The sequence below is a fragment of the Nocardioides mangrovi genome (assembly GCF_020073815.1).
GTDB lineage: Bacteria > Actinomycetota > Actinomycetes > Propionibacteriales > Nocardioidaceae > Nocardioides > Nocardioides mangrovi.
Window position 1 is genome coordinate 1 of the sequence record NZ_JAIQZJ010000008.1, and the last position, 56,285, is coordinate 56,285.

At 73.4% G+C, this 56,285-nt stretch carries 54 protein-coding genes (1 of these 54 running past the window's edge); 32 read left to right on the top strand and 22 right to left on the bottom strand.

Annotation, left to right across the window (positions count from 1 at the left end; translation table 11 throughout):
* From K8U61_RS14085 to K8U61_RS14095, 3 genes are all read left to right on the top strand, one after another.
* On the top strand, nt 1–132 hold a 132-nt coding region (locus K8U61_RS14085), incomplete at its 5' end, for an integrase core domain-containing protein (RefSeq protein WP_224123939.1).
* Nucleotides 133–185: 53 nt separating this feature from the next.
* Nucleotides 186–1,298, top strand: coding sequence for a CDP-glycerol glycerophosphotransferase family protein (locus K8U61_RS14090; RefSeq protein ID WP_224123672.1), 1,113 nt, complete (start codon nt 186–188; stop codon nt 1,296–1,298).
* A 20-nt stretch (nt 1,299–1,318) separates the two neighbouring features.
* Nucleotides 1,319–1,948 carry a VOC family protein gene (locus K8U61_RS14095; RefSeq protein WP_224123673.1) on the top strand — a complete coding sequence of 210 codons (630 nt, stop codon included), beginning with the start codon at nt 1,319–1,321 and terminating at the stop codon, nt 1,946–1,948.
* Here the strand turns inward: K8U61_RS14095 and K8U61_RS14100 are convergent.
* Together K8U61_RS14100 and K8U61_RS14105 are read right to left on the bottom strand one after the other, a co-directional pair.
* Complete coding sequence (locus tag K8U61_RS14100; protein WP_224123674.1) at nt 1,945–3,189, bottom strand: acyltransferase family protein; 1,245 nt, start codon at nt 3,187–3,189, stop codon at nt 1,945–1,947. The genes K8U61_RS14095 and K8U61_RS14100 overlap by 4 nt on opposite strands.
* The gene (locus K8U61_RS14105) at nt 3,186–5,114 is read right to left on the bottom strand and encodes a glycosyltransferase family 2 protein (RefSeq protein ID WP_224123675.1); all 1,929 of its coding nucleotides are present in this window, start codon (nt 5,112–5,114) and stop codon (nt 3,186–3,188) included. Before K8U61_RS14105 ends, K8U61_RS14100 begins: the two co-directional genes overlap by 4 nt.
* 193 nt (nt 5,115–5,307) lie before the next feature.
* On the opposite strand from K8U61_RS14105, the gene K8U61_RS14110 reads away from it, so the two are divergent.
* On the top strand, nt 5,308–6,348 hold the full coding sequence (locus tag K8U61_RS14110) for an NAD(P)H-dependent amine dehydrogenase family protein (protein WP_224123676.1): 1,041 nt from the start codon (nt 5,308–5,310) through the stop codon (nt 6,346–6,348).
* Nucleotides 6,349–6,364: 16 nt separating this feature from the next.
* Here the strand turns inward: K8U61_RS14110 and K8U61_RS14115 are convergent, their stop codons facing one another.
* The gene (locus K8U61_RS14115; RefSeq protein ID WP_224123677.1) at nt 6,365–7,858 is read right to left on the bottom strand and encodes a DHA2 family efflux MFS transporter permease subunit; all 1,494 of its coding nucleotides are present in this window, start codon (nt 7,856–7,858) and stop codon (nt 6,365–6,367) included.
* A 290-nt stretch (nt 7,859–8,148) separates the two neighbouring features.
* On the opposite strand from K8U61_RS14115, the gene K8U61_RS14120 reads away from it, so the two are divergent.
* Nucleotides 8,149–9,081: a type IV toxin-antitoxin system AbiEi family antitoxin domain-containing protein gene (locus tag K8U61_RS14120; RefSeq protein ID WP_224123678.1), complete on the top strand. Its 933-nt coding sequence runs from the start codon at nt 8,149–8,151 to the stop codon at nt 9,079–9,081.
* A gap of 156 nt (nt 9,082–9,237) precedes the next feature.
* Here the strand turns inward: K8U61_RS14120 and K8U61_RS14125 are convergent, their stop codons facing one another.
* Entirely contained in the window at nt 9,238–9,726 is a 489-nt protein-coding gene (locus K8U61_RS14125; RefSeq protein ID WP_224123679.1) for a glutathione peroxidase, read from the bottom strand.
* A gap of 47 nt (nt 9,727–9,773) precedes the next feature.
* On the opposite strand from K8U61_RS14125, the gene K8U61_RS25510 reads away from it, so the two are divergent.
* The 3 genes from K8U61_RS25510 to K8U61_RS14140 are packed head-to-tail and all read left to right on the top strand — an operon-like array spanning nt 9,774 to nt 14,197.
* Entirely contained in the window at nt 9,774–10,811 is a 1,038-nt protein-coding gene (locus K8U61_RS25510; RefSeq protein ID WP_224123680.1) for a zinc-dependent alcohol dehydrogenase family protein, read from the top strand.
* A 9-nt stretch (nt 10,812–10,820) separates the two neighbouring features.
* Nucleotides 10,821–13,520, top strand: coding sequence for a DEAD/DEAH box helicase (locus K8U61_RS14135; RefSeq protein WP_224123681.1), 2,700 nt, complete (start codon nt 10,821–10,823; stop codon nt 13,518–13,520).
* Entirely contained in the window at nt 13,520–14,197 is a 678-nt protein-coding gene (locus K8U61_RS14140; protein WP_224123682.1) for an SWIM zinc finger family protein, read from the top strand. Before K8U61_RS14135 ends, K8U61_RS14140 begins: the two co-directional genes overlap by 1 nt.
* On the opposite strand, the gene K8U61_RS14145 is transcribed toward K8U61_RS14140, so the two are convergent.
* From K8U61_RS14145 to trxA (K8U61_RS14165), 5 genes are read right to left on the bottom strand one after another with little or no spacing between them, the layout of a single operon-like run.
* Nucleotides 14,166–14,720: an SACE_7040 family transcriptional regulator gene (locus K8U61_RS14145; RefSeq protein WP_224123683.1), complete on the bottom strand. Its 555-nt coding sequence runs from the start codon at nt 14,718–14,720 to the stop codon at nt 14,166–14,168. The two genes, K8U61_RS14140 and K8U61_RS14145, sit on opposite strands and share 32 nt — an antisense overlap.
* Nucleotides 14,721–14,739: 19 nt before the next feature.
* A complete protein-coding gene (gene trxA / locus K8U61_RS14150) occupies nt 14,740–15,138 on the bottom strand; it encodes a thioredoxin (RefSeq protein ID WP_224123684.1) in 399 nt (132 codons plus the stop codon).
* A 45-nt stretch (nt 15,139–15,183) separates the two neighbouring features.
* Nucleotides 15,184–15,447 carry a metal-sensitive transcriptional regulator gene (locus tag K8U61_RS14155; protein ID WP_224123685.1) on the bottom strand — a complete coding sequence of 88 codons (264 nt, stop codon included), beginning with the start codon at nt 15,445–15,447 and terminating at the stop codon, nt 15,184–15,186.
* Nucleotides 15,447–15,875: a DUF302 domain-containing protein gene (locus K8U61_RS14160; RefSeq protein WP_224123686.1), complete on the bottom strand. Its 429-nt coding sequence runs from the start codon at nt 15,873–15,875 to the stop codon at nt 15,447–15,449. The genes K8U61_RS14155 and K8U61_RS14160 overlap by 1 nt, the downstream gene beginning before the upstream one ends.
* Nucleotides 15,872–16,243, bottom strand: a complete 372-nt coding sequence (gene trxA / locus K8U61_RS14165; protein WP_224123687.1) for a thioredoxin — start codon at nt 16,241–16,243, stop codon at nt 15,872–15,874. The genes K8U61_RS14160 and trxA (K8U61_RS14165) overlap by 4 nt, the downstream gene beginning before the upstream one ends.
* A 100-nt stretch (nt 16,244–16,343) precedes the next feature.
* On the opposite strand from trxA (K8U61_RS14165), the gene K8U61_RS14170 reads away from it, so the two are divergent.
* Genes K8U61_RS14170 through K8U61_RS14205 form a run of 8 tightly spaced genes read left to right on the top strand, consistent with a single transcriptional unit; the run spans nt 16,344 to nt 25,467 of the window.
* The gene (locus tag K8U61_RS14170; RefSeq protein WP_224123688.1) at nt 16,344–16,658 is read left to right on the top strand and encodes a rhodanese-like domain-containing protein; all 315 of its coding nucleotides are present in this window, start codon (nt 16,344–16,346) and stop codon (nt 16,656–16,658) included.
* On the top strand, nt 16,655–18,022 hold the full coding sequence (locus K8U61_RS14175) for an MBL fold metallo-hydrolase (protein ID WP_224123689.1): 1,368 nt from the start codon (nt 16,655–16,657) through the stop codon (nt 18,020–18,022). The genes K8U61_RS14170 and K8U61_RS14175 overlap by 4 nt, the downstream gene beginning before the upstream one ends.
* Nucleotides 18,023–18,032: 10 nt before the next feature.
* On the top strand, nt 18,033–18,833 hold the full coding sequence (locus tag K8U61_RS14180; protein ID WP_308043175.1) for a sulfite exporter TauE/SafE family protein: 801 nt from the start codon (nt 18,033–18,035) through the stop codon (nt 18,831–18,833).
* Between the two features lie 34 nt (nt 18,834–18,867).
* A complete protein-coding gene (locus K8U61_RS14185) occupies nt 18,868–21,018 on the top strand; it encodes an MMPL family transporter (RefSeq protein ID WP_224123690.1) in 2,151 nt (716 codons plus the stop codon).
* 29 nt (nt 21,019–21,047) lie between these two features.
* Nucleotides 21,048–21,212, top strand: coding sequence for a DUF8730 family Cys-rich protein (locus tag K8U61_RS14190; protein WP_224123691.1), 165 nt, complete (start codon nt 21,048–21,050; stop codon nt 21,210–21,212).
* A gap of 47 nt (nt 21,213–21,259) precedes the next feature.
* Nucleotides 21,260–22,783 carry a carboxyl transferase domain-containing protein gene (locus tag K8U61_RS14195; RefSeq protein ID WP_224123940.1) on the top strand — a complete coding sequence of 508 codons (1,524 nt, stop codon included), beginning with the start codon at nt 21,260–21,262 and terminating at the stop codon, nt 22,781–22,783.
* Nucleotides 22,784–22,802: 19 nt separating this feature from the next.
* On the top strand, nt 22,803–24,542 hold the full coding sequence (locus K8U61_RS14200) for an acetyl/propionyl/methylcrotonyl-CoA carboxylase subunit alpha (RefSeq protein ID WP_224123692.1): 1,740 nt from the start codon (nt 22,803–22,805) through the stop codon (nt 24,540–24,542).
* Nucleotides 24,535–25,467, top strand: coding sequence for a hydroxymethylglutaryl-CoA lyase (locus K8U61_RS14205; RefSeq protein WP_224123693.1), 933 nt, complete (start codon nt 24,535–24,537; stop codon nt 25,465–25,467). Before K8U61_RS14200 ends, K8U61_RS14205 begins: the two co-directional genes overlap by 8 nt.
* Nucleotides 25,468–25,626: 159 nt before the next feature.
* Here the strand turns inward: K8U61_RS14205 and K8U61_RS14210 are convergent, their stop codons facing one another.
* A complete protein-coding gene (locus tag K8U61_RS14210; protein ID WP_224123694.1) occupies nt 25,627–26,892 on the bottom strand; it encodes a hypothetical protein in 1,266 nt (421 codons plus the stop codon).
* A gap of 42 nt (nt 26,893–26,934) precedes the next feature.
* Here K8U61_RS14210 and K8U61_RS14215 point away from each other — a divergent pair, with 42 nt between their 5' ends.
* Together K8U61_RS14215 and K8U61_RS14220 are read left to right on the top strand one after the other, a co-directional pair.
* Nucleotides 26,935–28,050: a hypothetical protein gene (locus tag K8U61_RS14215; RefSeq protein ID WP_224123695.1), complete on the top strand. Its 1,116-nt coding sequence runs from the start codon at nt 26,935–26,937 to the stop codon at nt 28,048–28,050.
* Complete coding sequence (locus K8U61_RS14220) at nt 28,047–29,273, top strand: hypothetical protein (protein WP_224123696.1); 1,227 nt, start codon at nt 28,047–28,049, stop codon at nt 29,271–29,273. The genes K8U61_RS14215 and K8U61_RS14220 overlap by 4 nt, the downstream gene beginning before the upstream one ends.
* On the opposite strand, the gene K8U61_RS14225 is transcribed toward K8U61_RS14220, so the two are convergent.
* Nucleotides 29,234–29,866 carry an EcsC family protein gene (locus K8U61_RS14225; RefSeq protein ID WP_224123697.1) on the bottom strand — a complete coding sequence of 211 codons (633 nt, stop codon included), beginning with the start codon at nt 29,864–29,866 and terminating at the stop codon, nt 29,234–29,236. The two genes, K8U61_RS14220 and K8U61_RS14225, sit on opposite strands and share 40 nt — an antisense overlap.
* Before the next feature lie 33 nt (nt 29,867–29,899).
* On the opposite strand from K8U61_RS14225, the gene aat reads away from it, so the two are divergent.
* Both aat and K8U61_RS14235 read left to right on the top strand, forming a co-directional pair.
* On the top strand, nt 29,900–30,580 hold the full coding sequence (aat, locus tag K8U61_RS14230; protein ID WP_224123698.1) for a leucyl/phenylalanyl-tRNA--protein transferase: 681 nt from the start codon (nt 29,900–29,902) through the stop codon (nt 30,578–30,580).
* Nucleotides 30,581–30,652: 72 nt separating this feature from the next.
* Nucleotides 30,653–31,141 carry a hypothetical protein gene (locus tag K8U61_RS14235; RefSeq protein WP_224123699.1) on the top strand — a complete coding sequence of 163 codons (489 nt, stop codon included), beginning with the start codon at nt 30,653–30,655 and terminating at the stop codon, nt 31,139–31,141.
* Between the two features lie 20 nt (nt 31,142–31,161).
* Here K8U61_RS14235 and K8U61_RS14240 read toward each other — a convergent pair whose 3' ends face one another.
* Both K8U61_RS14240 and K8U61_RS14245 read right to left on the bottom strand, forming a co-directional pair.
* Nucleotides 31,162–31,479, bottom strand: a complete 318-nt coding sequence (locus tag K8U61_RS14240) for a rhodanese-like domain-containing protein (RefSeq protein ID WP_308043176.1) — start codon at nt 31,477–31,479, stop codon at nt 31,162–31,164.
* Nucleotides 31,480–31,487: 8 nt separating this feature from the next.
* Nucleotides 31,488–32,354 carry an Fpg/Nei family DNA glycosylase gene (locus tag K8U61_RS14245; protein WP_224123701.1) on the bottom strand — a complete coding sequence of 289 codons (867 nt, stop codon included), beginning with the start codon at nt 32,352–32,354 and terminating at the stop codon, nt 31,488–31,490.
* Between the two features lie 191 nt (nt 32,355–32,545).
* On the opposite strand from K8U61_RS14245, the gene K8U61_RS14250 reads away from it, so the two are divergent.
* The 6 genes from K8U61_RS14250 (at nt 32,546) to K8U61_RS14275 (ending at nt 38,711) form a co-directional block, all read left to right on the top strand.
* On the top strand, nt 32,546–32,800 hold the full coding sequence (locus K8U61_RS14250) for a hypothetical protein (protein ID WP_224123702.1): 255 nt from the start codon (nt 32,546–32,548) through the stop codon (nt 32,798–32,800).
* 279 nt (nt 32,801–33,079) lie between these two features.
* On the top strand, nt 33,080–34,279 hold the full coding sequence (locus K8U61_RS14255) for an ATP-binding protein (RefSeq protein WP_224123703.1): 1,200 nt from the start codon (nt 33,080–33,082) through the stop codon (nt 34,277–34,279).
* 19 nt (nt 34,280–34,298) lie between these two features.
* The gene (locus tag K8U61_RS14260; protein ID WP_224123704.1) at nt 34,299–35,936 is read left to right on the top strand and encodes an ABC-F family ATP-binding cassette domain-containing protein; all 1,638 of its coding nucleotides are present in this window, start codon (nt 34,299–34,301) and stop codon (nt 35,934–35,936) included.
* A gap of 4 nt (nt 35,937–35,940) precedes the next feature.
* Complete coding sequence (locus K8U61_RS14265; protein WP_224123705.1) at nt 35,941–36,747, top strand: glycerophosphodiester phosphodiesterase family protein; 807 nt, start codon at nt 35,941–35,943, stop codon at nt 36,745–36,747.
* A 10-nt stretch (nt 36,748–36,757) separates the two neighbouring features.
* Nucleotides 36,758–37,705, top strand: a complete 948-nt coding sequence (locus tag K8U61_RS14270; RefSeq protein ID WP_224123706.1) for a DUF5926 family protein — start codon at nt 36,758–36,760, stop codon at nt 37,703–37,705.
* A 178-nt stretch (nt 37,706–37,883) separates the two neighbouring features.
* Nucleotides 37,884–38,711, top strand: coding sequence for a hypothetical protein (locus K8U61_RS14275; RefSeq protein WP_224123707.1), 828 nt, complete (start codon nt 37,884–37,886; stop codon nt 38,709–38,711).
* Here the strand turns inward: K8U61_RS14275 and K8U61_RS14280 are convergent.
* Genes K8U61_RS14280 through larB form a run of 4 tightly spaced genes read right to left on the bottom strand, consistent with a single transcriptional unit; the run spans nt 38,708 to nt 42,339 of the window.
* Complete coding sequence (locus K8U61_RS14280) at nt 38,708–39,907, bottom strand: arginine deiminase (RefSeq protein ID WP_224123708.1); 1,200 nt, start codon at nt 39,905–39,907, stop codon at nt 38,708–38,710. The two genes, K8U61_RS14275 and K8U61_RS14280, sit on opposite strands and share 4 nt — an antisense overlap.
* Before the next feature lie 9 nt (nt 39,908–39,916).
* On the bottom strand, nt 39,917–40,501 hold the full coding sequence (locus K8U61_RS14285) for a TMEM165/GDT1 family protein (protein WP_224123709.1): 585 nt from the start codon (nt 40,499–40,501) through the stop codon (nt 39,917–39,919).
* Entirely contained in the window at nt 40,502–41,644 is a 1,143-nt protein-coding gene (larC, locus tag K8U61_RS14290; protein ID WP_224123710.1) for a nickel pincer cofactor biosynthesis protein LarC, read from the bottom strand.
* A complete protein-coding gene (gene larB, locus K8U61_RS14295) occupies nt 41,641–42,339 on the bottom strand; it encodes a nickel pincer cofactor biosynthesis protein LarB (protein ID WP_224123711.1) in 699 nt (232 codons plus the stop codon). Before larB ends, larC begins: the two co-directional genes overlap by 4 nt.
* A gap of 97 nt (nt 42,340–42,436) precedes the next feature.
* On the opposite strand from larB, the gene K8U61_RS14300 reads away from it, so the two are divergent.
* Nucleotides 42,437–43,210: a VOC family protein gene (locus tag K8U61_RS14300; RefSeq protein ID WP_224123712.1), complete on the top strand. Its 774-nt coding sequence runs from the start codon at nt 42,437–42,439 to the stop codon at nt 43,208–43,210.
* 9 nt (nt 43,211–43,219) lie between these two features.
* Here the strand turns inward: K8U61_RS14300 and K8U61_RS14305 are convergent, their stop codons facing one another.
* Nucleotides 43,220–44,065 (bottom strand): prephenate dehydratase, encoded by an 846-nt coding sequence (locus tag K8U61_RS14305; RefSeq protein ID WP_224123713.1) that lies wholly within the window; start codon nt 44,063–44,065, stop codon nt 43,220–43,222.
* Between the two features lie 225 nt (nt 44,066–44,290).
* Between K8U61_RS14305 and K8U61_RS14310 the strand changes: the two genes are divergently transcribed.
* The gene (locus K8U61_RS14310; RefSeq protein WP_224123714.1) at nt 44,291–44,683 is read left to right on the top strand and encodes a DUF4446 family protein; all 393 of its coding nucleotides are present in this window, start codon (nt 44,291–44,293) and stop codon (nt 44,681–44,683) included.
* 3 nt (nt 44,684–44,686) lie between these two features.
* Here the strand turns inward: K8U61_RS14310 and atzF are convergent, their stop codons facing one another.
* Genes atzF through K8U61_RS14330 form a run of 4 tightly spaced genes read right to left on the bottom strand, consistent with a single transcriptional unit; the run spans nt 44,687 to nt 51,399 of the window.
* On the bottom strand, nt 44,687–46,357 hold the full coding sequence (gene atzF, locus K8U61_RS14315; protein ID WP_224123715.1) for an allophanate hydrolase: 1,671 nt from the start codon (nt 46,355–46,357) through the stop codon (nt 44,687–44,689).
* Complete coding sequence (gene uca / locus K8U61_RS14320) at nt 46,354–49,929, bottom strand: urea carboxylase (RefSeq protein WP_224123716.1); 3,576 nt, start codon at nt 49,927–49,929, stop codon at nt 46,354–46,356. Before uca ends, atzF begins: the two co-directional genes overlap by 4 nt.
* Entirely contained in the window at nt 49,922–50,545 is a 624-nt protein-coding gene (locus K8U61_RS14325; protein WP_224123717.1) for an urea amidolyase associated protein UAAP2, read from the bottom strand. Before K8U61_RS14325 ends, uca begins: the two co-directional genes overlap by 8 nt.
* 8 nt (nt 50,546–50,553) lie before the next feature.
* Complete coding sequence (locus K8U61_RS14330) at nt 50,554–51,399, bottom strand: urea amidolyase associated protein UAAP1 (RefSeq protein WP_224123718.1); 846 nt, start codon at nt 51,397–51,399, stop codon at nt 50,554–50,556.
* A gap of 165 nt (nt 51,400–51,564) precedes the next feature.
* Here K8U61_RS14330 and K8U61_RS14335 point away from each other — a divergent pair, with 165 nt between their 5' ends.
* The 4 genes in view from K8U61_RS14335 to K8U61_RS14350 are tightly spaced (at most 58 nt apart) and all read left to right on the top strand, a layout consistent with a single transcriptional unit that may run on beyond the window.
* Complete coding sequence (locus K8U61_RS14335; RefSeq protein ID WP_224123719.1) at nt 51,565–52,584, top strand: phosphotriesterase family protein; 1,020 nt, start codon at nt 51,565–51,567, stop codon at nt 52,582–52,584.
* Nucleotides 52,581–54,068: an aldehyde dehydrogenase family protein gene (locus K8U61_RS14340; RefSeq protein WP_224123720.1), complete on the top strand. Its 1,488-nt coding sequence runs from the start codon at nt 52,581–52,583 to the stop codon at nt 54,066–54,068. The genes K8U61_RS14335 and K8U61_RS14340 overlap by 4 nt, the downstream gene beginning before the upstream one ends.
* Before the next feature lie 58 nt (nt 54,069–54,126).
* Nucleotides 54,127–55,341, top strand: a complete 1,215-nt coding sequence (locus tag K8U61_RS14345; RefSeq protein WP_224123721.1) for an aminotransferase class V-fold PLP-dependent enzyme — start codon at nt 54,127–54,129, stop codon at nt 55,339–55,341.
* On the top strand, nt 55,341–56,285 hold the 5' portion of the coding sequence (locus K8U61_RS14350) for an FAD-dependent oxidoreductase (protein ID WP_224123941.1). The gene runs 192 nt beyond the window's last position; the window shows 945 of its 1,137 coding nt (coding positions 1–945); its start codon is at nt 55,341–55,343; the stop codon falls past the right edge of the window. Before K8U61_RS14345 ends, K8U61_RS14350 begins: the two co-directional genes overlap by 1 nt.

Sequence of the window (56,285 nt, forward strand, 5' to 3'; positions counted from 1 at the left end):
CTCTCCGACGAGGCCCGCGCAGCGACCTACGCCGCCTGGCTCCACTTCTACAATCACCACCGACCCCATACCGGCATCGGAGGCCTCACTCCCGCCGACCGCGTTCACAACGTCACGGGGAACTACAGCTAGCCGGGTGTGCGGCCGGTTACGCAGCCGTCACATCCCGGACGTAGCCTTTGCCGGTGCAGCACCTCTCCGTCCTCGCCTACTTCGCCGACGACCCCACCCGCAGCTACCAGCTCATCCAGTGGCTGCCGGTCCTCGAGCAGCTCGACCAGCACCATCCCGTGGCGATCGTGGCCCGCGACGAGCGCACCGTGGAGGTGCTCCGCACGCGGACCTACCTGCCCATCGAGCTGGTCGCGACCTTCCCCGAGCTGCACGAGTTCTACGCCCAGACCGACGCCAAGGTCGTGCTCTACTGCAACAACTCGATGCTCAACTTCCAGTCGCTCCTGGACGCGCGCAAGCTGCACGTCCACATCAACCACGGTGAGAGCGACAAGCAGAGCATGGCGAGCAACAACGCCAAGGCCTACGACCGCGTCTTCGTGGCCGGCGAGGCCGCCGTGCAGCGGTACGCCGCCGAGCTGCTCGAGCTCGACACGTCCCGACTCGTGCGGATCGGCCGACCCCAGCTCGACCTCCGCCCGCCCGCGCTGCTCGAGCCCAGCGACCGCCGTACCGTCCTCTACGCGCCGACCTGGGAGGGCGACGCGGAGTACAACGACTACACCTCGCTCGACACCCTCGGGATCGAGATCGTCCGCGCCGTCCTGGCCGTGCCGGACGCGCGCCTGGTCTACAAGCCGCACCCGAAGATCGCGACCAGCCAGAGCCCGGCGATCCAGACCGCCCACCAGGCGATCCTCGCGATCGTCGAGGCCGCCGGCCCCGAGCACCGGTCGGTCACGGTCGGCGACATCCTCGCGGTGATCCCGGACTGCGACGCGATGATCACCGACGTCTCCTCGGTCGGCCTGGACTGGCTCTACCTGCGCACGGAGAAGCCGATCTTCATCACCGACCGCCACCACGACGCCGACCGGCTGCGCCGCGAGGTGCCGGTGAGCCGGTGCGCCGACGTCCTGGACGACGCCGAGGACCTCACCGGCCTGCTCACGGACCGGCTGGCCCACGACGAGCACCACCTCGCCCGGGTCGCGATGCGGCACCACTACTTCGACGACCACCAGGTCGGCGACAGCACCGCCCGCTTCGTCGAGTCGGTCGGCGCGCTCGTCGCGCTGCGCGACCGGCTGCTCGGAGTGGCGGACGAGGCGATCACCGCCTGAGCACGCCCTAGGTTGGGGGCATGCACCTGGAGAACGTCGTCATCGACGCCCTGGACCCGCAGGTCCTGGGCGGCTTCTGGGAGACCGCGCTCGGCAGCGAGCGGCTGACCGACGAGGCCGACATCGTCGAGACCAGGCTGGCGTACGACGGCGGCTTCTTCCTCGACCTCTGCTTCCAGCAGGTCCCGGAGCCGGTGACCGTGGCCCCGCGGCTGCACCTGGTGGTCGCGGAGGCGCCGGGGCCGTCGGTCGACCCGGAGGGCAACGCCTTCCGGGCGCGCGCGGGAGCCGGCCCGCTGGTCGCGATCGAGCTCGACTCGGCCGACCCCGACCGCGACGTCGCCTTCTGGTCGTGGCTGACCGGCTGGACCGAGGTCGACCCGCACACCCTGGCCCACCCGGACCGGGTCGGTCCGCTCGTGGTGCTGGTCCCGGAGCAGGGCCCCAAGACCGCGACCAAGAACCGGATGCACCTCGACGTACGCCTCGGGCCCGGCGAGGACGCCGACGAGGTGGAGGCCGCGATCCTCGAGCGCGGCGGCCGGAGGCTCGCCCCGGAGTGGGGCGAGCTCCCGTGGCGCACCTACCTGGATCCGTCCGGCAACGAGCTCTGCGTGCTGCCGGCGCCGCGCTCCTCGACCGAGACCTAGACCTTCTCGAGCCGGTCCTCCTCGGCCAGGTGCTGGTAGTAGTCGCGCGGCTGGCCGTGCCGGTCGGTCATCGCCAGCAGCCGGAGCCCGGCCGGCTCCAGCGTGCGCGAGCTGACCCACGCCAGCGCCGCGGCGGGCACGGCCACGAGCACGGCGGTGACCAGGAAGAACGCCCCCGGCCGCGGGCCGGGCAGCACCCCGAGGGTGCCGAGCAGCCGCATCACCGGCTCGTGGATCAGGTAGATCCCGTAACCGAGGCTGCCCACCCAGACGAGCGGCTTCCAGCTCCAGGCCGACGACCACGGGCCGTCGTGGAGCACGATCCCGGCCAGCGCGACGGCCACGGCCACGGCGTACAGCGGGTGCCACCACTCGCTGGCGACGGTCTCCATCGGGCGCAGCACCACGAGGGCCGCCAGGGCGGTGAGACCGGTGATGCCGAGCCCGGCCCGCACGGCGCCGCGCAGGCGGACGCCGGCCGCGACCAGGACTCCGAGCGCCATGCCGGCGCCGAAGTCGACGCCGCGGGAGAGCGGCGAGAACCACCGCGACCAGTCGGTCGGGTCGTAGGGGCCGCTGAGGGTCGCCCAGGTCAGGTAGCCGACGGTGATCGCGGCGCAGAGGACCGGCAGGGACGCCGCGGTCCACAGCCGGGCGCGGCGGCTCGACTGCCGGTGCACGACCGCGTTGACGACCGGCACCGCGAGGGCCATCAGCAGGTAGAAGTGGAACTCGACCGCCAGCGACCAGGCGGGCCCGTCGGTCCAGAAGATGTACTGGTCGCTGTAGACGTGCGTGAAGGTCAGGTGCATCGCGAGGTCCTGCCAGTTGCCGGGCAGGGACGGATTGGTCAGCACCCACACCGAGAGCACGATCGCGTAGTAGAGCGGCAGCAGCCGCGCCATCCGGCGCATCAGCAGCACCCGGCCGGGTCGGCTCGCGTCGCCCTCAGCGCAGGCCGCGGCGATCGGCAGCCACAGCACCAGCCCCGACAGCACGAAGAACATGTCGACGAAGAGGTCGGTGCCGAGCATCAGCTGGTGGGCGAGGCCGTCCCAGGGCCACGCCCACGTCTGCGGGTCGCGGTTGTGCTGGTAGGCGTGGAAGGTGACGACGGCCAACGCCGCCACGCCGCGCAGCCACCCGAGGGGGAACTGCGGGCGACGCGCGGGTACGGCGGGGGCCGCGTCGTCCGGGGCCTGGCTGGTCGTCGGGTCGGGGGCGAGGGTCGTGGTCGTCATGCGGCCTCCTCGAGGGTGGCGTCGTCGGTCGCCGGGCCGGCGGCGCGGCCGGCGCTGCGCGGAGTGACCACCCAGCGGTGCTCACCGCGCAGCTGCTTGAGCTGGGCGACGCGGTTCACGATGTTCTTGAGCTCGGTGTAGAAGAGCAGGTTGGCGACGGCCGAGCCGACGAACCAGCGCTTGTGCCGGCGTACCTCCGGGGCGGCGAGCCGCCAGGCGGCCAGGGTCTGCAGCGGGCCCGACACGGTCGTGAAGAGCGCGAGCAGGGCGAAGACCGGCGAGGTCAGGTCGATCCCGCCGTCGCGCCAGGCGTAGAACCCCAGCAACGGCCAGGTGAGCAGCGAGATCCACGGGTAGAGCTCGCGCCAGCCGAGCAGGTGCAGGACGCCGAGGCGCTGGCGCAGGGTCAGCCCGGGCTTGCGGGCGATCGGCCAGAGGTGCCGCAGCGACACCTGGAACCAGCCCTGGGCCCAGCGCATCCGCTGGTTCCACAGCGCGCGGACGGTCTCGGGGGCCAGCTCGCGGCTGACCAGCCCGGGGTCGTTGACGATCCGGCCGCCGGCCTCGAAGACCCGCATCGACGACTCGATGTCCTCGGTGAGGAAGGAGCCGCGCAGCCGGATCCGCTCGAGGGCCGAGGTGCGCCAGTAGCCGTTGGAGCCGCCGAAGATGCCGAAGCCGAAGAGCTTGGTGCGGCCCGGGTGGGCGACGGCGTAGATCTGCTCGAACTCGACGGCGATCAGCTTCGCCAGCGCCGAGTCGTCGCCGTTGCGGATCACGCAGTGGCCCTGGACGACGTCGGCGCCGTCGGCGATCCACCGCCAGGCGCGGTCGAACGCGCCCGCCATCGGGTGGTGGTCGGCGTCGAAGATGCCGACGAACTCGCCCTCGGCCACGCGCAGGGCGGCGTTGACGTTCTGCGCCTTCGAGGTGCTGTCGGGCACGCACAGCACGGTGAGGTCCTCGTGGACCTCCGCCAGGCGGGCCAGCTCGTCCTCGATCGGCAGCGGCACCGGGGTGTTGTAGGCGAGCACGATCTGCAGGCCGCCGGCGTACTCCTGCGCGAGGAAGGTGTCGACGGTCTCCAGGATGGTGTCGGCCTCGTTGGGCAGGTACGCCGGGATGATCGCGGTCGCCCGCGGCGCGGGGCCGTCCGGTGCGTCCGGCACCTTCGGCGGGTCGACCGCGTGGGAGCACTCGGCCCAGATGGTCGCGGCGGTGAAGGTCAGCGCGCCGACCAGCACCCAGTAGAGCGGCGTCGAGACGTCGAGGCCGATCGCGTCGAGGCCGACCAGCGCCAGGAACGGCAGGACCAGGCAGCCGACGGTCGCCCAGAGCAGCTGCCGGCTCGCGGAGAACCACGAGACGACCGGGTGCCGCTGGCGCACGTGCGCGCCGCTCGGCCGGGGCTGGAGGTCGCGGCCGCGCACCGACTCCTCGGCGGCCGTCGCGGCGTGCTCCTCGGCGGTGTGGGGGTCCTGCTTGCGCGAGATGTGCGCCCAGCCGACGCCCAGGTCGACCATGCCGCGGTGGTCGTCCACCGCGCCGAAGGCCTCGACCGCGTGGTAGGCCATCTCCTGGAGGCGCACCGGCCGGGCGTCGCGGTCCTCGCGGCGCAGGCGCAGGACGAGCCGGGCGTCGCGGGTGGCCGCGACGACCTCGCCGGGCTCGAGTGCGGTCGTCATCCGGTCGGCGACCGCGTGCGCCACGTCGTACGACGGGCGCGTGCTGGCGGTGACGTCGTCGCCGGGGGCGGCGTACACCGGGTCGATGACCGCGATGATCTCCCGCGGGCCGCGCGGGCTGGGGAGGGAGAGCCGGTTGCGCACCGGCGGCGACACCACGTCGTCGGGGGACCCGACGCGTCCGTGCTCGGACGGGAACGGGTCGGGCGTGGGCGCGCTTCGATCAAGGGTGAGTGTCACGGCGTGACCTTTCTGCGTCGACGGTCCTCGGCCGCCGTCGGCGGCCGTGGGGTGGTGCGGAAAGGCGCGCTGCGTGAGTCGCGCTCAACCACCACCGTGGCCAGAACGCGATGCCCGATTCAAGTTCTCGGCGACGTGCGTCGAGTCACGAGACGGTGGTCACGCAGATAGAACAGGTTCTAGTCTGCGGTCCATGGAGAGACCTCTGCGCGTGATCCAGTGGACGACCGGCAACATCGGACGACGCTCGCTGCACGCCATCATCGGCCGGCCGGACATGGAGCTCGTCGGCGTCTACGCCCACGGCGCCGACAAGGTCGGGAAGGACGCCGCCGAGCTGTGCGGCTGGCCGTCGCCGACGGGTGTGCTGGCCACCAACGACATCGACGCGCTGCTCGCGCTCGGCGCCGACGCGTGCTGCTACAACCCGCTGTGGCCGAGCGTCGACGAGCTCTGCGCCCTGCTGGCGGCGGGCGTGAACGTCTGCTCCTCGGCCGCCTGGATCACCGGCGGCAAGCAGACCCCGGAGGACCGGGCCCGGATCCTCGCGGCCTGCGAGGCCGGTGGCTCGACGATCTTCGGCAGCGGCGCCCACCCCGGCATGACCAACATGGTCGGGATGGTGCTCTCCGGCTCGTGCGAGACCGTGACCGAGATCCGGATCACCGAGTCGGTCGACTGCTCGACGTACGAGAGCGCGGAGACGCAGGGCGCGATGGGCTTCGGCAAGGACCCCGCGACGCCGGGGCTCGCCGAGACGGTGCGGCGCGAGAGCGAGGTCTTCGCCGAGTCGGCCGCGATGATGGCCGACGCCCTCGGCGTGACCCTGGACCGGATGAGCTTCGACGTCGAGTTCACCGCCGCCACCGGCGACAGCGACCTGGGCTTCATGACCATCCCGGCCGGCACGGTCGGCGGCGTGATGGGCTACCACCGCGGCTGGGTCGGCGACCGCAACGTGGTCTCGGTCGGCTTCAACTGGACGATGGGTCAGCACGTCGTACCGCCCAAGCCGCTGCAGCACGGCCACGTCATCCAGGTCTTCGGGGTGCCGAACATGCGCACCGTGCTCCACTGCCTCCCGCCGAAGGACTGGACCGAGGGCTTCATGGACCTCGGGATGATCTACACGGCGATGCCGGTGACCAACGCGGTGCCGTACGTCGTCGCCGCCGAGCCCGGCATCGTGACGCTCGCGGACCTGCCGCCGATCACGGGTCGGGTGCGTCCCTGACGCCTGCCCGCGAGGGTCAGTGACCGACGAGCACCGTCGGGTCGACGTGCTCGACCTTCGTGCGGGGCAGGAAGAACGCCGGGACGAGCACCAGGCCGACCATCACGGTCGCGACGACGAAGACGTCGGCGTACGCATCGGCCATACCGGTGAGGAACGACGTCTCGTCGGACGGGTCGAGGTCGATGATGCCGTTGGTCAGGAGCACCGAGAAGACGGCGGTGCCGATCGAGGCGGCGACCTGCTGGACGATGTTCATCAGCGTTGAGCCGCGCGCGATCGTGTGCTCGCGCAGGGTGGCCAGCGCGGCCGACATCATTGGCATCATCGTGCAGCCCATGCCGAGGCCCATCACGAAGAGCGCCGTCAGCATGTAGGCGTAGGAGGTGTCGGCGCCGATCTGGGTGAAGAGCGCCATCCCGATCGTGCAGACCGCGACGCCGGCCATCACGATCTTGCCGGGGCCGATCCGGTCGGCCAGCACGCCCGCGATCGGCATGGTGATCATCGCGCCCACGCCCTGCGGTGCGAGCAGCACGCCGGAGCTGAGCGCGTCCTCGCCGCGGACGCTCTGGAAGTAGAGCGGGAAGAGCAGGCTGGAGCCGAAGAACGCGATCGCGAAGAGCGCCATCGCGATGACGGCCACGGTCATCGTGCGGTTGCCGAAGAGCCGCAGGTCGACGAGCGGATGGAGGTTGCGGCGGTTGAGCGCCCACGGCACGAACGCCGCGATGAGCAGCGCGCCGATGATCGCGGGCGCGACGACCTGCGCCGTCCACAGCGTGCCGTGCTCCTCCTTGGCGGCCGGGATCGAGGAGACGCCGTACAGGAACGCGGCGAGCCCGGGCGAGAGCAGCACCATGCCGAGCCAGTCGAAGGTCTCGGACGGCTCGACGTCGTCCCGGGGGAGCACGACCGAGGCGTAGCCGATCGCCAGGACGCCGATCGGCAGGTTGATCAGGAAGATCCAGTGCCAGCTGGCGGCGTCGATCAGCCAGCCGCCGAGGATCGGGCCGAAGATCGGGCCGAGCAGCATCGGGATGCCCATGATCGCCATCACCCGGCCGACCCGCTCGGGGCCGGCGGCGCGGGTCAGGATCGTCATGCCGAGCGGCATCAGCATGCCGCCGCCGAGGCCCTGGACGACACGGTAGGTGACCAGCAGCTCGAGCGAGGACGCCGTCGCGCAGAGCACCGAGCCGATCGTGAAGAGGGCGACCGCGAGCAGGTAGAGGCGCTTGGTGCCGAACCGGTCGGAGGCCCAGCCGGTCAGCGGGATCACCGTGGCCAGGGCCAAGGTGTAGGCCGTCATGGTCCACGCGACCTGCGCGGACGTCGCGTCGAACTCCGACTGGAAGGTCTTGAGCGCGACCGACACGACCGTGATGTCGAGGATCGACATGATCGCGCCGAGCACGACCACCCCGGCGGTGAGCAGCACGCCCCGGTCGAGCTTGTCGCTGGTCGGCGGGGCGGGGGCCGGGGTCCCGGGCTCGGTCTCGATGCTCACCACCCGAGGCTAGGTCGCGCCGCCGACCCCGGTCACCCGACTTCCGTCTCCGGCGCCCGTGGGCTGTGTCACGCCCTCGGTGCAGAAATGTCGGGGTTGGTGGAGAAACGTCGGGGCAGCGGGAGATTCACCGCCTACCCGGTGAATCTCCCGCTTCCCTGACAAACCTTCGTCGGGCGAGCGTGAGTTCTGTCGGGGAACCCCTGGCGCGACACCGAGTGACCCGACCGGTTCTCCACAGATTGCGATGCGGGCCGGACGGGTGCGCGTGATCGGGGAATCACTCGTGCATGGTGCTCGAGCTCATCACTCCAGACGGACTGCTTCTCCGACGCGACGCGGTCGAGGGCGGCTACGACGACAACTACCTGGCGCGGCAGGTGAAGTCCGGCTTCATCGTCCGGATCCGCCAGGGCGCCTATGCGCTCGCGTCCGTCTGGGACATCGCCGATGCCCGGAAGCGGCAGTGGTTGCTGTCGATGGCGGCGATGTTGCAGTACGACGACCAGGTGGCCCTGTCGCACGACAGCGCGGCGGTGGTCTGGGACGGTCCCGACCACGGCCTCGATCTCTCGGCTGCGCATCTGACGCACTTCGACGGATCGGGACGCCGTAGCGCGAAACTCGTGCATCACGAGGGAGGGATCCTGCTCGACGACATCAGCCGGCGGCGCGGCCACTGGATCACCTCGCCCGGTCGTACGGTCCTGGACGTCGCGAGCATCCGCGGCCTCGAGACGGGAGTCGTGGTCGGCGACGACTTCGTCCATCGTGGGCTCGCCACGGTCGAGGAGATGCGCATCCTCGCCGAACGCATGGACTGCTGGCCGAACACGCTCGCGCTTCGGCTGGTGCTCGACCTCATCGACGGCAGGTCCGAGTCCGTGGGTGAGACGCTCGTCCGCCTGCTGTGCCGGAACATGCGGCTGCCGCGACCCGAGCTGCAGTGGGAGGTGCGAGACCGACGCGGCCGACTCCTCGGTCGCGTCGACTTCGCCTGGCCTCAGCACCAGCTGCTGGGCGAGTTCGACGGGAAGGCGAAGTACCTCCGGCTGCGTCGTCCCGGCGAGACGATCGAGCAGACGGTGCTGCGGGAGAAGAAGCGTGAAGACGACATCCGAGAGGCCTCCGGCTGCCGCATGATCCGTTTCACCTGGCCCGATATCTTTCGGCCCGAACGAACCGCCGACCGGCTCCTGGCCATGTTCGACGCAGCCGCCTGAGCCGGTCTAGGGCCTGGGTTCCCCGACGTAACTCACGCTTCCCCTACGAACCTTTGTCGGGACAGCGCGAGATTCACCGCCTACCCGGTGAATCTCCCACTGCCCCGACGAATCTGGCACTGCCCCGACGAAACTCCCGTGGCGAAGCGGGGCAGCTCAGTCGAGCATCGCCTCGATGGCGTCGACGATGCGCTCGTCGTCGGGCTCGGTGCGGGGGCGGAAGCGGGAGATGACGGTGCCGTCGGCGGCGATGAGGAACTTCTCGAAGTTCCACTGGACGTCGCCGGCCTCGCCCTCCTCGTCGGGGGCGGCGGTGAGCGTCCGGTAGATCTCGTGGCGGTCGTCGCCGTTGACCTCGATCTTCTCGGTCATCGGGAAGGAGACGCCGTACGTCGCGGAGCAGAACTCGGCGATCTCCTCGGCCGAGCCCGGCTCCTGGCCCATGAACTGGTTGCAGGGCAGCCCGACCACGGTGAAGCCGCGCTCGGCGTACGTCTCCTGCAGCTTCTCCAGGCCGGTGTACTGCGGCGTGAGGCCGCACTTGCTGGCGACGTTGACGAGGAGGGCCGGCTGGCCGCCGGTGAGGTCGCCGAGCGTGGCGGGCGTGCCGTCGAGCCGCGCGATCGAGGAGTCGAGGATGCTCATGCCGACGAGCGTAGAGGCAGCCCGGATGCGGCAGGCAGGATGGGCGCGTGCGCGCCATCGTCCTCGACACGGTCCGAGCGGTCCCCGAGGTCCGGGAGGTGCCGTCGCCCTCGGCCCCGCCGGGCGGCGTCGTGGTCCGGGTCCTGGCGACCGGGATGTGCCGCAGCGACTGGCACGCCTGGGCCGGGCACGACCCGGACATCGTCTTCCCGCACGTCCCGGGCCACGAGCTCGCCGGCGTCGTGGTGGAGGTCGGTGCCCGGGTACGCCGGTGGCGGGTCGGTGACCGGGTCACCGCGCCGTTCGTGTGCGGCTGCGGCCGCTGCGCGTGGTGCCTCGCCGGCGACGCGCAGGTCTGCCCGGACCAGCAGCAGCCGGGCTTCACGCACTGGGGGTCCTTCGCGGAGGAGGTCGTCCTCCACGCCGCGGACACCAACCTCGTGGGGCTGCCCGAGGCCGTGGACTTCGCGACCGCGGCCGCGCTCGGCTGCCGGTTCGCCACGGCGTACCGCGCGCTCGTCGCCCGGGCGCGGCTGCAGGCCGGGGAGTGGGTGACGGTGGTCGGCGCGGGTGGCGTCGGCCTGAGCGCGGTGATGATCGGCCACGCCGTCGGCGCGCGGGTGGTCGCGGTCGACCGCAACCCCGAGGCCCTGGCGCTCGCCACCCGGCTCGGCGCGGAGCACACGGTGCTCGCCGACGGGTCCGACGTACCTGCGGCCGTGCTGGCGCTGACCGACGGCGGCAGCCACGTCGCGGTGGACGCGGTCGGCGGCGAGCAGACCTGCGCCGACGCGATCCACAGCCTGCGTCGGCGTGGCCGGCACGTGCAGGTCGGCCTGCTCCCGCCGGTCGACGGCCATCCGCGGGTGCCGATGGACCGGGTGATCGGCTGGGAGATCGACGTGCTCGGCAGCCACGGCATGGCGGCGGTCGACTACCCCGCGATGCTGGACCTGATCGGGCAGGGAGCGCTGCAGCCGCAGCGGCTGGTCGAGCGCAGCATCGACCTCGACGAGGCGGCCCGGCTGCTGCCGGTGCTCGACGAGACCACGCTGGCCGGCATCACTGTCGTCGTCCCCGGATAGCGTCGCCGCGTGCCCTTCGTCCCGCTGACCGGTCCCGCGACCTTCCGCGCCGGTGACCCGCCGCGGGAGGGGGTCGTGGAGTTCAGCGACCAGCGGCGGACGGTCGCGCTGCCGATCCGCGCCGCGATCCCGGTGCTCACCAGGGCCCGCAACCGCGAGGACCTGCACCCGACCGTCGGGCTGCTGTCGGGAGCGGCGTTGCTGGGGATGCGGCTGGTGGCGGCGGGCAAGTTCGCGCCCGGCCCGACCGCGTCCGGCGAGGCCCCGCGCTGGCAGGTGAGCGGGCTGGACGCGGACGACGAGGACCGCATCGAGATGCTCGCCCGGGCCCAGCGCGACGACGAGCGCGTGGTGCGCGACCTGATCGACGCGATCGCCGACGCGATGCCGCGGCAGCCGCCGGTCGAGGTCCCGGACCGTACGCCGAAGGGCCCGTCCCGACCGTCCTTCGAGCAGCGGCTGCAGCAGCGCCTCGCCCGGCACCGCCGGGTCGAGGTCGGCGACCTGCCCCAGCTGGTCCGGCTCTCGATCCGGGTCGAGGCCGACGAGGAGGAGCTGGTCGCGGGCGCCGTACGCCTGGTGCCGCAGGTGCACGACGAGCAGAACCCCCTCCACCTCTGCGACCTCGCGTCGCTGTGGGTCGACGACCCGGAGCAGCACGGGTTCGGCGACCGGGCGCGCACCCATGCGACCATCGCGCTGCGCGCCGCGGCCGACGCGTGGCCGGTGCTCGACCGGCTGCTGGAGCTCCGGGTGCCCGACCAGCTCCAGCTCGACACCGACGAGCTCGTCAGCCTCCTCGACGGCGGCGTCGAGGCGCTCCGCGACCGCGGCGTCGACGTGATGTGGCCGCGCAGCCTCGGCCGCGACCTCAGTGCGGCCGCGACCCTCGACCGCGCGCGGACGCCCGGGTCGGCGGGGGGTGCGCGCGAGGAGCCGCTCAACGAGCCGATGCTGGCGACCGACCAGGTCTTCGCCTTCCGGTGGCAGCTGGCGCTGCACGGCGATCCGCTCACCGAGGAGGAGATGGACCTGCTCGCGGCGTCGGCGACGCCGCTGATGCGGCTGCGCGGCAACTGGACCGTCGTCGACCCGGCGATCGCCCGGAAGGCTCGCAAGCGGCTGCTGCGCACGGTGCGCCCGGCCGAGGCGGTCGCGGCCGCCCTCACCGGTGTCGTCCAGGTCGGGACTGCGGAGCAGCAGGAGCAGGTGGTGGTCGGGGCCTCGCTGCTCCGGGTCCGCGAGCAGCTGGTCGGCGCCGCGACCCGCGAGCCGGTGCCGCCGCCGGAGGCCCTCGCCGCGACCCTGCGGGACTACCAGCGGCACGGCCTGACCTGGCTGGCCGAGCTGACCTCGCTCGGCCTCGGCGCCTGCCTGGCCGACGACATGGGCCTCGGCAAGACCATCACCCTGATCGCGCTCCACCTCCACCGCCACGAGCGGGGCGCCACCGGGCCGACGCTCGTGGTCTGCCCGGCGAGCCTGCTCGGCAACTGGGAGGACGAGGTCCACCGCTTCGCGCCCGGCACACCGGTGACCCGCTTCCACGGCAGCGCGCGCGACCTCGACGGCGTCGGCGACGGGTTCGTGCTCACGACGTACGGCACCCTTCAGCGCGACGCCGAGCGGCTCGCTGGGGTCGCCTGGGACCTCGTCGTCGCGGACGAGGCGCAGCACGTCAAGAACCCCCGGACCGCGACCGCCCGCGCGCTGCGCGGCATCCCCAGCGCGGCGCGGGTCGCGCTGACCGGCACCCCCGTGGAGAACAACCTCACCGAGCTCTGGGCGATCCTCGACTGGGCGATCCCGGGCCTGCTCGGGAGCCGCAACGCCTTCCGCAAGGTGTGGGCCGGGCCGATCGAGTCGGGGCGCGAGCCGACCAAGGCGCGGCAGTTCGCCGACCTGATCGGGCCGTTCCTCCTGCGCCGGCGCAAGTCCGACCCGGGCATCGCGCCCGAGCTCCCGCCCAAGACCGAGACCGACCACCGGGTCGGGCTGACCCGCGAGCAAGTCGTGCTCTACGAGTCGTTCGTGCGCGACGTGATGGCCCGCATCGAGCGCGCCGACGAGGACGCTCGCCGCGGGCTGGTGCTCACGCTGCTCACCGGCCTCAAGCAGATCTGCAACCACCCGGCCCAGTTCCTCAAGCAGGGCGCAACCCGCCTGTCGGGCCGCTCGCAGAAGATCGACCTGCTCGACGAGCTGCTCGGCACGGTGCTGGCCGAGGACGGCGCCGCGCTCGTCTTCACCCAGTACGTCGCGATGGCGCGGCTGCTCGAGTCCCACCTCGCCAGGGCCGGCATCCCCCACCAGCTGCTGCACGGCGGCACCCCGGTCCGCGAGCGGGAGGCGATGGTGCGCCGCTTCCAGGCGGGGGAGGCGCCGGTCTTCCTGCTCTCCCTCAAGGCCGGCGGCACCGGCCTCAACCTCACCCGCGCCGACCACGTCATCCACGTCGATCGCTGGTGGAACCCCGCCGTCGAGGAGCAGGCCACCGACCGCGCCTACCGGATCGGCCAGACCCGGCCGGTGCAGGTGCACCGGATGATCACCCGCGGCACCGTCGAGGAGCGGATCGCCGAGATGCTCGGCCGCAAGCGCGCGCTCGCCGACGCCGTCCTCGGCCGCGGCGAAACCGCGCTGACCGAGCTCAGCAACGACGAGCTGCGTGACCTGGTGACCCTGCGGCCCGACGCCCGGGACGACTGATGGCCGGGCCGGTGCTGCACCCGCGGGTCGCGGCCCGCCGCGGCGGCTCCCGCGCGACCACCTGGTGGGGCAAGGCGTGGGTGCGGGCGGTCGAGGAGGCGGCGTACGCCGACGGCGACCTGAGTGCCGCCCGCTCGCTCGCGCGCGGCGGCCACGTCGGCGGCATCACCACCGAGCCGGGACGGTATGTCGCGTCCGTCGAGGACCCGCGCGGGCTGTGGACCGTCGAGGGCACGGTGCCGGTGCTCGACGAGTCGGGGCTGGCCGCGCTGGTCGAGACGGTCGCCGCGGTGTCGGGCCGGATCGCGGCGCTGACCGCCGGCGACCTGCCGCACGACCTGGTCGAGCAGGCCGAGGAGTCGGGCGCCGAGCTGCTGCCCTACGGCGGGGAGCTCGACGCCAGCTGCGGCTGCGACCACTGGGCCGACCCGTGCGTCCACGCGCTCGCGGTGCTGTCCCAGCTGGCCTGGCTGGTCGACGCCGACCCGTTCGTGCTGCTCCAGCTGCGCGGCATGCCCCGTGAGGAGCTGCTCGCGCGGCTGCACGCGCGCACGCGGGTGGTCGACGAGCAGGACGTCGACGACGTCGACCTCGACCTGGCCGTCGAGGCGGCGCTCTACGCAGCCCGGGTGCTCGACGAGCCGGTCACCGAAGCGCACCCAGCGTCATCCGGCTGAGCAGGTCACGCATCCGGTCGTCGGGGAGCAGCCCGCTGTGCGGGGTGGAGTTGATGAGCCCGAACGCCGCGTGCGCCATCGCCCGCGCGGTGTCCAGCGCCAGGGCGGGGTCGAGCAGCCGGAGCTCGGCGGCCCAGAGGTCGACGTACTCGCGCTGCAGGCTGCGCACCCGCTCGCGGGCATCTTCCGGGAGCGACTCCCAGTCGCGGTCCTGGACGACGATCAGCGGCCGGTGGCGCAGCGCGAAGTCGACGTGCCAGTCGACGAGCCCCGCGAGCGCCGCGGCCGGGTCGCCCGCATCGGCGACGCGCTGCCGGCCGACCCGGAGGAGCTCCTCGCTGATCGAGACCAGCATCTCGGCGAGCATCGCCTGCTTCGAGTCGAAGTGCTTGTAGAGCGCCGGCCCGGAGATGCCGCACGCCGCGCCGAGGTCCGCGACCGAGACGCCGTGGAAGCCTCGTGCGGCGAACAGCTCGGCAGCGGTCTCGAGGATCTGGCTCCGTCGATCCGGGGGGCGGCTCACGCCTCCAGGTTAGTGGTGGTTAACCCTGGTCGGGCTGCTGTCCCGCCTGCTGTCCCCCGGAGTCCTGGGCAGCGATCTGGCGGCGGACGTCGTCCATGTCGAGCTCCTTGACCGCGCCGATCACCTGCTCGAGGGCGGGCGCCGGGAGCGCGCCGGGCTGGGCGAAGACGAGGATCCCGTCGCGGAAGGCCATCAGGGTCGGGATGGAGGTGATCTGCGCGGCGGCCGCCAACGACTGCTCGGCCTCGGTGTCGACCTTGCCGAAGGTGACGTCGGGATGGGCCTCCGACGCGGCCTCGAAGACCGGTGCGAACTGGCGGCACGGGCCGCACCAGGACGCCCAGAAGTCGACGAGCACGATCCCGTTGTCGACGACGGTCTGCTCGAAGGTGTCGGCGGTCAGCGTGGTGGTGGCCATGTCTTCTCCAACGACGGTGCCGGCACGGTCATTCCGAGGCGGCGGTCACGCCAGCGAGAGGAAGAGCTTCTCCATCTTCTTCACGTCCATCCCGTCGAGACCGTCGCCGGAGGACAGGCACTGCTGGAGGCCGGTGGCGACGATCGCGAAGCCCGCCCGGTCGAGGGCCTTGGACACCGCGGCGAGCTGGGTCACGACGTCCTCGCACTCGCGGCCCTCCTCGAGCATGCGGAGGACGCCGTCGAGCTGCCCACGGGCGCGCTTGATGCGGTTGATGACGGGCGTCATCTCGGTCGGGTCGAGCTCCATCAGTTCTCCTCGTCGAGCGCGGTCAGGACCGCGGTGAGCCGGGTGTGGGCCTCGGTGGCCACGGGGGCGATCTCCGCGCCCGCCATGGAGATCATCGCCAACGGGTCGAAGGCCTCCACGACGCAGGTGCCGTCGTCGATCGCGCGGACGACGACGTTGCAGGGCAGCATCGTCGCTACGGCCGGGTCGATCTGCAGGGCCGCGTGGGCGAGCGGGGGGCGGCATGCTCCCAGGATGACCTGGGGCGAGAGGTCGACGCCGAGCTTCTCCGCCAACGTCGCGCGCAGGTCGATCTCGGTGAGGACGCCGAAGCCCTGCTCGGCCAGGGCCGCGCGCACGGACCCGACGGCCTCGTCGTAGGGACGGCGCACGGTCGTCGAGAGCGTGTACGGCGTGGTGTACGGCGTGGTGTGGGACGTCGGCGTCATCGGGCCGCACCGTCCTGCTCGGCCAGGCGCGCCCGGACGTCGTCCATGTCGAGCTCCCGGACGGCGGCGATCAGCTGCTCGAGCGCCGGCGCGGGCAGGGCGCCCGGCTGGGAGAAGACGAGGACGCCGTCGCGGAAGGCCATCAGCGTGGGGATCGAGGTGATCCGGGCGGCGGCCGCGAGGCTCTGCTCGGCCTCGGTGTCGACCTTGCCGAAGACGATGTCGGGGTGGGCCTCGGAGGCCGCCTCGAAGACGGGCGCGAACTGGCGGCACGGGCCGCACCAGGACGCCCAGAAGTCGACGAGCACGATCCCGTTGTCGGTGACGGTGCTCTCGAAGTCGGTCGCGGTCAGGGTGGTGGTGCTCATCGGTTCCTCCTGGAACGTGCTGGGTTTGACGATACCCCGGGGGGTGTTACGGTAGGGAACCGAAGATACCCCCAGGGGTATTCCCGACCGAAGGATCCTCATGGTGCACGAGATCGACGTCGTCCAGCTGGACGCCCTGCTCGCCGATGGCGCCACCGTCATCGACGTCCGTGAGCCCGACGAGTACGCCGCCGCCCACGTCGCCGGCACCCGACTCGTCCCGATGGGCGAGCTCGGCCGGCACATCGGTGAGCTGCTGACCGCGCGACCGGTCTACCTGATCTGCCGGAGCGGCAACCGCAGCGGGCTGATGTGCCAGGCCCTCGGCGAGCTCGGGCTGGAGGCGGTCAACGTCCGGGGGGGCCTCGACGCGTGGGTCGCCTCGGGTCGGCCGGTCGCGGGAGGCGCGGCATGAGCGGGCTGACCGTCCTCGCCATCGACACACCCTCCCTCGGCGATCGCAGCTACCTCGTGCACGACGGCGAGGTCGCGTTCGTGATCGACCCCCAGCGGGACGTCGACCGGGTGCTCGACCTCCTGGCCGCGCACGACGTCCGGCTGACCGACGTCTTCGAGACCCACCTCCACAACGACTACGTCACCGGCGGCCTCGCGCTCGCGGAGCTCACCGACGCGACCTACCACGTCAACGCGGCCGACGACGTCGCCTACCGCCGGCAGCCGATCTCCGACGGCGAGGTCGTCGAGGTCGGCCAGCGGATGCGGGTGACGGCGCTGGCCACGCCGGGCCACACCTTCACCCACCTCAGCTACGCCCTGGCCGACACCGTGACCGGAGAGGACGTCGGCGTGTTCACCGGCGGCTCGCTCCTCTACGGCGCCACCGGGCGGCCCGACCTCCTGGGCCCCGACCACACGGACGCGCTCGTGCGTCACCAGCACGCGTCGGCGCACCGGCTCGCGGAGCTGCTGCCCGATGACGCCGCCGTCTTCCCGACGCACGGGTTCGGATCGTTCTGCTCGGCCACCCAGGCCGAGGGGGAGTCATCCACGATCGGCCACGAGCGCCGGACCAACCCGGTGCTGACCCTCGACGAGGAGGCGTACGTCGAGGACCTGCTGGCCGGCCTCGACGCCTGGCCCGCCTACTACGCCCACATGGGTCCGGCCAACGCAGCCGGACCGCAGGCCCCCGACCTGACCCCGCCCGCGACGGCCGACGCCGATGAGCTGCGCCGCCGTATCCAGGCGGGCGAGTGGGTCGTCGACCTCCGCAACCGCACCGCCTTCGCCGCCGGTCACGTCCCGGGGACCTTCAACATCGGCCGCGAGGACCAGTTCGCGACGTACCTCGGCTGGCTGATCCCCTGGGGCACGCCGCTGACGATCCTCGGTGAGACCCGGGAGGACGTCGCCTGGGCGCAGCGCGAGCTGGTCCGGATCGGCATCGACCGGCTCGCCGCGCAGGCAACCGGCGACCCGGAGCGGTGGGCGCCGGGGCGCCTCGAGGACTTCCCGACCGCGACCTTCGCCGACCTCGCCCACGTCCGTCACCACCGCGAGGTGGTGGTGCTCGACGTCCGGCGTGACCAGGAGCGCGCCGAGAGCGCCATCGCGGGCTCGGTCGGGATCCCGATCCACGAGGTCCTGGTGCGGCTCGACGAGGTGCCGCGCGCCGAGGTCTGGGTGCACTGCGCCGCGGGCTACCGCGCGTCGATCGTCGCCTCGATCCTGGCCGCCGCCGGCCACCGGGTCGTGGCGGTCGACGACGAGTTCGGCAACGCCGCGCCCGCGGGTCTCCCGATGGTCGCGGCCTGAGGGGACTGCCGTGCACCTGGTCATCGCGCTGCTGGCCGGCGCCCTCATCGGCATCAGCCTGGGCGCCCTCGGCGGGGGCGGCTCGATCCTGGCCGTGCCCGTGCTGGTCTTCGGCCTCGGTCAGACCGCCCAGCAGGCGACGACCGGCTCGCTGGTCGTGGTCGGGACCGGGGCCCTCATCGGCCTGGTCGCCGCCCACCGCCAGGGGACCGTCCTGCTCGCCCGCGGGCTGGGCTTCGCCGGCGTCGCCGTCCTCGGCGCCGCGGTCGGTGCGAAGGCGTCGGTGCACGTGCCCGATCAGGTGCTGCTCGGGGCCTTCAGCGTGCTGATGATCGTGGTCGCCACCCTGATGGCGGTGCGGCAGGTGCGCGGAGGTGCGTCGTACGACGGCCGCCCGGACGCGCTCGAGCCGGTGATCCACCTGCACCCCTTCGCCTGCCAGTGCCCCCGGGCCCTCAAGCTCGTCGTGACCGCGACCGCCGTGGGGCTGCTGACCGGCTTCCTCGGCGTCGGCGGCGGCTTCCTCGTCGTACCCGCGCTGGCGCTCGTCCTCGGCCTGCCGCTGCGGCAGGCCGCGGGCACGTCGCTGGCCGTGATCGCCGTGACCAGCGCGGTCGCCCTCGGCGTCCGAGCGGGCGTCGGCGCCCACCCCGACTGGGGGCTGGTGCTCCCCCTCGCCGCCGCGGCGGCCGCCGGCTCCGTGCTCGGCAGCCGGATCGCCGCCCGCACCGACACCCGTCGTCTCGGCCAGGCGTTCACCGCCCTGGTCGCCGTCATCGCCGTCGGCACCGCCGCGACCGTCCTGTCCTGAACCTCACTACCTGCCACCACGAGAAGGAACTCTCATGACCACCACCCACGAGCGGGTCCCCGCCTCTGCGACGGTCCGCCCCGGGCCGCTGGGCCGGCTGGGCGTCGCCGTCACCAACCATGCGCGCCTGACCACCGTCGTCTGGCTGCTGGTCGTCGTCGGCCTCGGCATCTTCGCCCCGCGCGTCGAGGCCGAGCTCTCCGGCGCCGGCTGGCAGGCCAACGGCTCCGACTCGGTCGCCGCCCGCGAGCTCGCCCAGGAGCACTTCGGCGGCAACGCCAGCTCCGCGCTCCAGGTCGTCGTGCACGACCCGGACGGCAACGTGACCGAGGGCGACGGCGCTCAGGTGCTCGCCGCGGCCACGGCGCTGCTCGAGGCCGACTCGCGCATCGGTGACGTCATCCAGCCGCAGGCCGGTGCCACGCTGAGCCAGGACGGGCACACCGCCGTCCTGCTGGCCGGCGCGAACGCCTCGACCGACGAGATGGTCAAGGCCGCCACGGACCTGACCGAGCCGCTGCAGGAGCTCTCCACCGGCAGCGTCGAGGTGCACCCGACCGGTGCCTCGCAGCTGTGGGCGGACTTCAACGAGGCCAACCTCACCGCGATGATGAAGTCGGAGATGCTCTCCTGGCCGGTGACCCTGGCGATCCTGGTCGTCGCCTTCGGTGCGCTCGTCGCCGCCGGCCTGCCGCTGCTGCTCACCCTCGCCGGCCTGGTCGCGTCGGCGGGCTCGCTGGTGCTGCTCAACCACCTGTTCCCGGTCTCCATCTGGGCGATGAACTTCGCGATGATGTTCGCCCTCGCGCTGGGCATCGACTACGCGCTCTTCCTCGTCGTCCGCTACCGCGCCGCCCGCATGGGTCACGACCGGCCGATCGCCGACGCGATCGCGGAGACCATGGACACCGCCGGCAAGGCCGTGCTGCTGTCCGGCATCACGGTGCTGGTCTCGCTGTCGGCCGTGATGCTGGTGCCGTCGCCGGCGTTCCGCTCGATGGCCGGCGGCATCATGCTCGCCGTCGTGTTCGTGCTCGCCGCGACGCTCACGCTGCTGCCGCTGGTGCTCGCGAAGCTCGACCTGCGGATCAACAAGTTCGCCCTCACGTGGGTCCACACCGGTGAGCACCGCTCAGCGCGCTTCGCGGCCTGGGGCGAGCGGCTGTGGCGCAACCCGTGGCTGTACGGCGCGGGCGCGCTCGTCGTGCTGCTGGCGCTGGCCGCCCCGATCCTGGGCCTGAAGACCGCGATGCCCTCGATCAAGGTGCTGCCCGAGGACGCCAGCGCGCGTGTCGGCTACGACATCGTCAAGGACGCCTTCGGCTCCGGTGCGCCCGGCACCCTGCAGATCATCGTGCCGCAGGCGCAGGCCGACGAGGCTGCCGCCGTACTCGCCGACGACCCCGGCATCGCCGGAGCCATGCCGGCCCAGCCGTCCACCGACGGCAGCGACCTGGTGCTGATCGCGGCCGTGCCGACCGTGGACCCGTCCGACCCGGCCCTGTCCGACACCGTCGACCGGCTGCGGGACGACCTGCCGCCGCGCGCCCTCGTGGGTGGCGCCGCCGTCGAGAACCTCGACCTCAAGGCCCAGCTCGACGCGTCGACGCCGCTGGTGCTGGCCGTGGTGCTCGGACTCGGCTTCCTGCTGCTGCTCGTCGCGCTGCAGGCGCCGCTGATCGCGCTCCTCGGCACGCTCGCGAGCCTGCTCTCCACGGCCGCAGCGTTCGGCGTCTCGCGCCTGGTCTTCCAGGAGGGCTGGGGCAGCGGTCTCCTCGGCTTCGAGCACCAGGGCTTCCTGGACGCGTGGGCGCCGGTCTTCTTCTTCGCCATGATCTTCGCGATCGCGATGGACTACACCGTCTTCCTGCTCGCCTCGGCCAAGGAGCACTTCGAGGCCTCGGGCGACCCGCGGGAGGCGATGGTCGGCGCGCTCGCCCACTCCGGGCGGGTCATCTTCGCCGCCGCCGCGGTGATGGTCGCGGTGTTCTTCACCTTCTCCCTCTCCGGCCCGCTGCCGCCGAAGGAGATGGGCATCGTGCTCGGCGTCGCCGTCCTGCTGGACGCCTTCCTCGTCCGGCTGGTGCTGCTGCCCGTGCTGCTGCGCCTGACCGGCCGCGCCGCCTGGTGGTCGCCGGCCTGGCTGCGCCGCGTCCTGCCCGACATCCACTTCAGCCACGGCTGAGCCTCCCCCTCCCGAAAGGATCTCCACCCATGTGTCGACCCGTCAGCTGCCGCCGATGCGGCAAGACCACCTGGTCCGGTTGCGGCCTGCACGTCGACCAGGTCATGGCCGGCGTACCGAAGGCGGACCGCTGCCCGGGCCACGACGACGAGCCGCGGTCCGGCCTCCTCTCGCGGCTGCTGCGCCGCGGCTGAGGGTTGAGCCTCAGGTTAACGATCGCTAACCTGAGGCCGTGACCCAGATGAAGGAGCTCGTCGACGACCTCCGCGGGCGGCTGGCGACCGCTCGGCAGGGCGGCAGCGAGGCGGCCCGGAAGAAGCACACCGACCGCGGGAAGCTGCTGGTCCGCGACCGGGTCGACCGCCTGCTCGACCCGGGCAGCCCGTTCCTCGAGCTGAGCCCGCTCGCCGCGCACGACATGTACGGCGAGCTCGGCACCAGTCCCGTGCCGTCGGCCGGTGTCGTCACCGGCATCGGCCGGGTGCAGGGCCGCGAGGTCGTCGTCGTCGCCAACGACGCGACCGTCAAGGGCGGCACCTACTACCCGATGACGGTCAAGAAGCACCTGCGTGCCCAGACGATCGCGAGCGACAACCACCTGCCGTGCGTCTACCTCGTCGACTCCGGCGGCGCGTTCCTGCCGATGCAGGACGAGGTCTTCCCCGACCGCGAGCACTTCGGCCGGATCTTCTTCAACCAGGCCAACCTCTCCGCGCGGGGCATCCCGCAGATCGCCAGCGTCATGGGCTCCTGCACGGCCGGCGGCGCCTACGTCCCGGCGATGTCGGACGAGACCGTGATCGTGCGCAACCAGGGCACGATCTTCCTCGGCGGCCCGCCGCTGGTGAAGGCCGCGACGGGCGAGGTCGTCACGGCCGAGGAGCTCGGCGGTGGCGACGTCCACGCCCGCACCTCCGGTGTGGTCGACCACCTCGCCGAGGACGACGCCCACGCGCTCGCGATCGTGCGCAGCATCGTCGGCACGCTGCCCCGGCCGGGCGCCGCGCCCTGGCCGGTCGAGCCGGTCGAGGAGCCGCACGAGGACCCGAGCACCCTCTACGACGTCGTGCCCGCCGACACGCGCACGCCGTACGACGTGCGCGAGGTGATCCGCCGCGTCGTGGACGGCAGCCGCTTCCACGAGTTCAAGAAGCTGTACGGCGACACCCTGGTCACGGGCTTCGCGCACATCTGGGGCCACCCGGTCGGCATCGTCGCCAACAACGGCATCTTGTTCAGCGAGTCCGCGCTCAAGGGCGCGCACTTCATCGAGCTCTGCAACCAGCGCGGCATCCCGCTGGTCTTCCTGCAGAACATCACCGGCTTCATGGTCGGCCGCGAGTACGAGAACGGCGGCATCGCCAAGGACGGCGCCAAGCTGGTCACCGCGGTCGCGTGCTCGGTCGTCCCGAAGTTCACCGTCGTCATCGGCGGCTCGTTCGGCGCCGGCAACTACGGCATGTGCGGCCGCGCCTACGACCCGCGCTTCCTCTGGATGTGGCCCAACGCCCGGATCTCCGTGATGGGCGGCGAGCAGGCCGCGTCGGTGCTCGCGACCGTCGCCGGCAAGCCCGACGACGAGGACTTCAAGGCCCCGATCCGCGAGCAGTACGAGACCCAGGGCTCGCCCTACTACGCCTCCGCCCGGCTCTGGGACGACGGCATCATCGACCCCGCCGACACCCGGCGCGTCCTGGGCATGGGCCTCGCGGCCGCCGCCAACGCACCCGTCCCCGCGCCGTCGTACGGCGTCTTCCGCATGTGATCGCCGGAGTGATGACCTGATGTTCGAGCACGTCTTCATCGCCAACCGCGGCGAGATCGCCGCCCGGGTCGCCCGCACCTGCCACCGCCTCGGCATCGAGGCGACGGTCAGCAGCGGCGACTACCTCGACGTCGAGGCCCAGGTCGCCCAGGCGCTCGCCGCCGGAGCCCAGGCCGTGCACCCGGGCTACGGCTTCCTGTCCGAGAACCCCACCTTCGCCCGCGCCGTCGCCGATGCCGGGCTCACCTGGATCGGCCCGCCGCCCGAGGCGATGGAGGCGATGGCGCGCAAGGACCACGCCCGCGAGATCGCCGTGGCGGCCGGGGTTCCGGTCGTGCCCCGTGGTGAGGACGCCGCCAAGAACTGGAATGGCCCCGTGCTGGTGAAGGCGGCTGCCGGCGGTGGCGGCAAGGGCATGCGCGTCGTCCGCGAGGAGGGCGAGCTCGAGGAGGCCAAGGCCGCCGCGGCCCGCGAGGCGCGCAGCGCCTTCGGCGACGACACCCTGCTGATCGAGAAGTACGTCGAGCGCGGTCGGCACATCGAGGTCCAGGTGATGGCCGACGCCCACGGTGACGCGATCCACCTCTGGGAGCGCGACTGCTCCACCCAGCGCCGGCACCAGAAGGTGCTCGAGGAGGCCCCCGCGCCGACCATCTCGGCCGAGGTGCGCGCGGTCGTGACCAGCAGCGCCGTCGCCCTGACCAAGCAGGTCGGCTACCGCAATGCGGGCACCGTCGAGTTCCTGCTCGACGTCGACACCGACGAGGTCTACTTCCTGGAGATGAACACCCGCCTCCAGGTCGAGCACCCCGTCACCGAGATGATCACCGGCCTCGACCTGGTCGAGATCCAGCTCCGCGTCGCGGCCGGTGAGCCGCTGCCGGTCGCCCAGGAGGACGTCACCGTCACCGGGCACGCCATCGAGGCGCGGGTCTACGCCGAGGACTCGTTCGGGGGCTTCCTACCCCAGGCGGGCACGGCGACGTACGTCGCGTGGCCGACCGAGGTCCGGGTCGACGAGGACCTGGAGAGCGGCCAGGTCGTGTCCACGGCGTACGACCCGATGCTCGGCAAGGTGATCGCCCACGGCGCGAGCCGCGAGGAGGCGCGCCTGGCGCTGGTCGACGCGCTCGACGCGACCGCGATCCTCGGGCTGATCACCAACACCGGCTTCCTGCGGGCGCTGGTGGCCAGCGAGGAGTTCCGCGACGCCACCATCGACACCGCGTGGCTCGACCGCAACGAGGTCCCGGCGCCCGACCCCGGCCCCGCCCGCGAGGCCGCCGCGTGGGAGGTCTTCCGCGCACGTCGCGAGGAGCACGGCCCGTTCGCGAGCGACGGCTTCCGCCTGGGCGCCGACCCGGCGCCGGTCGTCATCGACCTCGACGAGCCGGTGCGGCTCGACGGCCCGGAGCCGCGCGACCGACCGGCCGCCGACGTGCGCAGCGACCGCGTCGAGGTGGTCCACCAGGGGCAGCGGTTCGTCTTCCAGCGTCCCGACGTCTTCGGCGACCACGCCGTGGACCTCGGCGACGGCGCGATCACGAGCCCGATGCCGGGCACCGTGCTCGACGTCCGGGTCGCCGACGGCGACCGGGTCGAGGCCGGTCAGGTCCTCGTCGTCCTGGAGGCGATGAAGATGGAGCTCTCGCTCAAGGCGCCCTTCGACGGCACCGTGTCCGGGCTGGCCGCGTCCACCGGCGCCCAGGTCGCCCTGGGCGCGACCCTCCTCCAGGTGGAGGGGGACGACGATGAGTGAGCTCCCCATGACCGTCCGCGTCGACGGCCTGCCGGACCGGGTGACGATCTACGAGGTCGGTCCCCGTGACGGCCTGCAGAACGAGAAGGCCCTGGTCGACACCGGCGTGAAGGCCGAGTTCGTACGCCGCCTCCTCGCCGCCGGGCTGCCGATCGTCGAGGCCACCAGCTTCGTCCACCCGCGGTGGGTGCCCCAGCTCGCCGACGCCGCCGACCTCATGGAGCTGCTCGGCCCCGCCGGGCAGGACTGCCCGGTGCTGGTGCCCAACGAGCGCGGCCTGGACCGCGCGCTCGAGCTCGGCGCCCGGCACATCGCGATCTTCGGCTCGGCCACCGAGACCTTCGCGCAGAAGAACCTCAACCGGAGCCTCGACGAGCAGTTCGCCATGTTCGAGCCGACGGTGCGCCGCGCCCGCGACGCCGGCCTCGACGTCCGCGCCTACGTCTCGATGTGCTTCGGCGACCCGTGGGCGGGTGCGGTCCCGGTCGACCAGGTGGTCGGCGTCGGCAAGCGGCTCTTCGACCTCGGCGCCAGCCAGCTCAGCCTCGGCGACACGATCGGCGTCGGTACGGCGGGCCACGTCACCGCGCTCGTCGGCGGCTTCACCGAGGCCGGCATGAGCATCGACCAGCTCGCCATGCACTTCCACGACACCTACGGCCAGGCCCTCGCCAACACGCTCTCCGCGCTGCGGGCCGGGATCACGACGTACGACGCCAGCGCCGGCGGCCTCGGCGGCTGCCCCTACGCCAAGAGCGCGACCGGCAACCTCGCCACCGAGGACCTGGTCTGGATGCTCACCGGCCTCGGCATCGAGCACGGCGTCGACCTCCAGCAGGTCGTCGACACCAGCGTGTGGATGGCCGGCCAGCTCGGCCGGCCGAGCCCATCCGCGGTGGTGCGGGCGCTCGCCGGCTCGGACTAGTGCCGCGGGAGAAAGGTCGTTGGACGGTTCGAGCCGCCATGGCACGCACCTGGCTGCGTTGGCATCGCTGGAGCTACGCCCGGTAGCCCGGCGCGACGCCGCCTTGCCAGGCACGCACCCTGACGACACCAAGCATCCAGATACTTTCCACCCGCGACACTAGGCGTCGCCGGCGCTGTCGGAGTCGTCGCTCTCGCGCAGCTCGAGGATCTCGCGGCGCAGCTGGATCGAGGTGCGCGCCAGCCGCGAGAGGTCACGGATCGCGCCGTCCAGGTCGACCGCACTGCCGCCCCGCTCCAGCCAGCCGGGCTCGCGGGGTGCGAGCGCCTCGGGCCGGTTGGCGCCCATGATCCGAGCGACCCGGCGGCGGCGCCGCTCGACGAGGTCGACGAGGCCGTGCCACGCGGTCGCGCCGGCGTCGAGGACCTCGCGCGGGGTCGGCTCCGCGGACGCGGCCGCCGAGGCGGATGACGTCACGGGCAGGTCGTCGAGGTCGCCGACCAGGTGGGCGCCCGAGCCCTGGATCACGTCGCGGGTGCGCCGGTTCCACTCGCGGGCGACGGTGGCGGTCGCCTCGTCGAGACCGGGACGGCGCTCCTCGCGCCGCCGCGCGGCGAGGATCGAGGAGGCCAGCGGCGTCTTGATCGTGCGGTTGTAGTCCCACGGCTTCACGTCCGCGAGCACCAGGTTGAGCCGCCGGACGAGCTCCGAGGACGGGTGCCCCAGCGACGGGTTGGAGTCCGTCGGCGCCTCCGTCGCGGCGCCCGGGTCCACGCCGATCACCTCGGAGAAGCGGCGCCACAGCAGCTCGGGGTCGCGCCGGTCGAGCGGCACCGTGATCACGTGCAGGTGGTCGGCGGGCACCGCGCGACGCCACACGTCGAGGACCCGGCCGACGTCCTGGGTGCGCCGGAACTCCCGCACCGCCGAGTCACCGCGCACGGCGTACGCCGGCCACCACGGGCGCACGGCGTTCTGCACGCCCGCCTGGAAGTCCGCCCAGCTGTGGGTCGAGCCGGACGTGATGCTGGTCTGCCACTGCGCCGGGATCGTCGCGGCGGCGTCGCGGACGGTGAGGACGACGTGGGTGTCGATGCCGGCGAGGTCGCGGGCCAGCCGGGCGGACGAGCGGCGGCGCGCGAAGGAGAGGAACTCCATCGAGACCACGTTCGTCGCGTCGGGCCGGCTGCGCACGTCGTCGAGCAGGGCGTCCCAGGCGCCCGCGCTCAGCGAGGCGATCTGCGGGTCGTGCTGGTCGAGGTGGAGCAGGTCCTGCGCGGCGCGCACCTGGCGCGACCAGGTCTCGCCGACGAAGTTGATCCCGGCCGCGGTCAGCGTCTCGCGGTTGCCGTCCATCACGCCCTGGAGATAGGTCGTCCCGGTCTTCATCAGGCCGACGTGCAGGTAGAGGACGGGGCGGCTCACCGGCACATCCTTGCACCGCTCAGTCGTGCGACGATGACCGCCATGCACGCAGCCGGAGCCACCGGGACCGCCGCCGACGTGGCCGGATCCTGGGTCGAGCACCTGCGTGCCGGCGGTACGACGCCGTGGCGGTCCTGGCGCGAGAGTCACCCCGCCGGACCGGCCCCCGTCCCGCCCGTCGTCCCGGGCGCCCAGCAGCTCGAGCTGCTCCGCCGCTGCAACCTCGCCGGACCGGTCCCGGCGCCGCTCGCGACCCGGGTGCTGGAGGCCAGCGCCCCCGGCCGCGGGCGGCCGGACCTCCAGCTCGAGGGAGCCGCGGAGCGCCTCGCCTTCGGCCCGCCCCCGGTCGACCCCGCCGACCTGCCCGACGACGAGCTGATCCGGGTCGCCGCCGGGCTGCTGGCCGAGGACGTCGTCGCCGACGGTCTGCCCGACCCGCACCACGTCCCGGGGGCACGCTGGTTCCGCACCCGCTACCGGGTCACCGGCGACCCGCTGCTCGCCGCCGCGGCCCGGCGCGACCTCACCCGCCGCGGCCGGCCGCCGGGGGGCCGCGGCGCCGTCGTCCTCGTGCTCGGCGCCGACCTCGGGCAGCTCCTCGCCGACGTGTGGACCGACCGCTGCCTCGCCGACGGCGCGCCGGCCTGGTCGGACTGGGTCGACCGACTGGCCCGCCGCGGGCCGCTGCCGCCGCGGGCCGACCTGGCGCACACCGCGGCGTCCTGGGCCGCCCGGGTCGGGCGCGACCGGGTGCACGTCGTCCTCGACCCCGCGGCCGCGCCGCGCCTGGTCGGCGTCCGCCGTGCGCTCGCCACCCCGACGCCCCTCTCCGCCGACGCGACCGAGCTGTCCCGCCGGGTCGGGCAGGTCCTCGGCCTGCTCGCCGTGCCGCCGGCCCGCGCGGACCTCCTCGAGCACACGCTCCGGCCCCGGCTGGCCGCCGTGGGCGGCGCCCCGCTGACCCTGCCCGCGCGGCACCAGCGGTGGGCACGGCTGCGGGCGGTGCGGGTGCAGAAGGCCCTGCTCCGGGCTGGATACCCTGTCCATGGCGACCCGGACCGCCTGCTGCCCGTCCTCCGCGACGGCGTCGAGCAGCCCGACGACGCCGGGGTACTGCAGCTGGCGATGCGCCTGCTGCTGGAGAAGAGGAGCGAGTGAGCAAGCGGGTCCTCCTGCACGTCGGGACGCCGAAGACCGGCACGTCCTACCTCCAGGACGTGCTCTTCCGGAACAAGCGGGTCCTCACGTCCGCCGGGATCCTCTACCCCGCCGACCGCTTCGACGCCCACTTCCTCGCCGCGCTCGACCTGATGCGGCTGCCGTGGGGCGGCCTCGAGGCCGAGGCCGTCGGCGCCTGGGACCGGCTCGCGGAGCAGGTACGCCGCCACGACGGCACCGCGATCATCAGCCACGAGATCCTCGCGACCGCGTCGCGGGCGCAGGCCGGCCGTGCGCTCGCCTCGCTGGGGCACGGCGACGGCACCGAGGTCCACCTCGTCGTCTCCGCGCGCGACCTGGTCCGGCAGATCCCGGCCGAGTGGCAGGAGAACGTCAAGCACCGGGCCGGGCTCTCCTTCCGCGCCTTCCTCGACCAGATCCGCGACCCCGAGCGGTCGACCCGGATCGCCACCTGGTTCTGGGGCGTCCAGGAGCTCCCGGACATCCTCAACCGCTGGGGTCACGAGCTGCCGCCCGAGCAGATCCACGTCGTCACCGTGCCGCCCGCCGGCGGTCCGCAGCAGCTGCTGTGGAAGCGGTTCAGCATCGCCTTCGGCCTCGACGGGCTCGACCTGGACCTGCAGGCCGAGCGCGCCAACCCGTCCCTGGGCGTCCCGGAGACCGCGCTGGTCCGCCGGATCAACCGCGCCGCCAACCACGACCTCGGGCCGTCCGACTACCGCCCGCTGGTCCGCGAGCTGCTCGCCCACCAGACCCTCTCGCGGCGCACCCGCTCGCCCCGGCTGGCGCTGCCGCCGGACCTGCACCCGTGGGTCGCGGAGGTCACCGGATCCTGGACGGCCGAGATCGAGCAGCGGGGCTACGACGTGGTCGGCGACCTCGCCGACCTGGCCGGGGCGCCGCCGGTGGCGGCCAGCATGGCCGACTACGCCGACCCGGACGCCCCCGACGAGACCGAGGTCGCGGCGGCCGGGGTCGACGCGATCAAGGCGCTGCTGCTCGAGGGCGCGCGGCTCCGGCACAGCGAGGAGCGGCTCCGGCAGGAGCTGCACGACGCCCAGATGGCGCTGGAGCGCGCCTACCTGCGCCCGACGTACCGGTGGCGCGAGAAGACCTACCGTCGGCTCACCTCGAGCCGCGCCGGACGGGGCCTGCTCAAGGTCTACCGGCGGGTCCGCGGCCGCAGCTCGCGCACGGCGTAGCGCGCCACCTGCCAGGTCGCCACGCTGTCGGCGCCGAGCCCGACGACGCCGCCGACGACCGGGATCTTGCGGCCGAAGGCCAGCACGGCGTGCTTGCCGCCGAGCCGCGCCACCAGATGGCCGGTGACCTCGCCGGCGAGGACCTGCTCCAGCTCCTGGTCGTGGACCGGCGCGGTCGCGATCGCCATCGGCGGCGCGGGGAGGCGCTGCTCGCGGACGAGCGCGTCGACGCGCCGCTCGCCGAGCAGGCAGGTCAGCACGGCGTTGTGCGTGCGGGGGTCGGCCAGGTCGTAGCCGCGCAGGTGTGCGATCCCGGCGACCATCCGCGCCTGGATGAGCGCGAGGCCGGTGATGTTGGCGGGCACCGTGACCGGCGCGGCGATCACCCCGCCGAGGCTGGTGAGCAGGCCCTGTGCGCCGGCGTACCTGACGTGGTCGTCGATGAGCGCGTCGATGGCCTTGTCGACCTGGCCGTCGTGGTCGCGGAGGTGCTTCTCGGCGGCGCGGGCGGCGGGGGAGAGCGGGCCGAGCCCGTCGAGCGCGCGACGCAGCGCAACGCTGGCGGTCCCGGCGTCGGTGGTCTCCTCGCTCACGTGGTCGATGGTACGGACCGCTACCGTCGGCCCATGCCCGCCGAGCCACCGCCGACCCGCTGGTCGTTCGGTGACCCGGCCCGCTACGACCCGGACGACGACCTCGTCGCGGCCGGCGCCGACCTGGAGCCGGGCACCCTGCTCGCGGCCTACCGGCACGGGCTCTTCCCGATGCCGTCGGGCGCGCGGGGGGAGCCGATGTTCTGGTTCTGCCCCGTGCTGCGCGGGGTGCTGCCGCTCGACGGCCTGGCGGTCAGCCGCTCGCTGCGCCGCTCGGCCCGGGACTTCGAGGTGCGCGTCGACACCGCCTTCGCGGACGTGGTCGACGCGTGCGCCGACCCGCGCCGCCCGCAGGGCTGGATCGACGGCGACATCCGCGCGGCGTACCTCCGGCTGCACGAGCTGGGCTGGGCGCACTCGGTCGAGGCGTGGCGCGACGGGCGGCTCGCCGGCGGGCTCTACGGCGTCGCGATCGGCGGGCTCTTCGCGGGGGAGTCGATGTTCCACCGGGAGCGGGACGCCTCGAAGGTCGCGCTGCTCGGCCTGGTCGAGGGGCTGCGCGACGAGCACGCGGCCCGGCGGCTGCTCGACGTGCAGTGGGCGACGCCGCACCTGGCCTCGCTGGGCGTGGTCGAGATCGAGCGGTCGGCGTATCTGGCCCGGCTGCAGCGCGCTCTTGAGGTTCCGGAGGCTGGGATCTTCTCGGGCCGGTGAATGGATCGTCAGCGCCGGGGAAGGGTGCAGCCCGACGGACCGACCTGGATCGACACACGGGAGACGAAGAACATGCGAGCTTGGGCACGACGTACCGGACTGGTCGCGGCGGGCGCGGTGCTCGCCCTGGGCGGCCTGACCGCCTGCGGCGGGAGCGACGGTGGCGACGGCGGGGGCGGCAGCGGCTCGGATGCGCCGGCCGACGCGTCGAAGGACGACTTCTGCGAGGCCTTCAGCGGGCTCTACGACGCGGTCCTGTCGCAGTCGACGTCGGGGGAGACCTCCAACGCGATCAAGGCCTTCAAGGACTGGGCCAACGACATGAAGGACGTCGGCACCCCCTCGGACATGCCCGACGACGCCCGTCAGGGCTTCGAGGTCTTCATCGACGCCGCGCTGAAGATCGACGACGACGCCTCGGTCGACGACCTGCAGAACTTCGGCGACGACCTGCCCCAGTCCGACCAGGACGCCGGGGAGGCCTTCGGCGACTGGGCGACGCAGAACTGCCCGTCGGCGATCCCGACCGACCTGCCGAGCGTCGACCCCTCGGCGAGCTGACCAGGGTCAGCTGACCAGGGTCAGATGACGACGGGAGGCTGCCCGGTGTCGCTCACCATCGGGCGCCCGGCGGCCTCCCAGTCGAGCATCCCGCCGGCCAGGTTGACCACGTCGTACCCCTGCTGCTGGAGCCACATCACGGCCTGGCCGGAGCGGCCGCCGACCTTGCAGACCACGAGCGTCTGCTCGGTTGGGAGCTCGGCGAGGCGCACGGGCAGCAGCGAGAGCGGCACGTGCAGCGCCCCCTCGATGTGGCCGTGGGCCCACTCGTCGGGCTCGCGGACGTCGAGCACGACCAGCCCCTCGGGGAGCGGGTCGGGCACCTGGGCGATGGACACGGTGGGAATCATTTGAGGAGCTTGCTCATCCGTCGGTCGGCCAGCGGCTTGCCGCCGGTCTGGCAGGTCGGGCAGTACTGCAGGGAGGAGTCGGCGAACGACACCTCCCGCACCGTGTCACCGCAGACCGGGCAGGGCTGCCCGGTGCGGCCGTGCACGGCGAGGTTGGACTTCTTCTCGCCCTTGAGCTCGCTGGCGGCGAGCCCGCGGCTGCGCTCGACGGCGTCGCCGAGAGTGGTGCGCAGGGCGTCGTACAGGGTCTGGAGCTCGTCGTCGGTGAGGTGACCGGCGGGCTTGAACGGCGACATCTTCGCGGCGTGCAGGATCTCGTCGGAGTAGGCGTTGCCGATGCCGGCGATGGTGCCCTGGTGGCGGAGCACGCCCTTGAGCTGCTTGCCGCCCTCCTTCTCGAGGATCGCCCGGAGCCGGTCGATGGTGAAGTCGTCGCTGAGCGGGTCCGGACCGAGGCTCGCGACGCCCGGCACGTCCTGGGCGTCGCGGACGACGTACGCCGCCAGGCTCTTGCGGGTGCCCGCCTCGGTGACGTCGAGGCCGGACTGGTCGTCCAGCACGATCCGCAGCGCGAGCGTGGACTTGGTGCTCGGCTTGGGCGGGATCGTCGGCACCTCGTCGCGCCAGCGCACCCAGCCCGCGCGGGCGAGGTGCATGACGAGGTGGACGCCCGACGCCTCGATGTCGAGGAACTTGCCGTGCCGGGTGACCCCGTCGACCAGGGTGCCCTCGAGGGCCGACAGCGGCGGGTCGAAGGTCTTCAGCGCGCTGAACTGCGCCACGTGGATCTTCGCGATCGCGTGCCCGTCCAGCCGGCCCGCGAGGTCGAGGGCCAGCGCTTCCACCTCCGGCAGCTCGGGCACGGGGCGAGTCTAGGCGGGGCCGCCCACGGCTCGGGTGGGCGCGGACGGCTGTAACGCCCGGTTACCTGCTCTTCCCAGGGTGCTGCGGCACGGTGGGAACAGCAGGCAACCGGGCGTTACAGCCCTCGCCCTCGCCATCCCGGGTCACACGTTTCGGTGACAGCCGCGCTGGGCGGGCGCATGATGGAGGGGTGACCGTCGTCCGCCCGCTGCCGGAGACGGGGTCGATCTACCTCGACGCCCGTGGCGGCGACCGCGCGCTCCGGGTCACCTGGCACCAGGAGTCGAGCATCGTGGTGCTGTCGCTGTGGCGCGACACCGTGTGCGCCGGGTCGTTCCGGCTGAGCATCGACGAGGTGCCCGACCTGATCGACGTGCTCCGCCAGACGCTGACCGACGCCTACGACCGCGCGGCCGACCGGCTGCACGCCGTCGACTCGGCCTGAGGCCGCCGGCGTCGTCGTACGGCCGATTGCCGTACGCCGGGTCGGTGACGCCGTACGCCCGACCTCGGGGGCACTCCTGTCACCCCGGGGGTGTTGCCACGGCCCCGAGGTGCGCGAATCCCCGGTGAGCCGGGTGTTCATGCAGCCCGGCGCCGCACACCCCTCGATCGGTCACGAAACCCCACCGATCCGGGCCTCCAGCCGGTCGTTTGGTCACCAACCCCCGCGATGAGGCGAGTTGTCTACGGTTTCCCCTAGAAACGCCGATACCGTCCGAGCATGGACCCGATCAGGAACCCGTACGCGCCGGGAGCGGGGCAGCGGCCGCCGGAGCTGGCCGGTCGGGACCGCGAGCTGGCGCAGTTCGACATCACCCTGGAGCGGGTCGCGGCGGCCCGCCCCGAGCGGAGCATGGTCCTGAGCGGGCTCCGGGGCGTCGGCAAGACGGTGCTCCTCAACGCCCTCCGCGGTCAGGCCGTACGACGGGCCTGGGGGACCGGCAAGATCGAGGCGCGACCCGACCAGAGCATCCGGATCCCGGTCGCGCAGGCGGTGCACGCCGCGGTCCGCGAGGTCGCCCACCGGCACCGCGACCCCGACCGGGTCGACGAGGTCGCGGGCGTCCTCAAGAGCTTCGCGCTCAAGACCGGCGTCGAGGACCGCAAGGGCATGAGGTGGACGCCGCCGATCGATGTCGTCGCCACCCGCGGACGAGCCGACTCCGGCGACCTCGAGCTCGACCTCATCGAGCTCTTCGGCGACGTCGCGTCGCTGGCCGGTGACCTCGGCGTCGGCATCGGCCTCTTCGTCGACGAGATGCAGGACCTCGCGCCCGCCGAGCTCGCCGCCGTCTGCGGCGCCTGCCACGAGCTCAGCCAGCAGCGCGCGCCGCTCCTCGTCGTCGGCGCCGGCCTGCCGCACCTCCCGGTCGCGCTCGCCGCCGCCAAGTCGTACGCCGAGCGCCTCTTCCGCTACGTCTCCGTCGACCGGCTCCCGCGCGACATGGCCGACCGCGCCTGGATGGTCCCGGCCGCCGAGGAGGAGGTCGACTTCGAGCCCGAGGCCCTCGACGAGCTCTACCGCCTCACCGACGGCTACCCCTACTTCGTCCAGGCCTACGGCAAGGTCACGTGGGACGCCGCCCTCGGCTCGCCGATCCGGGTCGCCGACGTCCGGGCGGCCGCGCCCGACGCCGAGGCCGAGCTCGCGGTCGGCTTCTTCGGCGCCCGCTACGAGCGCGCCACCCCCGCCGAGCGCGACTACATGGTCGCGATGGCCGACCTCGGGGCCGACCGCGGCGACGGCGCGGTCGACGGCGCCATCCCCACCTCCGACGTCGCCGCCCACCTCGGCCGCAAGCCGCAGTCGCTCTCCCCGGCCCGCGACGGTCTCATCAAGAAGGGTCTCGTGTACGCCGCCGAGCGCGGCACCGTCGCCTTCACGGTCCCGCACTTCGGCCGGTTCCTCCGGAGTCGATGACACCCCCGACAATGGACCCGTGAGCGCCACCCTCGTCGCCAAGGACCTCGCGGGCGGACACGGCCACCGCACGCTGTTCGAGGGTCTCGGCCTCACCGTCGCGCCGGGCGACGTGGTCGGTGTGGTCGGCGCCAACGGGGCCGGGAAGTCCACCCTCCTGCGGATCCTGGCCGGCGACCTCGAGCCGCACGCCGGCACCGTCAGCACGGCCCCGGCCGACGCCTTCGTCGGCTGGCTCCCGCAGGAGCACGAGCGGGTCCCGGGCGAGACCGTGGCGGCGTACGTTGGCCGCCGCACCGGCTGCACCGCCGCGACCGCGGCGATGGAGGCCGCGGCCGAGGCGCTCGGCTCCGACGACAAGGGCGCGGACGACGCCTACGCCGTCGCGTTCGACCGGTGGATGGCCAGCGGTGCCGCCGATCTCGACGAGCGCCTCCCACCGGTGCTGGCCGATCTCGGTCTCGACGTCGGCCCCGACGCGCTGATGACCGGCCTGTCCGGCGGGCAGGCCGCCCGCGCCGCACTGGCCGCGCTGCTGCTGAGCCGCTTCGACGTCGTCCTCCTCGACGAGCCCACCAACGACCTGGACCTCGCCGGGCTCGACCGCCTCGAGACCTTCGTCCGCGGCCTGCGCAGCGGCGTCGTGCTGGTCTCCCACGACCGCGAGTTCCTCGCCCGCTGCGTCACCCGGATCGTCGAGCTCGACATCGCGCAGCACCAGGTCACGGTCTACGACGGCGGCTACGACGCGTTCCTCGAGGAGCGCGCGATCGCGCGACGGCACGCCCGCGAGGCCTCCGAGGAGTACGCCGACCGGAAGGCCGACCTGGTCGCCCGGGCCCGCACCCAGCGCGAGTGGAGCTCCCAGGGCGTGCGGAACGCGATGCGCAAGAGCCCCGACAACGACAAGATCCGGCGCCGCGCGCAGAGCGAGTCGTCGGAGAAGCAGGCCCAGAAGGTGCGCCAGATGGAGTCGCGGATCGCGCGCCTCGAGGAGGTGGAGGAGCCGCGCAAGGAGTGGGTCCTGCAGTTCAGCATCGGCGCCGCTCCCCGGTCGAGCGCCGTGGTGGCGACCCTCAACGAGGTGACGCTGAGCCGCGGCACCTTCACCTTCGGCCCGACGAGCCTCCAGGTCGACGCCCGCGACCGGATCGGGATCACCGGCCCCAACGGGGCCGGCAAGACCACCCTCGTCGACCTGCTCCTGGGCCGGGTCAGCCCGGACACCGGGACGAGCAGCCTCGGCGCCTCGGTGGCCATCGGCGAGATCGACCAGGGCCGCACCGGCCTCGCGGAGGACCTCCCGCTCGGTGCCGCGATGGAGTCCGCACTGCCGGAGACCTCGCCCGCCGACGTGCGCACCCTGCTGGCGAAGTTCGGCCTGAAGGCCGACCAGGTCGCCAGCCTGGTGAGCCGCCTCTCGCCGGGCGAGCGGACCCGGGCCGCGCTCGCGCTGCTCCAGGGCCGTGGGGTCAACCTGCTCGTCCTCGACGAGCCCACCAACCACCTCGACCTGCCCGCGATCGAGCAGCTCGAGCAGGCCCTGGCGTCCTACGACGGCGCGCTGCTGCTCATCTCCCACGACCGGCGGCTGCTCGACAACGTCAGTCTCGACCGTCGCTGGCGGGTCGAGGCCGGGACGGTCACCGAGGAGTAGGACGATGGTCGCCGTGAGACCCCAGGTCGTCGCGCACCGCGGCGCCAGCCACGACAATGCCGAGCACACCCTCGGGGCCTACGTCGCCGCCCTCGACGTCGGGGCCGACGGCGTCGAGTGCGACGTCCGGCTCACCGCCGACGGGCACCTCGTCTGCGTGCACGACCGCGACCTGCGCCGTACGGCGAGCAGCCGCCGCCTGGTCTCCACCTCCGAGCTGGCCGACCTCGACGCGCTTGACTTCGCCGTGTGGAAGAACCCCTGGTCCGACCTCGACGACGAGGCACCCGCCCGCGACGAGCGGCTCGACCGGGTGCTCACCCTCAAGACGCTCTTCGAGACGATCGCCGACTACGACCGGCGCGTCGAGATCGCCGTGGAGACCAAGCACCCGACCCGGTACGGCGGCCTCGTCGAGCGCCGCCTGGTCGAGATGCTGCGCCACTTCGGCTGGGACCGGATCGGCTCGCCCGTGCGGGTGATGAGCTTCTCGTGGACCGCGCTCCAGCGGGTCGAGGGGATGGCGCCCGCCGTCCCGCTCGTGCAGCTGGTCGACAAGGCCCACCACTGGCCGATGCTGCGCCGCATGGTCGGCAATGACTGGCTGATCGGGCCGGGCATCGGCGAGCTGACCGACCACCCCAAGCTCGGCCGGCGGATCAGGAGGGCCGGCCACGACCTGCACGTGTGGACCGTCAACACCCCCACGGAGCTCGACCTGTGCGTCGAGCTCGGCGTGAAGGCGGTCATCACCGACCGGCCCGCGTACATCCTCGACCTGCTCGACCAGCGCGACGGGGCCGCCGGGTAGTTTCAGCCGCATGGCGAAGAAGTCCCGCACCAAGAGCCGCTCCCAGTCGGCCCAGCAGACCGCACCCGGCGAGGTCGGCCCCCGGCAGCCGTGCCCCTGCGGCTCGGGCAAGCGCTACAAGGCCTGCCACGGCGCGGCCGGTGGAGCGGCGTCGGTCTTCGTCGCCCGGCCCTTCGAGGGCATGCCGTCGGAGTGCGACGTCATCGCTATGCGCGAGCTGGTCCCGGCCGCGACCGCGCCGCTGACCCTCAAGGACCACCCCGACAAGACCGTCGTCCTGTGCTCGCTGCTGCCGATGGCGGCGCCCGCGATGGTCCGCGACAGCGGCGAGATCTGGCTCGGCCTCCAGGTCCAGCACAACTACGGCGACCCGGCCCGCGACCTCGGCGCGATCCTCACCGCCGCCCTCGACGCCGAGCCCGGCATCGTCGGCATCACCGAGGCGCCCGGCGAGGGCCCGCGACTGCAGGACCTGATCTCCGACGAGTCGCTCCAGGTGACCGTCCACGAGGGCTTCGACTACTGGATCGCCGACGTCGCCGAGGACGACCGCGCCGCGCTGGCTGCCTCGCTCGACCAGGCCAACGACCACGCCACACCGACTGCCCGGCTCACCAGCGTGCCGGCGGCGTACTGGACCGACGTCGGCTCCAAGGAGCACCTGCGCTGGGTGATGCCCGAGCCCGAGGACCAGCTGCTCGATGCGCTCGCCCGGCTGCACGCGGCCGGCAGGGACGTGCTCGTCGACGGCTCCCGCTTCGTCGGGATGTTCCGCGCCCACGGGCTGCTCGCCCCGGTCTGGGACCTCCCGGTCGGGACCGGCCCCGAGGCCCTGGAGGACCCGGCCGAGGCGTTCGCGGCCGCCCTGGCCGAGGCGCTCGCCGACGAGTCGCCGCTCACGACCGAGGAGCGGGCCGCCCGATCGGGCCTCGCCAACCGTCAGGTCACGCTGCGCTGACCCGGATCTTGAGATGAATCACGGACAAGAATCGGCGTGGGGCTTGGTTGATCCCCACCCGGCGACGTAGATTCATCGCGCCCGGCCGTTGTCGTATCCCCCGTCGACAATGGCCGGGCTTCTTCATGCCCGGGCAACATGCCGGCAACCTCGCCGCGACCGGCGGCATCCCACCGGCGTGAACCGTGCCGCGTACGCCGCCCTCGCCGCGGCGCTCCTCCTGCTCTCCGGCTGCCGCCGCGAGGCCGCGAGCACGTCACAGCCCGCGCCTGCACCCGAGCCGCCGACCACGATCGCCTGGTGGGGCCAGGGCACGCTGCACGTCGGCGGCGACAGCATCGAGACCCGCAAGCCGGACACGATCCGGTACGTCGCCGGCACCACCCTCGTCCGACACCACGAGCGCTGGGCGATCGTGGTGGACGGCCGCCTCGACCGGCTGCCGCTGGGCATCTACAACGTGGTGATCTCGCCCGACGGCAGGTTCGTCGCCTGGGTGGTCGAGCACACCGTCCGCCAAGTCGCGGAGCTCCACTTCGTCGACGCCGCGCGCGTGGTCCGCCGCGACACCGAGACCGGCGACGTCGACCGCAGTGCCAGCTGGCGCGCCCATGTGGAGTGCTGCGACGCGGTCGGCTCACCCAGCCTCGCGCGGGTGTCGAACGCGGGTCTCGTCACCGGCTACGCCAACTTCCGGGGCCGCGCATGGACCTGGCGCCCTCACCGTGAACGCACCCCTCTCCGCGGTGTCACCGGCCGGCAGCTCTCGACACATGTGCGATCGGTCGACGGGCGCCACGTCGCCATCGGCCGGCTCCCGCTCGAGGGAGACGACTGGCGCGTGCTGGGCTGGGAGTCACCCACGACGGTCGTGCTCGTGCGCGCGACCATGTCCGGCGACGCGCAGGTCCACGAGATCGCTCGCTGCGAGAAGCGCAGCCACTCGTGCACGCCGGTCCCGGGCGAGCCTCACGGGCACACGGTCCTGCCCGACCGCTACTCCTAGGCCGGGAGCGGCTCCCGCGCGACCGGGCAGGACATGCACCGCGGGCCGCCGCGGCCGGACCCCAGCTCGGACCCGGAGATCCGGACCACCTCGATGCCGGCGTCCTCCAGGCGGTCGTTGGTCTCGACGTTGCGCTCGTAGGCGACCGCGACGCGCGGCGCGATCGCGAGGGTGTTGTTGCCGTCGTCCCACTGCTCGCGCTCGGCGGTGACCGGGTCGAGACCGGTGTCGATCTGGTCGAGGGTGTCGATGCCCATCGCCTTCGCCGCGGCGACCAGGAAGGGCTCCGCGCCGGCGACGTCGAGCGCGCCGTCCTCGTTCGCGGTCACGGCGTACGCCGTCAGCGAGTCGGCGACGTTGGGGTACATCACGATCTTGTCGACGTCGACCATCGTGCACACCGTGTCGAGGTGCATGGTCGCCCGCTCCTGGGTGATCGGGACGGCGAGCACGGTGTGGGCCAGGCCCGCGTGGAACGCCTGCCGGGCGAAGCGCTCCACGCCCGCCGGGGTGGTGCGCTCGCCGACGCCGACCGCGATCACGCCGGGCGCGAGCAGGAGCACGTCGCCGCCCTCGACGTGCTCGTGGTGCCAGCCGTGCACGGTCTGGGTGCCGCGGAAGCGCGGGTGGCGGGTGTAGATCAGCTCGGTCAGCTGGGTCTCACGGGCGCGGGCCGGCATCGCCAGCGACGTGATCGCGACCCGGTCGCGCACCCACACCGAGGAGTCGCGGGTGAAGAGCAGGTTGGGCAGCGGGTCGATGAGGAAGTCGTCGTGCGCGAGCAGCGAGGTCACCAGGCCGAAGCCGCCGCGGACCTCGTCGTTGCGGATGCCCGCGGTCAGGTAGTCGGTCAGCTCTGCCGGGCTCGCCTCGCGCAGGAACGTCGAGAGGTACTCGCGCAGGGTGTCGCCGAGGTGCAGCCCGGAGAGCGCGGTCGTGATCGCGTGGTCGCGCGCGCCGCCGTCCTCGAGCGTCTCGGCGATGAGGTCGGTCAGGTAGAGCACCTCGACGCCCCGGTTGCGCAGCGCCTCCGCGAAGCCGTCGTGCTCCTCCTGCGCCCGCGCGACCCACGGGATGCCGTCGAAGAGCAGCCGGTCGTTGTTGCGCGGAGTGAGCCGCTTGAGCTCGTTGCCGGGTCGGTGGAGGAGGACGGTCCGGAGACGGCCGACCTCGGAGTCGGCGCCGTGGCTGGTCATGCGCCCAGACTAGGAGAAGAGCTCGTACGCCGTGAGCGCGGCCAGCACCAGGCAGACGCCCGCGCCGACGTAGTGGAGCACGTGCAGCTTGACGAAGCGCTGCAGCTGCCGCCCCGCCACCACCGCGAGGCCGCTGACCACGACCAGCGCGGTGAGCGCGCCGAGGAAGACGGCGACGGGCTGCTCGTACTTCGCGACCAGTGAGATCGTCAGCAGCTGCGAGAGGTCGCCCCACTCCGCGGCGAAGAGGACCAGGAAGCTCGCGAGCACGGCCTTGAGCCCGTGCACGTCCCGGGTCTCGATCTCGTCGTCCTGCGCCTCCTGGTGGCTGCGACCCTCCCGGATCAGGATCACCGCGCCGGCCAGGAACATCACCCCGGCGGCCGCCCGCACGAGGTCCTCGGGCAGGAACGACACGGCGTGCCCGAGCAGCACCGCGACGAGCGTCTGGACGAGGAAGGCCAGGCTGACGCCGATCCACACCAGGATCGGGCGGTAGCGGGTGGCCAGCACCAGCGTCGCGAGGAACGTCTTGTCGGGCAGCTCGACGACGAAGATCGCGAGGAAGGTCAGGCCGACGACGACGGGATCCACTCAGAGGAACTTTCTGGCGAGAGCGGTGGCCTCGGCGAGCACGTCGGCCACGGGACGGGTGAGGTCGGCGGCGGCGCGGGCGACGTCGTCGTACTCCGGCTGGGCGTTGACCACGACGCCGTCGTGCCGTGCGAGCTTGACGGCCACCTGGCGGCCGTCGACCTCCACCGCCACCATCTCACGCTCCAGCGCGTGCTTGGTCAGCGGCTGCTCGCGCAGCCCGATCGTCGAGGTCTGCCGGAAGATCGCGGCCCGCACACCGGGCGCACGGGCCTCGTCGACCAGGGCGTGCAGGGTGTGGGCGGGTCGGCCCTTCTTCATCAGGATCGGCGTCAGCCAGGCGTCCGAGGCGCCGGCCTCGAGCAGCGCCGCGATCACGGCGGGCCACACCCGCGGGTCGAGGTCGTCGACGTTGCACTCGAGCAGCAGCGGCCGGCCACCGGTCGCAGCGGTCTCGCCGACGAAGAGCCGCAGCACGTTCGCCTGGCCCTCCGGGTCGCGCCCGCCGGCGCCGACGCCGATCGCCGCGACGGTCATCGGCGGCTGGGGGCCGTAGGTCGTCGCCAGCGTCGTCAGCAGCGCCGCGCCGGTCGGGGTGCAGCGCTCCATCGCCACCGGTCCGGCGTACGTCGGCACCCCGCGGAGCAGCTCGGCGACGGCCGGCGGCGGCACCGGCAGCGTGCCGTGCGCGGCCTCGATGGTCCCGGACCCGACGGCGATCGGCGAGACGGTGACCGACGTGGCGCCGAGGTGCTCGAAGCCCGCGCACACGCCGACGACGTCGGCGATCGCGTCCAGGGCGCCGACCTCGTGGAAGTGGACGTCCTCGGGCGAGGTGCCGTGCACCGCCGCCTCCGCGACGGCCAGCCGCTCGAAGGCGGAGGCGGCCGCGGCGTGCCCGTAGAGCATCGTCCGGACGTCGCGCCAGGTGCGGTGGTGGTGGGACTCGGCGACGTCGACGTGCACCCGCGTCGCGGCCAGCCCGTTGCGGCGCACGTCCTCGACGCGCAGCGCGATCGGCTCCGGCGCGACGGAGTCGACCGCCTCCTGGAGGACGGCGAGGGGGACGCCGGCGCCGACCAGCGCGCCGAGCAGCATGTCGCCGCTGGCCCCGGCCGAGGCGTCGATCCAGACGCTCGTCATCGAGGCGCCGACTGCCGGGCGACCCGGGCGGCGTGCACGCCGGCGCCGTACCCGTTGTCGATGTTGACGACCGCGACGCCCGGCGCGCAGGAGTTGAGCATGGCCAGGAGGGCGGCGACGCCGCCGAGCGAGGCGCCGTAGCCGACGCTCGTGGGGACCGCGACCATCGGCACGCCGACCAGCCCGCCGACCACGGACGGGAGCGCGCCCTCCATGCCGGCCACGACGACCAGGCAGTCGGCGGCCTCGAGCCGGTCGCGGACGCCGAGCAGCCGGTGCAGGCCGGCCACGCCGACGTCGTCGATGCGCTCGACGCCGGCGCCGTGGACGGCGATGGTGAGCGCGGCCTCGGCGGCGACGGGCGCGTCGGAGGTGCCGGCGGCGACGACGGCGACCGTGCCGCGCGGGGTCGGCAGCGGGCCGAGCGTGGCGGCGCGCGCGACGAGGTCGAGGTCGGCCTCCGGGAGCGCCTCGGCGAGGACGTCGATGGTCTCGGGGGAGAGGCGGGTGGCGAGCACCGCCCGCTCGGGGTGCTTCTCGTGCAGCGCCCGGAGGATCGCCACGACCTGGTCGGGGGTCTTGCCGGCGCCGTACACGACCTCGGGGTCGCCCGTGCGTGCCGCGCGGTCGACGTCGACGCGCGCGAAGCCGAGGTCGGCGATGCGGGGGTCCCCGGGGGCGGTGTTGTGCTCCACGGCCCCGAACCTACCGTTCACCTTCTCGACCGTTGCGGGTGTCGGTGGCCGGGTGTTCTCTTGCAGGTGGGGTCGCACACGACAGAGGAGCACGGACATGCCGAAGATCGATGCCTACGCACAGGGCACCCCCAGCTACGTCGAGCTGACCACCCCCGACCAGGCCGCCGCCAAGGAGTTCTACGGCGGGCTGTTCGGCTGGGAGCTCGAGGACGTCCCGATGGGAGACGCCGGCTACTACGTCGCGGTCGGCAAGGAGGGCGACTCGGTCGCCGGGATCAGCGGGCAGATGCCCGGGATGGAGGGTCATCCCGCCTTCTGGGGCGTCTACCTCACCGTCGACGACGTCGATGCCGCGGCCGCCAAGGTCGCCGGGGCCGGCGGCACGGTGGAGGCCGGGCCGTTCGACGTGATGGACCTCGGCCGGATGGCCGCGATCCAGGACCCGTCGGGCGCCCGGGTCAACCTCTGGCAGGCCGGCGCCACGATCGGGACGACGCGTGCCAACGAGCCCGGCACCCCGATCTGGAACGAGCTGATCAGCCCCGACCTCCCCGCGGCCACCGCGTTCTACACCGAGGTGCTCGGCGTCGGCTGGGAGGCGCAGGAGATGGAGGGCGGCATGGACTACACCTGCCTCGTCGTCGACGGCCGGCAGGTCGGCGGGGCGATGCCGCCGATGATGGACGGCGTCCCGCCGCACTGGAACGTCTACTTCAACGTCGAGTCCGTCGACGACACCGTCGCGCGCGCCGTGCAGCTCGGCGGCACCGTGGTCGCCCCCGCCTTCGACGTGCCCGGGGTCGGCCGGATGGCCATCCTGGCCGATCCGCAGGGCGCGATGTTCAACCTGATGCAGAACCCCGGCTGAGGCCGCCGCCTAGCGCGCGCGGAAGCGGTCGGCGGGGTAGACGCCGAGGATCTTCACCTCGGTGGTGAAGAACGCGAGCTCGTCGAGCGCGCGCCGGACGCCGAGGTCGTCGGGGTGCCCGTCGACCTCGGCCAGGAACTGCGTCGCGGTGAACTCCCCGCCGACCATGTAGCTCTCCAGCTTGGTCATGTTGACGCCGTTGGTGGCGAAGCCGCCGAGGGCCTTGTAGAGCGCGGCCGGGAGGTTCTTCACGTTGAAGATGAAGCTGGTGACCACCGGGCCGTTGCCCGCGGGCGCCTCGACGAGCTCGCGGGAGAGGACCACGAAGCGGGTGGTGTTGTGGTCCTCGTCCTCGACGTCCTCGGCGAGCACCTCCAGGCCGTAGATCTCGGCGGCGAGCGGCGGCGAGATCGAGGCCATCGTCGGGTCGCCCGCCTCGGCGACCTCGCGGGCCGAGCCGGCGGTGTCACCGGAGATCACCGGCACGAAGCCGTGCTCGCGGATGATCTTGCGGCACTGTCCGAGCGCGTGGACGTGGCTGTGCACGGTCCGGACCTGGTCGATCGTGGTGCCCGGCAGTGCCATCAGGCAGAAGCGGATCCGCAGGAAGTGCTCGGCGATGATGTGCAGGCCGGAGTCGGGCAGGAAGTGGTGGATGTCGGCCACCCGGCCGGCGATCGAGTTGTCGATCGGGATCATGGCGAGATCCGCGTCCCCGCCCTCCACCGCCGCGAAGACGTCCTCGAATGACGCGCACGGCACGGCCTCCCAGTCGGGGTAGTGCTCCTTGCACACCTGGTGGGAGTTGGCGCCGGGTTCGCCCTGGTAGGCGATGCGTCCTGTCACGCCCGTCATCGTCCCATCCGCCGAAATGATGGTCGAACGCCGTCTCAGTCGCCGTCGGCCTGCGCCGTGCTGCTGGTTCACCAAGGGATGAGGTCGAACCTGCACTTCCCACGGTGAGCTCGCCCAGGGAAGCGCGGGTTCACCTTCATCCCTTGGTGAACCGTCAGCAGGAGGCAGCACCTCCCCCCGCGCGGCTGTCCACCCCCACGCGCGTCGCCGACCTAGGCTCGGGGAGTGGTGATCGTGTCCCTCCTCGCCCTGGTCGTCGCCCTCGTCGCGCTCGGGCTCGTGCTCCAGGACCGGCGTACGGCGGCGCGACGACGCACCGGCGTCGACGCGCTGCCCGAGGACGTGCACGGGCTGCGTCAGGAGGTCGCCGCCCTCCGCGCCGAGAGCACGGGCGCGCTGCGGCACCTCGCGGTGGTGCGGTACGACGCCTTCGGCGACATGGGCGGCCACCTGTCGTGGTCGCTCGCGCTTCTCGACGACGGCGGTGACGGCGTGGTGCTCACCTCGATCCACGGCCGCAGCGACGCGCGCACCTACGCCAAGAGCGTGGCGGGCTGGAGCTGCGAGCAGCAGCTCTCGCCCGAGGAGCGCGAGGCGATCGACCGGGCTCGTCCCTAGGCCCTAGCGACCCAACCAGGCCAGCCAGCCGCCGTACGCCGTGATGTCCTGGCCGGCCCCGGCCGCCTCGGCGTGGCACCCGAAGCCGACCACCCAGGTGCCGTCGGCGAGCTCGACCCGACCGAGGTTCATCGGGGCGGGCAGGTCGGCGAGGAAGGACCCGAGCGCCCCGGCGGACAGCTCCCAGAGCTCGCCGGCCACGGCCGCGCCGCCGGCACCGACCCGGGTGAGACCCGGCTTGGGCGGGGTGGTGTCGAGCGCCGCGAGGGCGTACGCCGGGGCGGTGCTCGCTGGTCCCGCCCAGCGGGCGCCCCGCGACTCGAGCTCGGCGACGAGGGGCTGCCCGCGCAGGTGGGCACCGACCACGAGCAGTCGCTCGGACCGGGCGCCGGCGAGCACCGGCCAGGGTGACTCCGGTGCCGGGAGCGGGCCGGCGGCACCGGGGGCCGCGACCGGGTCCGCGGGCACGTGCACGCGCCGGGCGAGGTCGAGCGCGACGGCGTCGTGGAAGGTGCGCGCGACGACCGTGACCCCGAACTGGGCGTCCCCGACGACGCCGGACGGCACCGCCACGGCGCACAGGTCGAAGAGGTTGCAGAAGTTGGTGAAGGTGCCGACCCAGGAGTTCACGCCGACCGGGTCGGCGGCCACCTCGGCCACCGACGGGTGGCCGGGCGCGGTGGGGACCAGCAGCGCGTCGTACCCGTCGAGCAGCTCCATCGACGCGAGCCGCAGCTCCTCGAGCCGGGCCAGGTCGCGCACCATCGCGCTCGCCGAGAGCGTGCCGGCGCGCGCGACGATGCCGCCCACCGTCGGGTCGAGGCCTGGGTCGTCGCGGTGGGCGTCGACGAACTCGCCGACCGCGCCGTGCCGCTCGGCCACCAGCGCGCCGTCGTAGAGCAGCGTCGCCGCGGTCAGGAAGGCCTCGAACGGGATCGGCTCCACGACACAGCCGTCCGCGCGCAGCCGCTCGGCCGCCGCCTCGAACGCCCCCGCCCACCCGGGCGCCATGCCCGGCAGCTCCGCCGGTACGGCGACACGTGCCGCGGCCGGGGCGGCCAGGGGGAGGTCGGCCGGCCACGCGCGGGTGCCCGGCCCGCCGGCCATCGCGCCCATCGCGACCGCCGCGGTGTCGAGATCGCGGGCCATGATCGTCACCGCGTCCCACGAGCGACAGGCCGGCACGACGCCGACGGTCGACACGACACCGAGCGTCGGCTTGATGCCGACCAGTCCCTGGAAGGCGGCGGGCACGCGCCCGGACCCGGCCGTGTCGGTGCCGATCGCGATGTCGGCCTCGCCGAGCGCGACCACGACCGCCGAGCCGGAGCTCGACCCCCCGGACACGTGGGACTCGCGGCGCGCGTCGCGCACCCCGCCGTACGGGCTCCGCTGCCCGACCAGCCCGGTCGCGAACTGGTCGAGGTTCGTCACCCCGACGACGGTCGCCCCGGACGCCCGGAGCCGCGCGACCGCCTGGGCGTCGATGGTCGCCGGCGCGGTGGCGTACGACGGGCAGCCGGCCGTCGTCGGGAAGCCCGCGACGTCCACGTTGTTCTTGACCGCCAGCCGCAGGCCGGCGAGCGGTCCGCTCGACGCGGCCACGTCGGCGGCGACCGACGCCTCGTCCCGGCGGGCGATCCACGCCTCCGGCCGGAGGGACGTCGCGCTCATGCCGGCACCGGCCCGATCACGACGAGGGCATCGCCCGGCGCCACCTGGGCACCGGGCACCGCGCCGACCGTCACGACCACGCCGGCGGCGGGTGCGGCGACGTACGTCTCCATCTTCATGGCCTCCAGCGCCACCAGGGTCTGTCCTTCCTCCACGACGTCGCCGACGGCGACCTCGACCTTCCACACGTTGGCGACGAAGGGTGCGTCGACGCGGGCACCCCCGTCCGGCACGGACACCTCCGCGGGCTCCGGCACGGCGACGGCGGCCGCCTCCTCCGCGCGGTCGAACTCCCCGGCCGCCTCCCACGCGGCGCGCTCGGCGTCGAACGCCGCCTGCTGCCGCGCACGGAAGTCCGCGATCGAGGTGGCGTTCTCCTCCAGGAAGGCCTCGTGCGAGGCGAGGGAGAAGTCGTCGTCGACGATGTCGACCGTGCCGCGCCCCGCGGCCAGGTCGGCGCGCAGGTCGAGCAGCTCCTCGGGGGAGACGGGGTACCAGCTGATCCGGTCGAAGAAGCGCAGCAGCCAGGGCGTCTCCGCGTGCCGGCTCCACACCTGCGTGGTCCGGCCGACGAACTGGTAGCCGCCCGGTCCCTCCATCCCGTAGATGCAGAGGTAGGCGCCGCCGATGCCGACGGAGTTCTCGGCCGTCCAGGTGCGGGCGGGGTTGTACTTCGTCGTCACCAGCCGGTGCCGCGGGTCGAGCGGCGTCGCGACCGGCGCGCCGAGGTAGACGTCGCCGAGCCCGAGCACCAGGTAGTCGGCGTCGAAGACGGTCGCGTAGACGTCGTCGACCGAGTCGAGGCCGTTGATGCGGCGGATGAACTCGATGTTCCACGGGCACCACGGCGCGTCGTCGCGGACGCCGGCCATGTAGCGCTCGATCGCCAGCCGGGTCGCCGGGTCGTCCCAGCTCAGCGGCAGCCGCACCCGACGGCTCGGCACGACCAGGTCGGCCACCGCCGGCAGGGTCGACTCCAGCTCGGTCAGCAGGCCGAGCAGCCGGGGGATCGGCAGCACGTCGGGGTCGACGTGCACCTGCAGCGAGCGGATGCCGGGCGTCAGGTCGATGACACCGGCGAGGTCGGCCTCCGAGACCGCGGTGTGCAGCGCGTGCACGCGCGCCCGCAGGCCGAGGTCGAGCACGATCTCGCCGTACTCGACGAGCACGTTGTCGTCGCCGCTGCGCCGGTAGGTCACCGCCGGCTCGCCGTCGAGACGCAGCAGCACGCCGTCGTCGCCGTCGCCGCCGGGCGGGTACGACGGGAGGTCGAGCGCCCGGGGTGAGGCGGCTGCGGTGGCGCGCACCGGCACGAACGAGACCGTGTCGCCGGGCCGGAGCTGGCCGAGCTTCCACCGGTCGCCGCTGACGACCGTCACCGGGCAGACGAAGCCGCCCAGGCTCGGCCCGTCGGGCCCGAGCAGGATCGGGGTGTCGCCGGTGAAGTCGAGCGAGCCCACGGAGTAGGCGTTGTCGTGGATGTTCGAGGGGTGCAGCCCGGCCTCGCCGCCGTCGCGCCGCGCCCAGGTCGGCTTGGGTCCGACCAGGCGCACGCCGGTGCGGGCCGAGTTGAAGTGCACGGCGTACGGCGTGGCGAAGAGCGTCTCGACGTCCTCGCGCGTGAAGAAGTCGGGGGCGCCGTGCGGGCCCTCGGTGACCGCCAGTTCCCAGTGGTCGCCGAAGTCCGGCCGCCGTGCCAGCGGGACCGACGCGCGCACGGGCGCCGCGGTGATCGGGAAGGAGCGCAGCACGTCGCCGGGCCGCAGCGCCCGTCCCCCGTGACCGCCGAACTGCCCGAGCGTGAAGGTCGCCGCACTGCCGAGGTAGTCGGGCACGTCGAGGCCGCCCGCGACGGCGACGTACGTGCGCAGCCCCGCGGTCGCGTCGCCGACGTCGAGCACGCCACCCGCCGGCACGGACACCGGCTCCCACATCGGCACCGGCTCGCCGTCGACGGTGACGGTCGCCGGGGCGCCGGTGACGCACACCGTGGTGGCGTGGGTGAAGCGGAGCGCCGGCCCGGTGGCGGTGCACTCGAGGCCGGCGGCGTTGCCGTCGTTGCCCAGCGCGAGGTTGGCCAGCCGCAGCGAGCGGTCGTCCATCGCGCCGCTCGGCGGCACCCCGACCTGCCACAGGCCGAGCCGGCCGGTGGCGTCCTGCACGGTCGTCATAAGTCCGGGCCGGTCGACGGTGATGCGCGGCTCGGGATCCCCGACGGAGTCGAGCGTGCGCGTCGTGTGGGTGACCGCGCGGACCTCGGGCAGGCCCGGCACGGCGCGCAGGAGCCCGAGGTTGACCTCGATCCCGTCGACGCGGGTCTCCTCCAGCGCCGACCGCAGCCGGTCGAGGGCCGCGTCGCGGTCGGGGGCGGAGACGATGACCTTCGCCAGCAGCGGGTCGTACGCCGTGGACACGTCGGTGCCCGTCTCGGCCCAGCCGTCGACGCGTACGTCGGGCGCCGTGGGCAGCTGGACCCGGGTCAGCAGCCCGGCGCTGGGACGGAAGTCGAGGGCCGGGTCCTCGGCGTACACCCGGGCCTCGAGGGCGTGGCCGGAGACCGGCACTGCGCCGAGTCCGGAAGGCGACACGAGGTCGTCGAGCAGGTCCTTCTCGCCGCCGGCCAGCCGCAGCATCCAGGCGACCAGGTCGACGCCGGTGACGGCCTCGGTGACCGGGTGCTCGACCTGCAGCCGGGCGTTGACCTCGAGGAAGGAGGCCTCCTCGCGCTCGGCGTCGTAGACGAACTCGACGGTGCCGGCGGAGCGGTAGTCGACGGACGCGGCCAGCTCGCGCGCCGACGACTGCAGCAGCTCGCGCACGTGGTCGGGCAGCGCGGGCGCGGGCGCCTCCTCGACGACCTTCTGGTTGCGCCGCTGCAGCGAGCAGTCGCGGTCGCCGAGCGACACGACGGCGCCGGCCCCGTTGCCGAAGACCTGCACCTCGACGTGGCGCGCGTGCTCGACGTACCGCTCCGCGAAGACGCCGGTGGAGCCGAAGCTCTGGGCGGCCATCCGGCGCACGCGCTCGTACGCCGTGCGCAGGTCGTCGGCGGAGCGGCAGACGACCATGCCGATCCCGCCACCCCCGCCCGTCGCCTTGAGCATCACCGGGTAGCCGATCGGCTCGACCTCCGCGACCGCCTGCTCCGCGTCGTCCAGCAGGCCGGTGCCGGCGAAGACCGGGACGCCCGCGGCCTCGGCGGCCGCGCGGGCGGTGTGCTTGGTCCCGAAGACCCGCAGCTGGTCGGGGGTCGGGCCGACGAAGGCCAGGCCCGCGGCCTCGACCCGCTCGGCGAAGGCGGCGTCCTCGGAGAGGAAGCCGTAGCCGGGGTGGATGGCGTCGGTGCCGGTCGACGCGGCCGCCCGCAGGATCGCGTCGACGGCCAGGTAGCTCTCCGCCGGCGGCGTGGGTCCGAGCAGGACCGCGTCGTCGGCCAGGTGGACGTGCGCCGCGCCGCGGTCGGCCTCGGAGAAGACCGCAACGGTCCGGACGCCGAGATCCCGGGCGGACCGGATGATCCGGCAGGCGATCTCGCCGCGGTTCGCGACGAGCAGGGTCCCGAGGTCAGGCACTCGTCACCACCATCTCCCGGACGACCATCTCCGCCCGGCTCGGGTCGAAGCCGTTGCAGGGGTTGTTGACCTGGGGACAGTTGGAGACCACGACCAGGGTGTCCTTCTCGGCGCGCAGGCTGAGGGACAGGCCGGGTGCGGAGATGCCGTCGACGATGCCGAGGGCGCCGTCGGGGTCGACCGGCACGTTCATGAACCAGTTGACGTTGGGCACGTGGTCCCGCTTGCCCATGCCGTAGCGGGAGAGCTCGCGCATGAAGTTCTCGGCGCAGCCGTGCTGGCTCCACGTGTGGTGGCCGTAGCGCAGGGTGTTGGACTCCTTGGAGCAGGCGCCACCGAGGGTGTCGTGCCGGCCGACCTCGTCGGCCACCACGGTCAGGAGCGGGGCGGACTCGTTGTCGCGCAGGACGCTGGCGGTCGTCAGGAAGACCGAGTCCTGGGCCTGCAGGGTCGCCTGCGCACTGTAGGCACGGCTGGTGTCGTGGGCGTCGTACGCCAGGAAGTCGACGGCCTGGTTGCCGTCCAGGTCGACGATGGTGAGCACCTGGCCGGCGCGCAGCACGTGGGACCAGGGGGCGCGCGGGGCGACGGTCTCGCGGAGGATCTCGGTCGTCATCGTGGCGCTCATGCCAGGCCCCGGCCCTTCAGGTAGTCGTGGGTGTTCTCGAAGGCCCGGCGTCCTTCCGGCGTCGCCGACCACAGCGGGTCGGCGGGCGTGGTCGCGGCGTCCCGCCAGGCGACGACCTCGAGCGGAGTGCTGGTGTAGGCCTCGCGGGGGTCGAGGGGGTGGGCGGAGTTGGCGACCAGCAGCACGACCGGCATCTCGGTCCTGAGCACGACGGTCGCGCCCGGCCCGGCCGAGCCCTCGAAGTGGGGGCGACCGGTGTCGTCGACGCGCACGCCCTGGAAGAAGGAGACCGAGGGCGGCAGGTCACGGCGGCCGAGTCCGTGCTTCGACGCGGCCAGGGTGAAGAGCTCGCGGCCGGCGGGGGAGGGACCCTCGGGCGCACCGTCGCCGTACCGCTCCTCGTTGCGGGCCTGGGTCGAGGTGCCGAAGATCGCGTCGTGGTGGCCGGCCGCGGCCTCGGTGACGGAGGCCAGCACCCGGGCCTGGTCGCTGAGCAGCAGCTGGCCGCCGGCGGAGTAGACCTGCCACTGCACCTTGACGGTGTCGGCGACGTTGAGCCGCTCCCAGGGCATGTCGGCGTTGTAGAGCAGCACGTGGGCGCAGGCGTCGCCCTCGAGGTCGGTGAGCCGCACGGTCGTGCCGCGGGCGAGCACCCGGTGGCCGTAGCCGCCGCCGGCGATGCGCTCGGCCCACACCACCCGGTCGGGGTCGACATCGGCGGGCGGGCTCGGCCAGGTCGCCGCCGGGACGGTCGGGCCGTTCGCGACGACGGTGCCCTCCTGGGCCCGCGCGTGCTCGCGGGCGCCGGCGGTCGTGGCCGTCCCCGAGGTCTGCTGCGTCATGGCTGCGCTCGACTTTCTGTTGGTTGATCGAAAGTCAACGCGCGACGCGTGCCGCCGCTGTCTCGATCGTGTTACGGCCTCATGAAGCCCGGGGACGACCCGGTCGTCGGAGTCGTGGATACATGTACTGTTTGTGTGGATCCAATCTAGCGGACGGAGGCGAGCGTGATCGAGACGGTTCTCGGGCCGGTCGCGGCCGGCGTCGTACGCCGCGTCGACCTGCACGAGCACCTCCTCACCGACGCCTCCGCGCTCTCCCGGCCGGGGCTCGAGCCGCTGCCGGACGACCCGCGGGTCACGCCGGAGAACCTGGCCTTCGTGCGCTGGAACGCGCTCGCCCTGGCCGACAACCTGCGCCTCGACGACCCCGAGGTCGCCGCCGTCGAGCTGGCCCGCACCGAGGTCGACCTCGTCGTCGAGTGCTCCAGCATCGGACTCGGCCCACGGCACGCCGCCCTCCCGGAGATCTCCCGCGCGGCGGGCGTGCACGTGGTCGCGGCCTACGGCCTCTACGTCGACCCGGCGCTGCCCACGTGGGCCCGCGACCTCGACGAGGAGCAGGTCGAGGCGCTGCTCCTGACGGCGCTCACCGACGCGGTCCCCGGGACGTCGTACCGCGCCGGCCTGGTCGGGATCATGGGCACGACCGCCTCGGTGCCGCCCGTGGAGCGGGCGCGGCTCCGCGCGGCCGCGCGGGCCGCCTCGGCCACCGGCGCGGCCGTGAGCGTGCGGCTCGACGAGACCGCCCGCGACGGCCTCGAGGTCGTCGCGGAGCTGGTCGGCGCCGGGCTGGCCGCGGACCGGCTGGTGCTGACGAACGCGGACGAGTACCTCGACGCGCCGTACTGGCACGACCTGCTCGACGCCGGCGCCGTGCTCGAGGTCTGCTTCGGCACCGAGCTCCAGCACTGGGGCCGGGTGCGCAATCCCAGCGACGGCGAGCGCCTCGACTTCCTCGAGGGGTTCCTCGCCGACCGTCCCGACGCCCGACTCGTGCTCGGCGGTTCGGTGTGGACCAAGGCCCAGCTGCGCCGGTACGGCGGCCCGGGCTACGACCACCTGACCGCCCGCGTGCTGCCCGAGCTGCGCCGCCGCGGCCTGCCCGACCAGCTGCTCGACCCGATGCTCACCGACGAGCCGCTCCGGCTGCTCGACCGCACCGCCCACGAAGGAGCCGCCACGTGACCACGCTGCCCGAGATCGCCCGCCCCGCCCGACCGGAGCTGCCCCGCCTGCCGGAGGCGTACGGGCTCTTCGTCGACGGCGGCTGGGTGAGCGGCGACGACGTCTTCGCCGTCCAGGACCCGGCCACCGAGGAGGTGCTGACCCAGGTCGTGCAGGCCGGGCCGGCCGACGTGGACCGCGCGGTGGCCGCGGCCCGCCGCTCGCTCGCCGAGCGCAGCTGGACCGGGCTCGCCCCGCTCGAGCGGACCCGCATCCTGCAGCGGGCGGCCGACCTCATCGAGGCCGAGCTCGAGGAGCTCGCGGTGCTCGAGACCCGCGACAACGGCAAGCCGATCGAGCGCTCGCGGGCCGACACGGCGATGGCCGCGAAGACCTTCCGGCACTACGCCGGGGCGCCGAGCCGACTGACCGGTACGACGGTGCCGGTCGACGGAGGCGACCACCACGTCTACACGGTGCACGCACCGGTCGGGGTGGCCGCGCTGATCCTCCCGTGGAACTTCCCGATCATGACCGCGGCCTTCAAGATCGCCCCCGCGCTCGCGGCCGGGTGCTCGGTCGTGGTGAAGCCGGCCGAGCAGACCCCGCTGACGGTGCTGCGGATGGCCGAGCTGCTCACGGAGGCCGGCGTCCCGGCGGGCGTGTTCAACGTGCTCACCGGCGACGGCCGCGTCGGCGCCGCGCTGGTCGAGCACCCCGGCGTCGACAAGGTGTCCTTCACCGGCAGCACCGAGGTCGGGCGCCAGGTCGGGGCGCGCGCCGGCCAGCTGCTCAAGAAGGTCACCCTCGAGCTGGGCGGCAAGAGCGCCAACATCGTCTTCGGCGACGCCGACCTGGACGCCGCGGTCGCGACCGCGATGCGGGCCTCCTTCGGCCACTCCGGCCAGATGTGCACGGCCGGCAGCCGGCTGCTCGTGCAGCGATCGGTCCTCGACGAGATGCTCGGTCGCCTCGAGGGCGCCGCGCGCGCCGTCCCCGTCGGCGACGGCCTTGCCGGCGGGATCTCGGTCGGGCCGCTGGTCTCGGCCGAGCAGCGCGACCGCGTGCTCGGGTACGTCGAGCAGGGGCGTGCCGAGGGGGCCGAGCTGGTCGTCGGCGGGTCGGCGCTCCCCGGCCCGGGCTTCTACGTGCCGCCCACCGTCTTCACGGGCGTCCGCAACGACATGGTGATCGCCCGCGAGGAGATCTTCGGGCCGGTCGTGGGGGTCATCCCCTTCGACGACGAGGCCGACGCCCTGCGGATCGCCAACGACTCGACGTACGGCCTCGCCGCCGGTGTCTGGACCCGGGACCTGGGGCGGGCGCACCGGATGGCCGCCGGGCTCGAGGTCGGCACCACGTGGGTCAACACCTACAACCTCTTCGACCCCGCACTCTCCTTCGGCGGCCTGCGGGACTCCGGCGTGGGTCGCGACCTCGGGGACGAGGCGCTGCTCGGGTTCACCGAGTCCCGAGCCGTGGTCATCGCCCTGGGATCCGCCTGATGCGCTAGTGTGGATCCACATTCAGTAAGATTGGATACGTTCTCGAGATGAGGTGGGCATGACCGACACCGGCGTGAGCCCCGGCTTCGACGTCGCGTTCGAGCGGGCGCGCACCGTCGGCACGACGAGCGCTCATCACCTCAACGCGGCCGGCGCGGCGCTGCCGACGACCGGCGTGGTCGAGGCGGTCGTCGGGCACCTGCGCCGCGAGCAGCGCGACGGCGGCTACGAGGCGTCGGCGGCCGTGGCGGGCCGGATCGGGGAGCTGTACGCCGGGATCGCGCGGCTCGTCGGCGCCGAGCCGGACGAGGTCGCCCTCTTCGACAGCGCGACCACCGGGCTGCGCGTGCTCGTCGACGCGCTCCGGCTGACCGGACCCGGGCGGCTCCTGGTCAGCCGCTCCACCTACGTCAGCCACGCGCTCCACCTGCTGACGCTGGTCCGCGAGCGCGGGCTCGAGCTGGTCGTCCTGCCCTGCGACGCGACCGGCGGGATCGACCTCGAGGAGCTCGAGCGGCTGCTCCGCGAGGGCCGGGGCGACACCGTGTGCGTCGCCCACGTGCCGACCTCGTCGGGACTCGTCGAGCCCGTCGCCGCCGTCGGTGCCCTGGCCCGCCGGCACGGTGCGCGCTTCCTGCTCGACGCCACGCAGTCGGTCGGCCAGCTCGCCGTCGACGTCGACGAGATCGGCTGCGACGCCCTCGTCACGACCGGCCGGAAGTTCCTCCGCGCCCCGCGCGGCACCGCGTTCGGGATCGTCCGGCGCGGGCTGATCGCCGACCTGGCCCCGTCGGCGCCGGACGTGCGCGGCGCCGACTGGACCTCCGACCTCGACTGGAGCCTCGCCCCCTCCGCCCGCCGGTTCGAGACCTGGGAGTCCTCCGTGGCGTGCCGGCTGGGGCTGGCGGCGGCGGTCGACGAGCTGCTCGAGCGCGGGATGGCCGCGACCGAGCGGCACCTGGTGGCCCAGGGCGAACGGCTGCGGGGCGATCTCGCCGCGGTCCCGGGCGTGACCGTCCAGGACCCGCCCTCGTCGCGCTCGGCGATCGTCACCTTCACCGTGGCCGGCCTGCCGGCCGACCGGGTCAACCGGCGGCTCGCGAGCGACGGGGTGCGCACCGTCTCGGTGCCGGCCAGCCACGGACAGTGGGACCTCGGGCGGCGCGGGGTGCCGGCCGTGGTGCGGGCCTCCACCCACGTCTACAACGACGACGCCGACCTCGACGCGCTCGTGCAGGCCGTCGCCCGACTGGCCGGCCAGGCGGCGTCGTGATGCTCGGCGCCCGGCTCGACGCCGACGTCGCCGTCGTCGGGCTCGGCATCCACGGCACGGCCGCGGCGTACGAGCTCGCCCGTCGCGACGTCCGGGTCGTCGGCCTCGAGCAGTTCCCGGCCGGGCACGCCCGCGGCTCCTCGCACGGGCGCACCCGGATGATCCGGCGCGCCTACCCGAACCCGCTCTGGAACCCCTTCGTCGACCGCGCCTACGCCGGCTGGCGTCGCTGGGAGACCGTCGCCGGCCGGACGCTGGTGCACCGCACCGGCGGGCTCTACGCCCACCCCGGCGTACCGTCGCTCCAGGGCCGCGGCACCGAGCCGGTCGCGGATCCCCGGCGGATGAGGGAGCTGATGCCGTCCCTCGCCGTGCCCGACGGGCACCAGGCGGTGCACGACCCGGACGCGGGTGTCGTCGACGCCGCCGCGGCCCTGACGTTCGCCCGCGAGGCGGCGGTCGCGTCGGGTGCCGAGCTGGCGTTCGGCGAGGCCCTCGTGACGTGGCGGGCCGACGAGCACCACGTCGAGCTCGAGACCACCCGGCGGCGGCTGCGGGTGGGCCGGCTCGTGCTCGCCACCGGCGCCTGGGCCGCACGCGCCGTCCCGGAGCTGGCGGACCTGTTCGAGGTCTGGCGCATCGTCACGGTCTCCCTCCGCCCCGGCCAGGGGGTCGCGCAGGCGCCGCGCCTGGGAGCCTTCTCCGTCGACCGCCCGGAGGGGCTCGTCTTCGGCATCCCCGACACCGACGGCTCGGGCTTCAAGGTGGGCGTCGACGCCGGCCCCGTGTGGGACCCGGAGCGACCGGCCGCCCCACCCACGGACGCCGAGGTCGCCGAGCTCTGCGCCCTGATGGAGGCCTACGTGCCCGGCGTGTCCGCCGATCCGCGCACCGACGTCGCCGAGGCGGCGGCCTGCCTCTACACGATGACCGCCGACCGTCGC

Excerpts from the sequence above, each read along its gene's own strand:
- K8U61_RS14095 (WP_224123673.1), top strand. The coding sequence starts at position 1,319 with ATGCACCTGGAGAACGTCGTCATCGACGCCCTGGACCCGCAGGTCCTG.
- K8U61_RS14100 (WP_224123674.1), bottom strand. The coding sequence starts at position 3,189 with ATGACGACCACGACCCTCGCCCCCGACCCGACGACCAGCCAGGCCCCG.
- K8U61_RS14110 (WP_224123676.1), top strand. The coding sequence starts at position 5,308 with ATGGAGAGACCTCTGCGCGTGATCCAGTGGACGACCGGCAACATCGGA.
- K8U61_RS14120 (WP_224123678.1), top strand. The coding sequence starts at position 8,149 with ATGGTGCTCGAGCTCATCACTCCAGACGGACTGCTTCTCCGACGCGAC.
- K8U61_RS14125 (WP_224123679.1), bottom strand. The coding sequence starts at position 9,726 with ATGAGCATCCTCGACTCCTCGATCGCGCGGCTCGACGGCACGCCCGCC.
- K8U61_RS14140 (WP_224123682.1), top strand. The coding sequence starts at position 13,520 with ATGGCCGGGCCGGTGCTGCACCCGCGGGTCGCGGCCCGCCGCGGCGGC.
- trxA (WP_224123684.1), bottom strand. The coding sequence starts at position 15,138 with ATGGCCACCACCACGCTGACCGCCGACACCTTCGAGCAGACCGTCGTC.
- K8U61_RS14155 (WP_224123685.1), bottom strand. The coding sequence starts at position 15,447 with ATGGAGCTCGACCCGACCGAGATGACGCCCGTCATCAACCGCATCAAG.
- K8U61_RS14160 (WP_224123686.1), bottom strand. The coding sequence starts at position 15,875 with ATGACGCCGACGTCCCACACCACGCCGTACACCACGCCGTACACGCTC.
- trxA (WP_224123687.1), bottom strand. The coding sequence starts at position 16,243 with ATGAGCACCACCACCCTGACCGCGACCGACTTCGAGAGCACCGTCACC.
- K8U61_RS14170 (WP_224123688.1), top strand. The coding sequence starts at position 16,344 with ATGGTGCACGAGATCGACGTCGTCCAGCTGGACGCCCTGCTCGCCGAT.
- K8U61_RS14175 (WP_224123689.1), top strand. The coding sequence starts at position 16,655 with ATGAGCGGGCTGACCGTCCTCGCCATCGACACACCCTCCCTCGGCGAT.
- K8U61_RS14185 (WP_224123690.1), top strand. The coding sequence starts at position 18,868 with ATGACCACCACCCACGAGCGGGTCCCCGCCTCTGCGACGGTCCGCCCC.
- K8U61_RS14190 (WP_224123691.1), top strand. The coding sequence starts at position 21,048 with ATGTGTCGACCCGTCAGCTGCCGCCGATGCGGCAAGACCACCTGGTCC.
- K8U61_RS14195 (WP_224123940.1), top strand. The coding sequence starts at position 21,260 with ATGAAGGAGCTCGTCGACGACCTCCGCGGGCGGCTGGCGACCGCTCGG.
- K8U61_RS14200 (WP_224123692.1), top strand. The coding sequence starts at position 22,803 with ATGTTCGAGCACGTCTTCATCGCCAACCGCGGCGAGATCGCCGCCCGG.
- K8U61_RS14205 (WP_224123693.1), top strand. The coding sequence starts at position 24,535 with ATGAGTGAGCTCCCCATGACCGTCCGCGTCGACGGCCTGCCGGACCGG.
- K8U61_RS14215 (WP_224123695.1), top strand. The coding sequence starts at position 26,935 with ATGCACGCAGCCGGAGCCACCGGGACCGCCGCCGACGTGGCCGGATCC.
- aat (WP_224123698.1), top strand. The coding sequence starts at position 29,900 with ATGCCCGCCGAGCCACCGCCGACCCGCTGGTCGTTCGGTGACCCGGCC.
- K8U61_RS14235 (WP_224123699.1), top strand. The coding sequence starts at position 30,653 with ATGCGAGCTTGGGCACGACGTACCGGACTGGTCGCGGCGGGCGCGGTG.
- K8U61_RS14255 (WP_224123703.1), top strand. The coding sequence starts at position 33,080 with ATGGACCCGATCAGGAACCCGTACGCGCCGGGAGCGGGGCAGCGGCCG.
- K8U61_RS14265 (WP_224123705.1), top strand. The coding sequence starts at position 35,941 with ATGGTCGCCGTGAGACCCCAGGTCGTCGCGCACCGCGGCGCCAGCCAC.
- K8U61_RS14270 (WP_224123706.1), top strand. The coding sequence starts at position 36,758 with ATGGCGAAGAAGTCCCGCACCAAGAGCCGCTCCCAGTCGGCCCAGCAG.
- K8U61_RS14280 (WP_224123708.1), bottom strand. The coding sequence starts at position 39,907 with ATGACCAGCCACGGCGCCGACTCCGAGGTCGGCCGTCTCCGGACCGTC.
- larC (WP_224123710.1), bottom strand. The coding sequence starts at position 41,644 with ATGACGAGCGTCTGGATCGACGCCTCGGCCGGGGCCAGCGGCGACATG.
- K8U61_RS14300 (WP_224123712.1), top strand. The coding sequence starts at position 42,437 with ATGCCGAAGATCGATGCCTACGCACAGGGCACCCCCAGCTACGTCGAG.
- K8U61_RS14305 (WP_224123713.1), bottom strand. The coding sequence starts at position 44,065 with ATGACGGGCGTGACAGGACGCATCGCCTACCAGGGCGAACCCGGCGCC.
- atzF (WP_224123715.1), bottom strand. The coding sequence starts at position 46,357 with ATGAGCGCGACGTCCCTCCGGCCGGAGGCGTGGATCGCCCGCCGGGAC.
- K8U61_RS14325 (WP_224123717.1), bottom strand. The coding sequence starts at position 50,545 with ATGACGACCGAGATCCTCCGCGAGACCGTCGCCCCGCGCGCCCCCTGG.
- K8U61_RS14330 (WP_224123718.1), bottom strand. The coding sequence starts at position 51,399 with ATGACGCAGCAGACCTCGGGGACGGCCACGACCGCCGGCGCCCGCGAG.
- K8U61_RS14345 (WP_224123721.1), top strand. The coding sequence starts at position 54,127 with ATGACCGACACCGGCGTGAGCCCCGGCTTCGACGTCGCGTTCGAGCGG.